Annotated in this window: 48 protein-coding genes and 1 pseudogene (2 of these 49 running past the window's edge); 24 read left to right on the top strand and 25 right to left on the bottom strand. The window is 71.5% G+C overall.

The genetic code is table 11. The annotated features are described in order from the left end of the window. Window positions 1-1,818: the 5' portion of a HAMP domain-containing protein gene (locus BUE43_RS29060; RefSeq protein WP_234995989.1), read on the bottom strand. 2,403 nt of this gene lie to the left of the window's left edge; the window shows 1,818 of its 4,221 coding nt (coding positions 1-1,818); its start codon is at window positions 1,816-1,818; its stop codon lies off the left edge, out of view. Window positions 1,819-2,916: 1,098 nt separating this feature from the next. Between BUE43_RS29060 and BUE43_RS29055 the strand changes: the two genes are divergently transcribed. The 7 genes from BUE43_RS29055 (at window position 2,917) to merB (ending at window position 15,235) form a co-directional block, all read left to right on the top strand. After that, window positions 2,917-4,152, top strand: a complete 1,236-nt coding sequence (locus BUE43_RS29055) for a S8 family peptidase (protein WP_073489459.1) — start codon at window positions 2,917-2,919, stop codon at window positions 4,150-4,152. A gap of 401 nt (window positions 4,153-4,553) precedes the next feature. After that, a complete protein-coding gene (locus BUE43_RS29050; protein WP_073489456.1) occupies window positions 4,554-7,424 on the top strand; it encodes an ATP-binding protein in 2,871 nt (956 codons plus the stop codon). Window positions 7,425-7,615: 191 nt separating this feature from the next. Further along, window positions 7,616-9,196 carry a S8 family peptidase gene (locus BUE43_RS29045; protein WP_234995987.1) on the top strand — a complete coding sequence of 527 codons (1,581 nt, stop codon included), beginning with the start codon at window positions 7,616-7,618 and terminating at the stop codon, window positions 9,194-9,196. A 31-nt stretch (window positions 9,197-9,227) separates the two neighbouring features. Beyond that, on the top strand, window positions 9,228-10,694 hold the full coding sequence (locus BUE43_RS29040) for a trypsin-like serine protease (RefSeq protein ID WP_073489454.1): 1,467 nt from the start codon (window positions 9,228-9,230) through the stop codon (window positions 10,692-10,694). A 332-nt stretch (window positions 10,695-11,026) separates the two neighbouring features. Further along, entirely contained in the window at window positions 11,027-12,436 is a 1,410-nt protein-coding gene (phoA, locus tag BUE43_RS29035) for an alkaline phosphatase (protein WP_073489452.1), read from the top strand. A gap of 365 nt (window positions 12,437-12,801) precedes the next feature. Beyond that, entirely contained in the window at window positions 12,802-14,448 is a 1,647-nt protein-coding gene (locus tag BUE43_RS29030) for an LCP family protein (RefSeq protein ID WP_083960275.1), read from the top strand. A gap of 109 nt (window positions 14,449-14,557) precedes the next feature. Next, window positions 14,558-15,235 carry an organomercurial lyase gene (merB, locus tag BUE43_RS29025; RefSeq protein WP_073489450.1) on the top strand — a complete coding sequence of 226 codons (678 nt, stop codon included), beginning with the start codon at window positions 14,558-14,560 and terminating at the stop codon, window positions 15,233-15,235. A 127-nt stretch (window positions 15,236-15,362) separates the two neighbouring features. On the opposite strand, the gene BUE43_RS29020 is transcribed toward merB, so the two are convergent. Continuing rightward, window positions 15,363-15,815: a hypothetical protein gene (locus tag BUE43_RS29020; RefSeq protein ID WP_143174467.1), complete on the bottom strand. Its 453-nt coding sequence runs from the start codon at window positions 15,813-15,815 to the stop codon at window positions 15,363-15,365. A 258-nt stretch (window positions 15,816-16,073) separates the two neighbouring features. Between BUE43_RS29020 and BUE43_RS29015 the strand changes: the two genes are divergently transcribed. Together BUE43_RS29015 and BUE43_RS29010 are read left to right on the top strand one after the other, a co-directional pair. Beyond that, window positions 16,074-16,973, top strand: a complete 900-nt coding sequence (locus BUE43_RS29015; RefSeq protein ID WP_073489446.1) for a DUF4231 domain-containing protein — start codon at window positions 16,074-16,076, stop codon at window positions 16,971-16,973. 393 nt (window positions 16,974-17,366) lie between these two features. Next, window positions 17,367-19,238, top strand: a complete 1,872-nt coding sequence (locus BUE43_RS29010) for a toll/interleukin-1 receptor domain-containing protein (protein ID WP_073489443.1) — start codon at window positions 17,367-17,369, stop codon at window positions 19,236-19,238. Window positions 19,239-19,262: 24 nt separating this feature from the next. Here BUE43_RS29010 and BUE43_RS29005 read toward each other — a convergent pair whose 3' ends face one another. The 3 genes from BUE43_RS29005 to BUE43_RS28995 all read right to left on the bottom strand — a co-directional run bounded on the left by BUE43_RS29005 (window position 19,263) and on the right by BUE43_RS28995 (window position 21,960). After that, window positions 19,263-20,279: a nuclear transport factor 2 family protein gene (locus BUE43_RS29005; protein WP_073489441.1), complete on the bottom strand. Its 1,017-nt coding sequence runs from the start codon at window positions 20,277-20,279 to the stop codon at window positions 19,263-19,265. 236 nt (window positions 20,280-20,515) lie between these two features. Beyond that, entirely contained in the window at window positions 20,516-21,253 is a 738-nt protein-coding gene (locus tag BUE43_RS29000) for a DJ-1/PfpI family protein (RefSeq protein WP_073489439.1), read from the bottom strand. 206 nt (window positions 21,254-21,459) lie between these two features. Next, a complete protein-coding gene (locus tag BUE43_RS28995) occupies window positions 21,460-21,960 on the bottom strand; it encodes a sigma factor-like helix-turn-helix DNA-binding protein (protein WP_073489513.1) in 501 nt (166 codons plus the stop codon). Window positions 21,961-22,034: 74 nt separating this feature from the next. Between BUE43_RS28995 and BUE43_RS28990 the strand changes: the two genes are divergently transcribed. Further along, window positions 22,035-22,763 (top strand): zf-HC2 domain-containing protein, encoded by a 729-nt coding sequence (locus BUE43_RS28990; RefSeq protein WP_073489437.1) that lies wholly within the window; start codon window positions 22,035-22,037, stop codon window positions 22,761-22,763. 137 nt (window positions 22,764-22,900) lie between these two features. Continuing rightward, the gene (locus tag BUE43_RS28985) at window positions 22,901-23,488 is read left to right on the top strand and encodes a sigma-70 family RNA polymerase sigma factor (RefSeq protein ID WP_073489435.1); all 588 of its coding nucleotides are present in this window, start codon (window positions 22,901-22,903) and stop codon (window positions 23,486-23,488) included. 15 nt (window positions 23,489-23,503) lie between these two features. On the opposite strand, the gene BUE43_RS28980 is transcribed toward BUE43_RS28985, so the two are convergent. Together BUE43_RS28980 and BUE43_RS34455 are read right to left on the bottom strand one after the other, a co-directional pair. After that, the gene (locus BUE43_RS28980; protein WP_073489433.1) at window positions 23,504-24,934 is read right to left on the bottom strand and encodes a glycosyltransferase; all 1,431 of its coding nucleotides are present in this window, start codon (window positions 24,932-24,934) and stop codon (window positions 23,504-23,506) included. Further along, entirely contained in the window at window positions 24,931-25,092 is a 162-nt protein-coding gene (locus BUE43_RS34455) for a hypothetical protein (RefSeq protein ID WP_159447807.1), read from the bottom strand. The genes BUE43_RS28980 and BUE43_RS34455 overlap by 4 nt, the downstream gene beginning before the upstream one ends. A gap of 141 nt (window positions 25,093-25,233) precedes the next feature. Here BUE43_RS34455 and wecB point away from each other — a divergent pair, with 141 nt between their 5' ends. Beyond that, complete coding sequence (gene wecB, locus BUE43_RS28975) at window positions 25,234-26,457, top strand: non-hydrolyzing UDP-N-acetylglucosamine 2-epimerase (protein ID WP_234995986.1); 1,224 nt, start codon at window positions 25,234-25,236, stop codon at window positions 26,455-26,457. Window positions 26,458-26,545: 88 nt separating this feature from the next. Here the strand turns inward: wecB and BUE43_RS28970 are convergent, their stop codons facing one another. From BUE43_RS28970 to BUE43_RS28960, 3 genes are all read right to left on the bottom strand, one after another. Next, a complete protein-coding gene (locus BUE43_RS28970) occupies window positions 26,546-27,016 on the bottom strand; it encodes a hypothetical protein (RefSeq protein WP_073489431.1) in 471 nt (156 codons plus the stop codon). Between the two features lie 148 nt (window positions 27,017-27,164). After that, the gene (locus BUE43_RS28965) at window positions 27,165-28,454 is read right to left on the bottom strand and encodes a DUF6297 family protein (protein ID WP_073489428.1); all 1,290 of its coding nucleotides are present in this window, start codon (window positions 28,452-28,454) and stop codon (window positions 27,165-27,167) included. Between the two features lie 64 nt (window positions 28,455-28,518). Continuing rightward, window positions 28,519-29,352: a siderophore-interacting protein gene (locus BUE43_RS28960; RefSeq protein WP_200797711.1), complete on the bottom strand. Its 834-nt coding sequence runs from the start codon at window positions 29,350-29,352 to the stop codon at window positions 28,519-28,521. A 197-nt stretch (window positions 29,353-29,549) separates the two neighbouring features. Here BUE43_RS28960 and BUE43_RS28955 point away from each other — a divergent pair, with 197 nt between their 5' ends. Next, a complete protein-coding gene (locus tag BUE43_RS28955) occupies window positions 29,550-30,278 on the top strand; it encodes a TetR/AcrR family transcriptional regulator (protein ID WP_073489426.1) in 729 nt (242 codons plus the stop codon). A gap of 40 nt (window positions 30,279-30,318) precedes the next feature. Here BUE43_RS28955 and BUE43_RS28950 read toward each other — a convergent pair whose 3' ends face one another. Continuing rightward, complete coding sequence (locus tag BUE43_RS28950) at window positions 30,319-31,074, bottom strand: MBL fold metallo-hydrolase (protein ID WP_073489424.1); 756 nt, start codon at window positions 31,072-31,074, stop codon at window positions 30,319-30,321. A 674-nt stretch (window positions 31,075-31,748) separates the two neighbouring features. On the opposite strand from BUE43_RS28950, the gene BUE43_RS35465 reads away from it, so the two are divergent. Together BUE43_RS35465 and BUE43_RS28940 are read left to right on the top strand one after the other, a co-directional pair. Further along, window positions 31,749-32,243 carry a phosphotransferase gene (locus BUE43_RS35465; RefSeq protein WP_234995988.1) on the top strand — a complete coding sequence of 165 codons (495 nt, stop codon included), beginning with the start codon at window positions 31,749-31,751 and terminating at the stop codon, window positions 32,241-32,243. Window positions 32,244-32,386: 143 nt separating this feature from the next. Continuing rightward, window positions 32,387-33,412 (top strand): methyltransferase, encoded by a 1,026-nt coding sequence (locus tag BUE43_RS28940; protein WP_073489422.1) that lies wholly within the window; start codon window positions 32,387-32,389, stop codon window positions 33,410-33,412. A 68-nt stretch (window positions 33,413-33,480) separates the two neighbouring features. Here the strand turns inward: BUE43_RS28940 and BUE43_RS28935 are convergent, their stop codons facing one another. Next, window positions 33,481-33,891: a hypothetical protein gene (locus BUE43_RS28935; RefSeq protein WP_073489420.1), complete on the bottom strand. Its 411-nt coding sequence runs from the start codon at window positions 33,889-33,891 to the stop codon at window positions 33,481-33,483. A gap of 551 nt (window positions 33,892-34,442) precedes the next feature. Here BUE43_RS28935 and BUE43_RS28930 point away from each other — a divergent pair. After that, window positions 34,443-35,387, top strand: coding sequence for a Vgb family protein (locus BUE43_RS28930; RefSeq protein ID WP_073489418.1), 945 nt, complete (start codon window positions 34,443-34,445; stop codon window positions 35,385-35,387). A gap of 18 nt (window positions 35,388-35,405) precedes the next feature. On the opposite strand, the gene BUE43_RS28925 is transcribed toward BUE43_RS28930, so the two are convergent. After that, on the bottom strand, window positions 35,406-35,627 hold the full coding sequence (locus BUE43_RS28925; protein ID WP_073489416.1) for a hypothetical protein: 222 nt from the start codon (window positions 35,625-35,627) through the stop codon (window positions 35,406-35,408). 629 nt (window positions 35,628-36,256) lie between these two features. Between BUE43_RS28925 and BUE43_RS28920 the strand changes: the two genes are divergently transcribed. Continuing rightward, a complete protein-coding gene (locus BUE43_RS28920) occupies window positions 36,257-37,735 on the top strand; it encodes an aldehyde dehydrogenase family protein (RefSeq protein ID WP_073489414.1) in 1,479 nt (492 codons plus the stop codon). 57 nt (window positions 37,736-37,792) lie between these two features. On the opposite strand, the gene BUE43_RS28915 is transcribed toward BUE43_RS28920, so the two are convergent. The 3 genes from BUE43_RS28915 to BUE43_RS28905 form a co-directional block, all read right to left on the bottom strand. Continuing rightward, window positions 37,793-38,968 carry a macrolide family glycosyltransferase gene (locus BUE43_RS28915; RefSeq protein ID WP_073489412.1) on the bottom strand — a complete coding sequence of 392 codons (1,176 nt, stop codon included), beginning with the start codon at window positions 38,966-38,968 and terminating at the stop codon, window positions 37,793-37,795. Between the two features lie 73 nt (window positions 38,969-39,041). Beyond that, entirely contained in the window at window positions 39,042-40,337 is a 1,296-nt protein-coding gene (locus BUE43_RS28910) for an RNA polymerase sigma factor (RefSeq protein WP_073489410.1), read from the bottom strand. A 57-nt stretch (window positions 40,338-40,394) separates the two neighbouring features. After that, entirely contained in the window at window positions 40,395-40,754 is a 360-nt protein-coding gene (locus tag BUE43_RS28905; RefSeq protein ID WP_073489507.1) for a YciI family protein, read from the bottom strand. Between the two features lie 646 nt (window positions 40,755-41,400). Between BUE43_RS28905 and BUE43_RS28900 the strand changes: the two genes are divergently transcribed. After that, entirely contained in the window at window positions 41,401-41,892 is a 492-nt protein-coding gene (locus BUE43_RS28900; RefSeq protein ID WP_073489408.1) for an RICIN domain-containing protein, read from the top strand. Window positions 41,893-41,977: 85 nt separating this feature from the next. Here BUE43_RS28900 and BUE43_RS28895 read toward each other — a convergent pair whose 3' ends face one another. The 3 genes and pseudogenes from BUE43_RS28895 to BUE43_RS36080 all read right to left on the bottom strand — a co-directional run. Beyond that, entirely contained in the window at window positions 41,978-42,856 is an 879-nt protein-coding gene (locus tag BUE43_RS28895; protein ID WP_073489406.1) for an NmrA family NAD(P)-binding protein, read from the bottom strand. A gap of 74 nt (window positions 42,857-42,930) precedes the next feature. Further along, window positions 42,931-43,668 carry an MFS transporter gene (locus BUE43_RS35460; protein WP_234995985.1) on the bottom strand — a complete coding sequence of 246 codons (738 nt, stop codon included), beginning with the start codon at window positions 43,666-43,668 and terminating at the stop codon, window positions 42,931-42,933. Window positions 43,669-43,718: 50 nt separating this feature from the next. Further along, window positions 43,719-44,105, bottom strand: a pseudogene (locus BUE43_RS36080) (MFS transporter); the annotation flags it as partial. Between the two features lie 129 nt (window positions 44,106-44,234). On the opposite strand from BUE43_RS36080, the gene BUE43_RS28885 reads away from it, so the two are divergent. Continuing rightward, on the top strand, window positions 44,235-44,816 hold the full coding sequence (locus BUE43_RS28885; protein WP_073489402.1) for a CGNR zinc finger domain-containing protein: 582 nt from the start codon (window positions 44,235-44,237) through the stop codon (window positions 44,814-44,816). Between the two features lie 120 nt (window positions 44,817-44,936). Here BUE43_RS28885 and BUE43_RS28880 read toward each other — a convergent pair whose 3' ends face one another. After that, window positions 44,937-45,716 (bottom strand): SDR family oxidoreductase, encoded by a 780-nt coding sequence (locus tag BUE43_RS28880; RefSeq protein ID WP_073489400.1) that lies wholly within the window; start codon window positions 45,714-45,716, stop codon window positions 44,937-44,939. A gap of 134 nt (window positions 45,717-45,850) precedes the next feature. Between BUE43_RS28880 and BUE43_RS28875 the strand changes: the two genes are divergently transcribed. After that, window positions 45,851-46,219 carry a winged helix-turn-helix transcriptional regulator gene (locus BUE43_RS28875; protein WP_234995983.1) on the top strand — a complete coding sequence of 123 codons (369 nt, stop codon included), beginning with the start codon at window positions 45,851-45,853 and terminating at the stop codon, window positions 46,217-46,219. A gap of 168 nt (window positions 46,220-46,387) precedes the next feature. Here BUE43_RS28875 and BUE43_RS28870 read toward each other — a convergent pair whose 3' ends face one another. Further along, the gene (locus BUE43_RS28870) at window positions 46,388-46,705 is read right to left on the bottom strand and encodes a cupin domain-containing protein (protein ID WP_073489396.1); all 318 of its coding nucleotides are present in this window, start codon (window positions 46,703-46,705) and stop codon (window positions 46,388-46,390) included. An 81-nt stretch (window positions 46,706-46,786) separates the two neighbouring features. Here BUE43_RS28870 and BUE43_RS28865 point away from each other — a divergent pair, with 81 nt between their 5' ends. Continuing rightward, the gene (locus BUE43_RS28865; protein ID WP_073489382.1) at window positions 46,787-47,074 is read left to right on the top strand and encodes an ArsR/SmtB family transcription factor; all 288 of its coding nucleotides are present in this window, start codon (window positions 46,787-46,789) and stop codon (window positions 47,072-47,074) included. Window positions 47,075-47,114: 40 nt separating this feature from the next. Here BUE43_RS28865 and BUE43_RS28860 read toward each other — a convergent pair whose 3' ends face one another. Then, a complete protein-coding gene (locus BUE43_RS28860) occupies window positions 47,115-47,597 on the bottom strand; it encodes a Clp protease N-terminal domain-containing protein (RefSeq protein WP_200797710.1) in 483 nt (160 codons plus the stop codon). Next, entirely contained in the window at window positions 47,597-47,827 is a 231-nt protein-coding gene (locus BUE43_RS28855; RefSeq protein WP_073489380.1) for a hypothetical protein, read from the bottom strand. The genes BUE43_RS28860 and BUE43_RS28855 overlap by 1 nt, the downstream gene beginning before the upstream one ends. Window positions 47,828-48,405: 578 nt before the next feature. On the opposite strand from BUE43_RS28855, the gene BUE43_RS28850 reads away from it, so the two are divergent. Genes BUE43_RS28850 through BUE43_RS28840 form a run of 3 tightly spaced genes read left to right on the top strand, consistent with a single transcriptional unit; the run spans window position 48,406 to window position 51,758 of the window. Beyond that, complete coding sequence (locus BUE43_RS28850; RefSeq protein WP_073489378.1) at window positions 48,406-49,986, top strand: S8 family peptidase; 1,581 nt, start codon at window positions 48,406-48,408, stop codon at window positions 49,984-49,986. Beyond that, on the top strand, window positions 49,983-51,002 hold the full coding sequence (locus tag BUE43_RS28845) for a Dyp-type peroxidase (RefSeq protein WP_200797709.1): 1,020 nt from the start codon (window positions 49,983-49,985) through the stop codon (window positions 51,000-51,002). The genes BUE43_RS28850 and BUE43_RS28845 overlap by 4 nt, the downstream gene beginning before the upstream one ends. A gap of 24 nt (window positions 51,003-51,026) precedes the next feature. Continuing rightward, the gene (locus BUE43_RS28840) at window positions 51,027-51,758 is read left to right on the top strand and encodes an AfsR/SARP family transcriptional regulator (RefSeq protein WP_073489374.1); all 732 of its coding nucleotides are present in this window, start codon (window positions 51,027-51,029) and stop codon (window positions 51,756-51,758) included. 85 nt (window positions 51,759-51,843) lie between these two features. On the opposite strand, the gene BUE43_RS28835 is transcribed toward BUE43_RS28840, so the two are convergent. Further along, window positions 51,844-52,236, bottom strand: coding sequence for a hypothetical protein (locus tag BUE43_RS28835; protein ID WP_143174463.1), 393 nt, complete (start codon window positions 52,234-52,236; stop codon window positions 51,844-51,846). Beyond that, window positions 52,236-57,671, bottom strand: the 3' portion of a protein-coding gene (locus BUE43_RS28830; protein ID WP_143174462.1) for an RHS repeat-associated core domain-containing protein. Its footprint extends 4,023 nt past the window's final position; the window shows 5,436 of its 9,459 coding nt (coding positions 4,024-9,459); its start codon lies off the right edge, out of view — the gene reads right to left on this strand; its stop codon occupies window positions 52,236-52,238. Before BUE43_RS28830 ends, BUE43_RS28835 begins: the two co-directional genes overlap by 1 nt.

The raw sequence follows: 57,671 nt of genomic DNA, 5'->3' as shown, positions 1-57,671 counted from the left end.
CCAGTCCTGCTCGCGGTTGGCCTTGGTGGTCTCGCGCAGCGACTCCACCATCGAGTTGATGTTGTCCTTGAGCTCGGAGACCTCGCCGGAGGCCTCCACGGTGATCGACCGGGTCAGGTCGCCCTCGGCGACCGCGCTGGTCACCTCCGCGATGGCCCGCACCTGCCTGGTCAGGTTGCCGGCCAGCTCGTTGACGTTCTCGGTGAGCCGCTTCCAGGTGCCCGAGACGCCCTCGACCTCGGCCTGCCCGCCGAGCTTGCCCTCGGTGCCCACCTCGCGGGCGACCCGGGTGACCTCGGAGGCGAACGCCGAGAGGCGGTCCACCATCGTGTTGATCGTCGTCTTCAGTTCGAGGATCTCGCCGCGGGCGTCGACGTCGATCTTCTTCGACAGGTCGCCCCGCGCGACGGCGGTGGTGACCTGGGCGATGTTGCGGACCTGGTTGGTCAGGTTGTTCGCCATCGAGTTGACGTTGTCGGTGAGGTCCTTCCACGTGCCGGCCACGTTGGGCACCCGCGCCTGGCCGCCGAGCATCCCCTCCGTGCCCACCTCGCGGGCCACTCTGGTGACCTCGTCGGCGAACGCCGACAGGGTGTCCACCATCGTGTTGATCACCTCGGCCAGGGCGGCCACCTCGCCCTTGGCCTCCACCGTGCTCTTCTGGCTGAGGTCGCCCCGCGCCACGGCGGCGGCGACCTGGGCGATCGACCGCACCTGGCTGGTCAGGTTCGAGGCCATCACGTTGACGTTGTCGGTGAGGTCCTTCCACGTGCCCGAGACCCCGCGCACGGTGGCCTGGCCGCCCAGGTTGCCCTCGGTGCCCACGTCGCGGGCGACCCTGGTCACCTCGTCGGCGAACGCCGAGAGCTGGTCGACCATCGTGTTGATGGTCTCCTTCAGCTCCAGGATCTCGCCCCTGGCGTCCACCCGGATCTTCTGGGTGAGGTCGCCGCGCGCGACCGCGGTGGTCACCTGGGCGATCGAGCGGACCTGCGCGGTGAGGTTGTCGGCCATCACGTTGACCGACTCGGTCAACGCCTTCCAGGTGCCGGAGACGCCCTTGACGTCGGCCTGACCACCCAACCGACCCTCGGTGCCCACCTCACGGGCGACCCGGGTGACCTCGTCGGCGAACGCGGACAGGGTGTCCACCATCGTGTTGATGGTGTCCTTGAGCTCCAGGATCTCACCGCGCGCCGTCACCGTGATCTTCTGCGACAGGTCCCCGCTGGCCACCGCCGTGGCCACCTGCGCGATCGAGCGGACCTGCGCGGTGAGGTTGCCCGCCATGGAGTTCACCGAGTCGGTCAGGGCGCGCCAGGTGCCGGAGACGCCCTTGACGTCGGCCTGACCACCCAACCGACCCTCGGTGCCCACCTCGCGGGCCACTCTGGTCACCTCGTCGGCGAACGCCGAGAGCTGGTCGACCATCGTGTTGATCGTGTTCTTCAGCTCCAGGATCTCGCCGCGCGCCGTCACCGTGACCTTCTGCGACAGGTCGCCGCGCGCGACCGCGGTGGCGACCTCCGCGATGTCGCGCACCTGACTGGTCAGGTTGCTGGCCATGGCGTTCACCGAGTCGGTGAGGTCGCCCCAGGTCCCGGACACCCCGGGCACCTCGGCCTGACCACCCAACCTGCCCTCGGTGCCCACCTCGCGGGCCACTCTGGTGACCTCCGACGTGAACAGCGACAACTGGTCGACCATGCCGTTGAACACGGTCGCGATCTCGCCGAGCAGCCCGTCGCCGTCGTCGGGGAGCCGGATGCCGAAGTCCCCGTCCCGGACGGCGGTCAGCCCGGCGAGCAACTGGCGCAGCTCCGGCTGGTCGACGGCGGGCCCGGGCTCCTCGGCCCGACCGCTCCCCGCCGAACGACCAACGCCGACCTTGGTGTCGCTCACGTCCACCTCGTTCTGCTGGAGTCACCGCTTACCCGGTCAGGTGCCATCCGTCCGGGCGCGCCGTCGCCATATCGCGCTCACGTTACACAGGCGGCGGGTCCGCCCGGAGAACACCGGCGACCAGCGGTGATCAGTCGGCTACTGGGCCGGATGGCGGACACCGACCGCCCGCGCGCTCCTCGGCCGACGCTCCACAGCCGTTGCTCCGCGCTGAGCTCAGTCTGACCACCCCCGCCCTGATCGCCGTCCCACGCGCGCGGGCGCGCGGCTGCCAGTGCCAGTGGGCGTCTGGTGGGCGCGGAGCGCCCCGGCCAGCCGCAGAAGGTGCGTTCAGGACAATTCCGACGACGTGTCGGCCTTCCTCGCCGCATGCTGTCAGACACCTGTCTCGGGTTCCGCGCGACGAGTCGGCCGCCCCGAGCCGCGCGCCACGGCAAGCGCGGCCGCCCCAACGCCTGGATCTTCGTCTGGATCTTCGTCCGAGGCCGCCGCCGCACACGTGGGGTTGTCGGCACCTGACGATGTCGCCTCGCCCGCAGAGCCTGGGCCGAGCTCAACGTGCCACCCGGTTCCAAGCCGCGTCCGGAGTTCGCGCCCGCTCCCAGTTTCCTCCTACTGCTCCTGCCGACGTTGGTCAGTGGATTACCTTGTGCAGCAACAACTTCCGACACCCAGCACAGTCCGAGCACCGGTCCGGCTCGACGGAAGTCCTTTCATCCGGCGAACATCGTTCCCGGGGGCGTCGACGGGAAGAACCCGCACGCGGGTCGCCGTTGGTCCGAACCAGTGGACGCGCCGTCGGCGATCGGCCCAACCGCGACGCGGCCGAACCACTTCGGTGCGCCGGCACGCGGCGAACGGATTTTCTTGCGTACCCCTAATTAATTCCCCAACCGATGCTCCGCGTTGTCCGGGTAGCGCACAGTCGTCCGGCGTGACCCCCCCTGCAAGTCGCCTGACGGTCACGCGCCGAGTGGATCCGCTCCCTCGGCGAGGCAGATTGGGAGCCCCTGCATGTTCTCGCTCAGCTCACGTCTGAGAACGTCAGCGGCCGGCCTCACGGCCGCCGTCGCGGCGCTCGCCCTTGGCGCCGCCTGCCCACCCGCCGCGTCCGCGGCCGAGGGCACGATCCTCAACGCGAACACCCCCGACTCGGTCGCGGGCAGCTACCTCGTGCACTTCCGGCAGTCGGCCGCCCTGGGGGCGGCCGACATCACCGAGAGGGCGAACCAGCTCGCGGCCCGGCACGGCGGTCAACTGCGGCATGTCTACGACGCGGTGGGCGGTTTCGCCGTCGACATGAACGAGGCCGCGGCCAAGCGCCTCGCCGCCGAGCCGTCGGTCGAGTTCGTGGAGCAGGACAAGGTCGTCCGGGCGTCCGGCGAGCAGACCGACCCGGTCTGGGGTCTGGACCGGATCGACCAGCGGAACCTGCCGCTGGACAGGAAGTACACCTACCCGGACAACGCCGGCGCCGGGACCACCGTCTACGTCGTGGACACCGGCGTGGACGTCGAGCACCCGGAGTTCGAGGGCCGTGCCAAGCACGGGTACGACTTCATCGACGACGACGACGAGGCCGAGGACTGCCACGGCCACGGCACGCACGTCGCCGGCACGGTGGCGGGCGCGACCTACGGCGTGGCCAAGAAGGCCAACATCGTCGGCGTGCGCGTGCTGGACTGCTCGGGCTACAGCCGCGGCAGTTCTGTGGTGTCGGGCCTGAACTGGGTGGCGAAGAACGCCCAGAAGCCCGCCGTGGTCAACATGAGCCTGGGCGGCTCCGCCAACAGCTCGACCGACCGCGCCGTCCGTTCCCTGGTCAACGCCGGGGTCACCGTCGCGGTCGCCGCGGGCAACGAGAACCAGGACGCGTGCAACGTCTCGCCGGCGCGGGTGCGGGAGGCGATCACGGTCGCGGCCAGCGACTCCGCCGACAAGCGGTCGATCTGGCGGGCGCCGAACGTGGCGTCCAACTACGGCCGGTGCGTCGACCTGTTCGCGCCGGGCAGCAACATCCTCTCCGCCAAGCCCGGTGGCGGCACCGCGACGATGGGCGGCACCTCGATGGCCACCCCGCACGTGGCCGGCGCCGCCGCCCTGTACCTCGGCCAGCCAGGGAACTCGGCGAAGTCGCCGTCGGAGGTGGCCGACGCTCTCCTGTCCGCCTCGACGCCCGGCAAGATCCGCGACGTCAAGGGCTCGCCGAACAAGCTGCTCTACGTCGGTTTCCTCAACCAGGACGCGTGACCTCCCGGTGACCGGGCGAACCCGGTCACGGCCGACGCGGCGCCCGGCGTTCGCCGGCCCGTCGAATCCCCGGTGACCACCGGCGTCCCCGGCGGCGGCACCCCGCTCGGCGCCGCGTTCCGGCCAGCCCCCATGTGATCGCCCACCCCAGGCCCCGTCGGGACGTCGACACGGTCGACGCCCCGGCGGGGTCGTGGCGTACGACAGGACCCAGGAAAGGTTCTGTCATCGCGGCGGTGACTGCTGTTAGCCTGCTGCTCCTTCTGCCCGCGGTGACGCCACCCCCGCCGTGCCCGCGTCACCGCCCGTGTTCCTGGTCTCCGGTCCCGGGCAGCCGATGTCGGTGGTCCGGACAGACGGGATCGGACATACCGGACGCCCACGAGGTTGTGGAGTGTGACATGACGTTGGCGCACACGGACCCACGAACCTGCTCGCCTGTCCTGGTCGGCCGCGGCTCCCAGCTGTCCGCCCTGACGGCCGCGGTCGCCCAGCAACCCTCGGTGGTGCTCGTCAACGGCGAGGCCGGGATCGGAAAGACCAGGCTGCTGCGGGAGTTGTTGCGCGGACTGGACTCCACGCCGCTGCGGGTGCTCACCGGCAGTTGTCAACCGCTCCGCGAACCGTTCCCCTACGGCGCCGTTCTCGACGCGCTCCACACCGTGGGCGCCTGTCTGGACCGCCGTGCGCTCAGCCCGGTCGCCGGTGTCCTGCGCCCGCTGCTGCCCGAGATCGCCCACCACCTCCCGGACCTGCCCGAGTTCCCGGAGGACCCCCGGCACCGGCGGCACCAGATCTTCCGCGCGGTGCGGGAGGTCCTGTCGGTCCTCGGCCCGACCCTGCTGGTCGTGGAGGACCTGCACTGGGCCGACGACGGCTCACGGCAGTTGTTGCGGTTCCTCATGTCCGAGCCGCCGCCGAACCTGAGCGTGCTCGTGACCTACCGGCGGGAGGACACCCCCGGCGGGATGCCGCTGGGCTCCGCCTACCAGCCGCCGGCCGGCGTCGTCTCGCTGCTGCTCGAACTGCGGCCGCTGGAGGTGGAGGAGGTTTCCGAGCTGACGGCGGCGATCCTCGGTGTCCCGGCGGTGCCGTCCGACCTGGCCGCGCGGCTGCACGAGCGCACGGCCGGAATCCCGTTCGTCCTGGAGGAGACGCTGCGCGCGATGCGCGACCCGGTGGGCGGGGTGAGCACGGACACCTGCACGGCGCGGCGACTCCTGGACACCATCGAGGTTCCCGCGCTGCTGCGCGACGCCATGGCCGAACGCCTCAGCCGTCTTCCGGCCACCGGCCGGCGGGTCGCCCACGCGGCGGCGGTGTTGGGGGTGCCCGCGTCCGAGGAGCTCCTCGCCGAGGTGGGCGCGATGTCGTCCGAACGCGTGCGCCCGGCGATCATCCGCGCCCTGCGCGCCGGCGTGCTGTACGAAGTGGACGACGCCCGGTACGGATTCCGGCACGCGTTGGCGCAACAGGCCGTCTACGACACCCTGAGCGGGCCGGAACGCCGACGGCTGCACGTCCGGGCGTTCGAGGCGCTGTCCGGAGTGGACCCGGCCCCGCTGTTCCAGATCGCCGAGCACAGCCGGCGGGCTGGCATGCTCGACGAGTGGCTGCGCCACGGCGAGGCCGCGGCCGACCACGCGGCCGAGATGGGCGACTCCACGACCGCGACCCGGTTGTACCAGCGGCTGCTCGACGAGACGCCGCACGTGTCCGCTGTGGACCGTCTCGCGGTCAAGCTCGGACTCGTGGCGCGCCACGGGATGGACCAGCACGACCCGTGCGCGACCCTGGAACGCCTCCTCGGCGACGTCCGCCTGTCGCTCGCCGCGCGCGGCGAGGTGCGGCTGAACCTCGGCCTGCTGCTGATCCGCCAGGCCGGCAGCCTGCGCCGCGGGCTCGCGGAGATCCAGACGGCGGTCGAGGAACTCCGGGAGCGGCCGGACCTCGCCATGCACGGGCGCACCGTGCTGGCGCAGCCGTTCAACAGCACGTGGCCGCTGGACTGCCACCTCCGCTGGACGCGCCAGGTCGAGACGTTCCTCGGGGAGTGCGACGACGAGGCGCTGCGACTGTCCCTTCTGGCCAACCACCTGTCTGCCCGGCTGGGCGTCGGCGACCACACCGTGCTCGACGAGCTGAAGTTGCTGCCGGACAACTCCCCCGACGTGACCACCCGGCGGTACCTGGTGCGGGCGAACACCAACCTGGCCGACGCCTGCATGCTCACCGGCCACTTCACGCTCGCGCGGCGCCTGCTGGACAAGGGGATGCGCCTGTCGGTGGGCGCTGGCGTCCCGTTCATCGTCGGCACCGCGCAGTCGACGGAGGCGCGACTCGACTGGTACACCGGGAACTGGAGCGGTCTGCGGCGGCGGGTCACGCGGCTCGTCGAGGACTACCGCGAGCTCATCCCGGTGGCCGGCGAGCTGTCGCTCGTCCTCGGCTGTCTCGCGGCCGTGCGTGGCGAGTGGGACGCGGCCGAGCGGCACCTCGTCCACACCGGACTCCGCGATCCCGACAACGCCTTCGCTCCCGTCTTCCTGGGCGGCTTCGCCGCGCTGGTGCGGCTGCACGCGGTGCGGGACCAGGTCCCGGCGGCGTGCGCGGTGGCGGACAGGGGCGTCAGGGTGTTGCGGGACAAGGGTGTCTGGGCGTGGGCGGGGGAACTGGCCATGCCGGCGGTGGAGGTCTACTGCCGCGCCGGCCGGCAGGGCGACGCCGAGCGGCTGACCGAGGACCTGGCCGCGGGCCTCGTGGGCAGGACCGCGCCGCTGGCCACGGCGGCCCTGCTGGCGTGCCGGGCGATCCTCGCCCAGCACCGGCAGGACCGCGACGCGGTGGAGCTCCTCCACGAGGCGCGGGTGGCGGCGGACGACCTCTCCCTCGTGTACTACTCGGCGCTGTTGTCCGAGCGGATCGCCCTGACGAAGCTGGTCGGCGGCGAGGGCTGCGGAGCGGCCGAGCTCGCCGCGGTCGCGGACCGGTTCGACGCCATGGGCGCGAGCGTGGACGCGGCCCGGTGCCGGAAAGCGCTGCGGACGGGTGGAACGACCTCGTTCTCCCGTCGGGGCAGACGGAGCTACGGCAACTCCCTGTCCCCCAGGGAACAGGAGGTCGCGCAGCTTCTCCGGCAGGGCCACACGAACCGGGAGATAGCGGAGTTCCTGTTCCTCTCGCCGCGCACCGTCGAGCAGCACGTGGCCCGGATTCTCCGCAAGCTGGGCGCCAGGACGCGAGCGGACCTCGTCTCGCCGGCACGTCGTTGACCTCGAAAATCTTTATGGAGTCCGGCTCCGGCGTGACCAATAACTGCGTACCCGTATCTAACTCCGCAACCGTTGTGCCAACGCGCCGGAGAATCGGATAGTCGTCGTCGCGGTCGCCACGATTCCCCTGCCCCCCCGCGACCGCGACGTCGCCCCGCGCCCCCGCGCGGCGCACGAGGAACGGAGTTGGAATGTCGCAACACTTACGGGGTTCGTCGCTGTCTCGAAAAGTCCTCGGCGGCGCCGTGCTGGCCGCGCTCCTGCTCCCGCTGGGCGGCCTGGCCGCCCACGCGGAGCCGGAGGGGGCGGTGGTGCAGGCGAAGCAGCCGATCAAGGACAGCTACATCGTCGTGCTGCACGACGCGCGGTCGGAGGCCAAGCAGCCCGCGGTCCAGGCCGCCGCCACTGACCTGTCCCGCCGCTACGGCGGCCAGGTCAAGGCGACGTTCGAGCACACCCTGCGCGGCTTCGCGGTGCACGGCATGAGCGAGCAACAGGCACGCCGGATCGCGGCGGACCCCGCGGTGCGCAAGGTCTACCAGGACGGCACGACGACCGCGACCGGCGAGCAGAGCGACCCCACATGGGGACTGGACCGCGTGGACCAGCGGGACCTGCCGCTGGACAACCGGTACCGGTACAACAACGAGGCCGACGCGTCCACTGTGTACGTCGTCGACACCGGGATCATCAAGGACAACCCGGACTTCGAGGGCCGCGCGACCATCGCCGCCGACTTCCTCAAGGACGGCCAGAACGGCGTCGACTGCAACGGCCACGGCACGCACGTCGCGGGCACCGTCGCGAGCAAGACCTACGGTGTCGCGAAGAAGGCCAAGATCGTCGCGCTGCGCGTGTTGGACTGCCAGGGACGGGGACCGGACTCGGCCACCGTCGAGGCGATGGAGTGGATCGCCGCCAACGGCGTGCGCAACAGCGTCGTGAACATGAGCCTGGGCTTCGACCAGGCCGGTGTCGGGGACGAGGCGCTGAAGAACGCGACCGCCAAGGGCCACCTGTTCGTCGTGGCCGCCGGCAACGACAACAAGAACGCCTGCGACGTCAGCCCGGCCCGGGTCCCGGAGGCCGTCACGGTCGGCGGAACCGCCTACTCCAACGGCCGCGACGGGCGCTACTCGGGGTCCAACCACGGTTCCTGTGTGGACATCTCCGCGCCGGCGGTGAACGTCGAGTCGCTCGGCCTCAACAACGGCAGCACCGCCACCATGACCGGCACGTCGATGGCCACCCCGCACGTCGCGGGCGCGGCGGCGATGTACCGCGCGTGGCGGCCCGACGAGACGCCGCAGCAGGTGCACGACGCGCTGGCCGCCAACGCGACCAGCGGCAAGATCCCCAACCTGCCGGCGAACACGCCCGACAAGCTGCTCTACACCGGGTTCATCGGGTCCGGCGGCAACGGGTGTCCGCCCGCCACCAACGGGAAGGCCACGCCGATCCCCGACGCCGGTGACGCGATCGAGAGCCCGGTGACCGTCAGCTCCTGCGCGGGCAACGCCCCGGCGTCCACTTCGGTCAGCGTCGACATCAAGCACCCGTACCCGGCCGACCTGGCGATCGACCTCGTCACCCCGTCCGGGAAGGTGACCAACCTCAAGAAGGCCGGTGGGGTCGACGAGTCGGACGGCGTGCGCCGGACGTACACCGTGGACGTCTCGGCCGAGACCAGGAACGGCACCTGGAAGCTGCGGGTCGCCGACGTGCAGCGGTTCGACAGCGGCGTCCTGAACTCCTGGACCCTGACCCTCTGACGGCGCCTCCCCCGACCACGAAGGGCATGACATGACAGTGCGACGATTAGTCGCTGCCTGCGCCATCGCGCTCGCCGCGTCCTCGCTCACCACCCTCCACGCGGCCGCCGCCGACCCCGTCCGGCCGGTCAGCAAGGCGGCCATCCCCACCGACCAGCCGGAGCCCAGGGCCGGAACCCAGGTCGTCAACGGGGAACGGACCACCGTCAAGGAGCACCCCTCGGTCATCGCGGGCCTCCGGGTCGGCGGCGGCGGCCCACAGGGCCAGTCCTGCACGGCCTCGGTCGTCGGCAAGCGCAAGATCCTCACCGCGGCCCACTGCATGATCGACGTCGGCGGCGACAAGAGCTACGTCTACGGCGACGACGACCTGAACACCCCCGAGGGCGCGACGTTCCGGACCAAGGTGGCGTCGTACAAGGTCCACCCGAAGTACACCGGGTCGGGCAGCTGGAAGAACGGCTTCGACGTCGCGGTGATCACCACCGAGGACGACATCCCGGTGCCGGAGAGCCAGTGGGCCAAGGTCGCCGGCTCCGGGGACAGCGGGCTCACCGAGCCGGGCAAGACCGGTTTCGCGCTCGGCTACGGCCGCACGGCCGCGTCCGGCGGCACCTCCGGGGTCCTCTACAAGGCCACGATGCCGATCAACGACCCGGGCAACTGCCAGGTCTTCGACGTCAGCGTCAACGGCGAGTACATGGTGTGCGTCGGCTACGACGACGGCCGCATCGGGACGTGCTCCGGCGACAGCGGTGGACCGTACACCGTGGACGGTGTGGTGGTCGGCGTCGTCTCGTGGGGCGCGTCCAACTGCGACCGGTACAGCATCATGGCCCGGCTGACGAACGAGATGGGTGACTGGGCCAAGAAGGAGATCGGCGGGGGCGACCACCCCGGCGACGGCAAGTTCACCGTCGGCCTGACGCCGTCCTCCGGGAAGGTCGAGCCCGGCAAGCACGTCTCCACGACCCTGACCAGCAAGGCCGGCAAGCAGGGCGCGGAGAAGCTGGAGCTGTCCGCGTCCGGCCTGCCCGCCGGGGTCACCGCGACGTTCCAGCCGACGTCGATCAACTCCGGCGACACGGCGAAGCTGACCTTCGAGACGACCGCGAACACGCCCAAGGGCACGCACAAGATCTCCGTCGTCGCCGCGGGCGCCTCCGCGAAGCGCACCGTCGAGTACTCCCTGACGGTGGGCGACGGTGACACCACCGAGGGGCCGCGGCCCACCGTCGCGCCCGGCTCGGCGACGGTTCAGCGCGGCGGCATGGTCGAGGCGGAGGTGACGGTCACCGGCGGGAAGGGCGCCAGCCGGCTCAGCGCCAAGGGCCTGCAGTTCGCGCCGTCGTTCTTCCCGTCGAGCGTCGAGCCCGGTGGCACCTCGTCGATGTCCGTCTTCGCGCCGTTCAAGCCCGGCACGTACAAGGTGGTCATCACCGCGACCGACTCGGCTGGCAAGTCGGGCAGCGCGGAGTTCGTGCTCACCGTGAAGTGACGCCGAGACCGCGGTTCTCCACATAACGGTTCATCGGGCCGGTGGTGGTGGAAGTGGCAACACTTCCACCACCACCGGCCCACCCCCATGTCACCCTCACGGTGAGTAGTGAGGAAAACACCGCGCGCGTCCACATGGGACACACAATCGGGAAAGCGGGACGTCACCGCACCCACTGCACCAATCCGACACGGGGGACATTCACGAGCAGAACACACTGTGATGACCGTCTGTTCACCGAGTGGTCGGCTCGACGTCATCTCCTCGCTCGTTCGCACACAGGAAGGGGTGCGGTACTTCGGCGTCGCGTTTTCCCGTGCAGGAGGTTGTACATGCGAGTCCTCAGTGGACCGCGCCGGTGGTTGGCGTTCGGAGTCCTGGGATTGACGGTCGCCGTGGGCGCTCCGGCCGCGCTCGCGCAGAGCGAGTCGCCGCAGGAGCTGGCGGCGCGGGGCAACTCGTCCTCTGTGGACAGAACCCACGCGGTTCGGCAGGCGATCCAGGGTGGCAGGGCCCGCAACGTGATCCTGTTCATCGGCGACGGGATGGGCGACTCCGAGATCACCATCGCCCGCAACTACGCCAAGGGCGCCGCCGGCCGGCTGGCCATGGACGCCCTGCCGCTCACCGGCGCCTACACCACCTACTCGGTCACCAAGGGCGACCCCAGCAAGCCGGACTACGTCACCGACTCGGCCGCCTCGGGCTCGGGCTGGGCCACCGGGAAGAAGACCTACAACGGGGCGATCTCGGTGGACCCGCAGGGCAAGCCCGTGCCCACCATCCTGGAGCTGGCCAAGCGCAACGGTTTCCGCACCGGTGACGTGACCACCGCCGAGGTGCAGGACGCCACCCCCGCCGTACTCGGCGCGCACGTGGTCAACCGGGACTGCAAGGGGCCGGACGAGACCAGCGCGAAGTGCGCCGTCAACGCCAAGGAGAACGGCGGCGCCGGCTCCATCGCCGAACAACTCGTCCAGACCCGCCCCGACGTCCTGCTCGGCGGCGGAGCCAAGTACTTCCGCCAGACCGTCAAGGCCGGCCCCTTCGCCGGAAAGACCGTCCTGGACCAAGCCAAGGCCGCCGACTACCAGATCGTCACCGACGCCAACAGCCTGCGCGACGCCCACGCCAACAAGCCGGTACTCGGCCTGTTCACCGACGGCAACATGGACCTGCAGTGGACCGGCCCAGGCGCGAAGGTCGGCGGCACCGCCCCCACCACCTGCCAACCCAACACCACCCTGCCCGCCAGCCAGCCGAAGCTGGCCGACATGACCCGCAAGGCACTCGACCTCCTCGAACGCAAGGGCCGCGACCGCTGGACCAGCAAGGGCTTCTTCCTCCAGGTCGAGGGCGCCAGCATCGACAAACAGGACCACGCCGCCAACCCCTGCGGCCAGATCGGCGAGACCATCGGCTTCGACGACGCCGTCGCCGCCGGCATGGACTACGCCAAGAACCACCCCGACACCCTCGTGATCGTCACCGCCGACCACGGCCACACCAGCCAGATCATCCCCAACGACGCCAAGAGCCCCGGCCAGACCGCCACCCTGGTCACCCACGACGGCGCCCCGATGACCATCAACTACGCCACCAACCCCGCCGGCCAGTCCCAGGAGCACACCGGCACCCAGGTCCGCATCGCCGGCTACGGCCCACAGGCCGCCAACGTGGTCGGCGTCACCGACCAGACCGACCTGTTCCGCACTCTCAGCCGCGCGCTCGGGGTTCGCTGACACCGGTTCCGCTTCGGCCCGGCCCACCGGGCTCGCGCCCGCTCCGGCCCCGCCCCTCAGTTCCTGAGGGGCGGGGCCGTTCGCTTTTCGCAGCGCGAACGCCGTCCACCTGGCCACTCCGATCGGAGGAGTTCGGCCCCGACCGCAACCTGTCCGATCGGGCGATGGGTCGATGGGCTGACTCGGTGAGGATCGAGGAGGCGGCTGGCGCTCCGGGCTGACGCGCACTCTGCTGCGGATCGTGACGCCGGTCGCCCACTCCCCACGGAGAAAGGCACGAAGCGTTCCGGCACGCCCTGGAACAACCGTGACGGCTCCGGGGCTCGCGGGGAGAAACAGGGCTCGGCGGAGAAGAAAGGTGGACGATGAGCGAGAGGCGGCACGAGCCCGCGCAACCCCGTCCACCTCGGGCCGGAACGCCGAGCGAGGCGACGACGGAGGAGATTCCCCGTGCTGTCCACAGTGGACCAGACAGCCGCGCTTCGACCGCCGCCGCCCCGTCCCGTCGCGCACGGCCCCGCCGACGTCGGGCGCCGCTCGTCGCCGGGCGCACGCTCGTGGCCACGGCCTCGGTCTGCGTCCTGCTCGCCTGCGGGGTGGCGTGGAGCGGGTACCGCGACCTCGCCGACGGCCTGACCACCTCGGACGCCATCGGCGGCGAGAGCCGCGTCCGCCCCGGTGAGCCGGTCAACGTCCTGTTGATCGGGCTGGACAGCCGCAAGGACCAGAACGGCGAGATGCTGCCGAAGGAGATCCTGGAGAAGCTGCACGCCGGCGACGGCACCCAGGGCGGGTACAACACGAACACCCTGATCCTCATGCACATCCCGGCGGACGGCGGCAAGGCGCGGGCGTTCTCCATCCCCAGGGACGACTACGTGAGCTACGTCGGGATTCCGGGCGAGACCAAGGGGAAGATCAAGGAGGCGTACGGCCGCGCCAAGTACCACGAGGAGCAGAAGCTGGCCGCCCAGGGCGTGCACGACCGGCCGACGCTGGAGAAGCGCGGTCGGGAGGCGGGCCGCAGGGCCACCCTCGACGTCGTGCGGGAGCTGACCGGGGTGCGGATCGACCACTTCGCCGAGGTCAACCTGGCCGGTTTCTACGACCTGGCGACCGCGCTCAACGGGGTCGAGGTCTGCCTGAACAACCCCGTGCGGGACAGCTTCTCCGGCGCCGACTTCCCCGCCGGCCGCCAGACCCTCGACGGCTCCCAGTCCCTCGCGTTCGTGCGGCAGCGACACGGCCTGACCAACGGCGACCTGGACCGGACCCGCCGGCAGCAGGCGTTCCTCGCCTCGGTGGCGCACAAGCTCCGCGGCCAGGGCGTCCTCACCGACCCCGCCGCCCTCGGCCGGCTCCTCGACGTCGCCAAGAAGGACGTGGTCATCGACAAGGGGTGGGACCTGCTCACGTTCGCCAGGCAGAGCCAGAACCTCACCGGCGGCGACATGCGGTTCGAGACGCTGCCGATCGAGGGGTTCCAGAAGATCAACGGGCAGGACGTCAACCTGGTCGACCCGGCCAAGATCAAGGCGATCGTGCGGGAGGCGTTCGGCGAGCGGCCGGCCGAACCGGCCGCCCCCGCCGACCCGACCGGCTCGCGCTCCCCCTCGACCACGGTCGACGTGCTCAACGCGTCCGGTGTGGACGGTCTCGCCGCGACGGTCTCCTCGGCACTGGCGAAGCAGGGATACCGGGCGGGTGACGTGCAGACCGTGCCCGGACGCGCCAGCTCCCTGATCCGGTACGGCGACGGCGCCAGGGCCGACGCCGAGAAGATCGCCCAGACGCTGGGCGGGCTCCCCGTCCAGGCCGACCGCCAGGTCCCCGCCAACCGGGTCTGGGTGCTGCTCGGCTCCAACTTCCGCCCGCCCCGCGCGCTGCCGGCGCCCTCCGGCTCCCCCGCCGGGGTCGGCCCAGCCGCCGCCCACGGCGTCCCCGTCGCTCCCCAGGCCCCGGCTCCGCCCGGCCACTCGGTGGACATGGGCGGAATCCCCTGCGTGGACTGAGTCCGAACGCGACCCACAACAGCACCGAGATCTGGATCAGGCGTGACGGAGCTGCCGCCGTTCGGAATGCTGGGAGCGGAAACACCGCCGCCGAGTAGAGGGAGCCCGGGTGGACACCGAGCAGGTCGAGGACGTGCGCCTGGTCGTGTACCGCGCTTTCGCCTCCGACGGGGCTCCGCCGTCTCGGGTCGACCTGGCCCGGCGCACGGGGCTCGCGCCGACGGAGGTCGACGAGGCGTTGCGGCGACTGCACGAGCACCGGGACCTGGTGCTCGGGCCGGACGGCCAGATCGTCATGGCGCACCCGTTCTCGGCGGTGCCGCTGGGGTTCTCCGTGATGGGCCGGCGAACCCTGTGGTGGGGAGGGTGCGCGTGGGACTCGTTCGCGATCCCGCACCTCCTGCCCGAGGAGGACGAGGTGCTGGTGGCGACCCGGTGCCCCGGCTGCGGAGCGCCGCACGCCGTGGTGGTGCGGCGGGACGCGCCGCCGGAGTCCGATCTGGTCGCGCACTTCCTGACGCCGGTCGACCGGGTGTGGGACGACGTCGTTCGGGCATGCGGAAACCAGCGGATCTTCTGCGCGGAAACCTGTGTGACGAACTGGTTGGAGCGCACGCGGTCCGACCGGGGCTGTGTCATGGATCTGCCCCAGTTGTGGCGGTTGGCGCGCGGCTGGTACGCGGGCCGGCTGGATCGCGGATACCAGCGACGGGAACCCTCGGCCGCGGCCGAGTACTTCCACGAAGTCGGGTTGCGAGGGCCGTTCTGGGGCCTGCCCCGCGCCTGACGGGGATCTTCCGGGGAAATCAACGCGGTGGTGGCCGCTCGTCCCGCCACCACGACCGTGCGGTTCGTCGCGCGAGATCTCGCGGAAACGGCCGCACCGCACCAGGCGACCGCGTTCTGGTGAGCGCTCAGGTGGAACAGGTGACGCCCTGGAGCGCCGGGACTCCTTCCAGGTACCAGAGTCCGCGCTGTTGGGCCACCGGCCAGCCCACGCACACGCGGTTGCCGTCCCCAGCGGTGGCGGCGACGAGCACCCGAGCCGTGTCCGGGGAGAGCTCGACCCGGACATCCGAGGCCTGGAGCGATTCCCAGCTCTTCAGGTAGGTCTCGGCGTACTTCTTGCCGGCGGATTCCTTGCTGAACAGCTCCTGGAGCTCGTCGGCCGACCTGTGGCCCAGCGCGTCCGCCACGGCCGCCCTGAGCTTGTCGGGTGTCTCGCGCCCCGAGGCCGGCAACTCGCCGATCTGCGCGACGACCAGGACGAGCCAGCCGACCACCAGCGCCAACAGGAGCAGGACCAGCGGCCGGGTCAGCGACCGCGGTCCGGCGTTGTCCGACTTGTTCATCGGCGTCTCACTCACATAGTGACCGAATCGAACATTCGGAGTCGAGCGTAGCCCTGACGCGGAACGAGTCCCAGCGACGCCAGCGCCTTGTTGTCCGTGTCGCGGCGCGGAACATCTGACAGGTTCTCCAGGAGGGCAATGCGACCTCTCTGTCCACTGTGGACACCTACACCTCCGCTCGGCCGCCGGCGTCCATGACGGCGCAACCGTGCTGGACAGCATGATCACGGGGCGTGATGCTGTGCGGGTTCGAGCTGGGTGAGGTGGTGCGGAGTGGCGAGCAGCGAGCCGGGCGACGCGGTCGCGTACCGGGACTACCCCGGCGTGTACCAGGCCGCCGACCAGGCGTCCTTACGAGGACAGCGGGCGTACCTGCGGGCGGTGCGGGCACGGCTGGTGCTGGCTGTGCTGGCGGCGGCGACGGCGGCGGTCACCGTCCGCGTGGGCAGCGCGGGAATCGACGTGTGCGCGGTGGCCACCGCGCTGTGCTTCGTGTCCGCGCTGGCGGTCGACGTCCTGGTGCTGCGCGGCCAACCGAACCGGACATGGCACCGGGGCCGGGCCCTCGCGGAGGCGACCAAGACGTTGGCCTGGCGCTACATGGTCGGCGCCACGCCCTTTCCCACCAGCCTGCCGGACCAGGACAGCACTCAACTGCTGTTGGAACGGCTGGCCGCGCAACGCGCGGACCTCGCGTCGGTGCAGCTTCTGCCAAGCCGGTCGGCGCCCATCAGCCCTCGGATGCGCGAGCTGCGGGCGGCTCCCCTGGAAGTCCGGAAACGCACCTATCTCACCAACCGCATCGAGGAACAACGCGACTGGTACGCGGGCAGGGCGGAATTCCACCAGCGGTGGGCGAACCGGTACCGGGTGCTCGCGCTGCTGCTCGAAGTCCTCGGCGTCGCCGCCGCACTGGCGAAGGCGTGCGACCTCGTCTCCTTCGACCTCGCCGGGATCGTGGCGGCCCTCATCTCGGCGGTGGCCGCGTGGATGGCCACCCGACAGCACAACACGCTCGTCAACGCCTACGTGCTCGCCAGCCACGAGCTGGGCCTGATCCACGAGCGACTGAGCCGGGAGCTGGACGAGGAGACCTGGGCCAGCGCGGTCGCCGACGCGGAGGCGGCGATCAGCCGGGAACACAGCACCTGGCGGTCCTCCCACGGCAGGTGATCCGAGCACCGCACGGCTTTCCCGACCGGAGTCGGGAAAGCCGCCGGAGGAAGGGGGCGGGCTTCTCCGGCGTGATCAACTGCTCCTCCTCGTGGGCCGATGGACACCGCAGGCACAACCGCCCACCGGAGGAGCGCGCGGAGCCCAGCCGACGAGCCGCGTCCCCTTTGGTCCGTTCGGTGGAAAATCTTCCGTCTCCGGCATGACTTTTCTCCCCTCGCGCACCGGGACCTCCGGCGATCCGCGCACGAGGCGCCACGACGCGAACGGCGCCGTTACCCCTGATGTCGGCACCCGAAAGCCACCACGAGGTCTACCGCGCGCCAGGAATCGGCGGCCACACTTGCTCGTCAAGAACTGGTCATTGTGGTCACGAGGACACCGGGAGCATGCGTGGGCCATGTCTTCGTCAGCTACTCACGTACCGAGTTCTACTACGCGGAATCCGTCACGGCGGTCATCAACCAGTCCGACGGCGTGCGCGCCTGGCTCGACGCCGAGAACCTCCGCCCCGGCATGGACTGGGCCGCCGGTATCGACACGGCGCTGGACACCGCCGACGCCCTGTTGCTGATGGCCTCGCCGGCCGCGCTCGCGTCGGACTACGTGCGGGCGGAGTGGACACGTGCGCTCGCCCTCGGCATTCCCGTCCACGTCGCCGTGGTGCACACGGTCTCGCTGCCGGAGGAGCTCGCCCACTGCCCCACCCACGACCTGCGAACCCGGTTCTGGTCCCGGGCTCGGGCCCTGGCGGCGAAACTGGCCGACGGGGAGCACGTCCCGTCCACCGCTCTCCGCCGTGGCCCCGCCGTTCCGCTCGCCGTTCTGTCGCTGATGGTCCTGCTCTGCCTGGGCATCGTGGGCACGGCGGCGGCGACGCTGCTCGACTGGGACCTCCACACCAGGTACACCGCCAGTGCGGCGCAGGCGGGCGCCGACCGCTCGTCGATCTACGACACCCGCTACGCCCGGTTCTTCCTGGTGTTGGCGCTCTGCAACGCCGTGGTCGCCGGGGGATTCGCCACCGTGGCCCTGCGTCTGCTCGAACGGCGCGCGACGCCCTCGTCGCTGCGGCAGTGTTTCCTGGCCCTTCTGGTGATCATGTTGTTCGACCTGGAGACACTGCCGCTCGCGCGGAACAGAGCCTTCGGGGACTACTTCGCCGCCGGCGTCGTGGTGTCCGTCCTGGGCGTCGTCCTGGTGTCCTGGTCCCGGACCGTGCACCTGTGGATGCCGACCGGCGAGGGGCAGCACCACATTCGTCATCGCGTTCTCGGGCGGGTCGTCCTGCGTCCGAAGGCGCTCAAACGCAGTTTCGCCTACCAGTGGACCAGCTACCAGCCCCGGTTCGCCGCGTTGCGCGAGTCGTTGGCCGGCGTGGGCGCGGCGACCAGTTACGACATCGTGCGGCACCCGGCGGACAGACCGATCGCGAACCTGATCGAATCCGCCTGCGGGGCCGCCGGTTTCGACCGGGACACCGTCGACGCCCACTGGTCGTTCGTCATCGTCAGCGCCCACACCGACTGGAAGATGTTGTCCTCGGCACACGCGCTCTTCGGCGACCACACGGTTTTCGTGTTGGCCACCAGCCTGTTGCCGCCAGTGGGTGTCGACGCCGACACCGAGTTGGTGCGCCGCCACCAGTGGCTGGACTTCCGCGGCCAGGACCCGGCGTCGCTGTACGAGTTCCTCCGCTCCGTCCTGCCCGCGCGCCGGGGACGGCCGGTTCCGACCACCGTTCCGCTCGCGATGGAGCGGTTCCGCGGCCCGACCTACCTGACCAGCTTTCTCCGCGTGGTCCAGCTCGTGGCGCTCCTCGTCGCGGTCGCTCCGCTGGGCCTGCTGATCGCGGGCTCCTCCGCGTCGGGGCGCGGACTCGCCCTCGCCGTGATCTCCCTGCTGCTGGTCGGGATGCTCCTGCGACTCGCGGGGCGAACCGCCGTGCGGACGCTCACTCCCCGGCAGTGGCGGACACGCGCCTGGCTGATCCTCGCCACCTGTCTCGTCTGGGTTCTCGTGATCCCGACGACCGGTTCCGTCCCCCCTGCCGTGCGCGTGCTGGTCGTGGTGCTCCTCCCGGTCTGGATGGCCGGTTTCCACCGCGCGTTCCGCCTGCACTGGCTGCCGGCGGCGGCGCCGGACAGGAGGTGCAACGAGAGCAGCGCGGTCGTGCCCCGGCTCGTCTCGTTCACCCTCGTCCTGCTCGGCGCCGCCCTCACCGCCGGCTACGTTTTCATCGCACCGCTGCCGACATCTCCGTGACGTGCTCGCGAGGTCCCTGCGGCGTCAGCGAAGCAGACCATAGAGCTCGACAATCTTCTTGCCGTCCGCGACCAGCGGCAGCGTGTCGAAGGACAGGCTCCACTGCGTGACCTTGCCACGCGAGTGGCCGATGCGCTCGATGATCCCGAAGCTCACCACGCGCCCCTGGGTCCGCACCGTGCCGAACCACTCCACGACGGTCGCGTCCTGCGACCGGGCCACCTGCCCGAGCTGGAGCTGGATGTCCTCGGCCGCGCCGAAGAACCGGTTCAGGTAGTCGCGCTTGCCCTGCGTCGTCCGCAGAACGCGGTCCTCCAGACCGGGAGCGGACAGGGGCGCGCCGCCCGTCGGGGCGACCAGCGCCTCGACGTCTCCCCGGTTCCACGCCTTACCCCTGGCCATGATCTCGTCCACGGTGGGCGCCTTGGCGCTCGACGGTGTCGGCCCGCTGTCCGCGACACCGTCGAACACCTTCGGCAGAGTGGAATCGAGCGGAGCGAACCACTGCGACCGGTCGTAGTAGCGCCGCCCCTGGATCACCTTGCCGTCATCACCGAGCAGCACCCGGTAGATGGCCGGGTAAGTGATCGCGTGTCCCTTGACGGTCACCGTGTTGTTCGCCCCGAACATGACCACCGGCCCGTCAACGGAGATCCGCTCGCCGGTGAACTGGAAGTCGGGCAGCGAAGCCAAAGTCCCCTTGATGGACGCCTTGATGTCATCCAGGCCCCGCACCAACTTGCCCGGCTCGGCCGGCTCCCACAGGGTCGCGTCCGGCGCGAAGATGTCACCGTAGGCGTCCACCCGCCGCTGCGCGTCCGGCAACGTCTTCATCTCGCCGAAGGCGACCTGCTTGGTGATGAAGGCGCAGGCGTTGGGCGAAACCCAACCCTCCACCCGCTTGACCTTGGCGACGGCGGGACAGGCGGCGGAGGCGGCGACAGTGTCGGGAGCGGCCTCCGCCGCGGCGACCGGCCCAGCGGCCACACCGAACGACAGGGTGGCTGCCAACCCCAGGAGGGCGATCTGACGCTTGCTCATGACGAAGTCCTTCCGGCCTTTCCGCTGATGTCACGAGACTTTCAGCCAGACCAACGGAAGCCAATTACGTCACAGGTAATGCCCCCGCCCCACCAGCCAGAACAACCAGAAGATCCCCAACGCGACCGGACCTTCACAGAATGTGCACAACAACAACAGGAAAACCCGGCGACGGGCGGAACCAGAGCGGGCCGCTGCCCCTGGGCGGGGGTGGGGCAGCGGCCCACGACAGGGGTTCAGCGACGCCAGACAGTGCCTCGGCGCTCGTACTCCAGCACGGTCTCCGCGCGCGTGGCGAGCTGGGCGCCCAGGAACCGCTCCACGATCCACAGGGCCAGGTCCAGGCCGGACGTGACGCCGCCGGAGGTGATCAGCGTGCGGTCGTCGACGACGCGGGCGTCGACCACCTGCGCGCCCTGGGCCGCGAGTTCGGCCTTGACGGCGTGGTGCGTCGTGGCCGGCCGGCCGCGGGTGATCCCGGCGGCAGACAACACCATGACGCCGGTGCAGATCCCGGCGAACTTCGACCGGGACGCCGCGAGCCGGCGCAGGAAGTCCTTGTCCGCGATGAGCTGGTGGACTCCGGGCTCGTCCTTCCGCCGCCAGCCGCCGCCGGGCACGACGAGCAGGTCGGCGTTGTGGGGTGACCACGTCTGCGGCACCTCGACCCGCGTGCCGTAGGTGCACTTGACGAAGCCGGGCTTGCCGACGGAGACCAGGGTGGTGGTGAGCGCGCCGCCCAACGCCTTGGCCAGCCCGAGGACCTCGGTGGGCGCGATGAAGTCCTGCTCCTCCACGCCGTCGTACATGAGGATCTGGACGCGCAACGGCCTGGCGGCCGACGGCGCGTCGGCGGCGCTGTCCGCCTCGGCGGCGTTGGCGACCCCGGTGGCGCCCACGGCGCTCGCGGCGCCGGCGATGCCGAGGGCTCCGGCGGACAGCGCTGACGCACGCAGGAACGAACGACGTTCCACGATGACCTCCCCAGGTGGGTTCCTGGTGCAGGAGTCGCACGGAACGCGCCTCCAGTTCCCGGGACCGGGCAGACCACTGTGGAGACTGCCCCGCGAACACCCGGTGGAGACACGTCCTCGGGCCGGCCGTGGCGGCGTTTCCCCTGTTCACAACAGGTTCACCGGTTTCGCGAGCAGTGACTGAGGTCACACCTGAGGTTCGGCGCCTACCCGGCTTCGGCCCGCTGGTCCACCGCCCGCACGAGGTCCTCCCGCGCGCGGGCGACCAGGGCCCGGACCGTCCCCACCGGACACTCCAGCGCCTCGGCTGCGTCCACATAGGACAGGCCGAGAACCTGGGTCAGCACCAACGCCTCGCGCCGGTCGGTGGCCAGGCCGTCGAGCAGCGCGTTGAGGCGCTCGACCTCCGGGAACCCGCCGAGTCTGTCCACACCGGACGGCGACGGGCGGTGTTCGCGCACCACCCGCCGCGTGATCGCCAGCAGCCAGGTCCGGGCCGAGGACTGCCCGCACGGCCGTCCCGACTCCGCCACCGCACGCGCGTAGGCCCGCTGGGTCAGCTCGCCGGCCGGGCCGACTCCGGCCAGGTGCGCCACGAACCGCCACACGTCCCGCTGCGTCGCCCGGACTAACCGCTCCCACGCCCCGGCGTCGCCGGTACGCGCTCGCAGCGCCCAGCGGGTCACCTCGTCGAGAGAGCTGGTCACGGTCGCCGACACTAATCCGACACCAATCCGAACGTGCCGGGAACTCGGCGGCCGTCCCGAACGACCATTGCTCCGTGGACTGCGGAACCTGCCGGGAAGCACTCTCGGCCCGACTGGACAACGAGGCGGAGCCCGTGCCGTCCGCCGAGGTCGACCGGCACCTGGCGAGCTGCTCGGCGTGTGCCCAGTGGCTGGTCAGGGCCGAGGCCCTCACCCGCGCCGTCCGGGTGCGGCCGGCGGAGGCGACGCCGGACCTGGTCGCGGCGGTCGCCGCCGCGGTTCCGCCGCGCCGCCCGGCGGTGGCCGCCCGGCTCGCCCTGGCCGGGGTCGCGCTCGCGCAGCTGCTGGTGGCGCTCTCCCAGCTGCTCAACAGCATGACCGGGCACACGGGGCACGGCGGGGCGTCGGGCCACCTGTTCAACGAGGGGGCGGCCTGGAACCTCGCCCTCGGGCTGGGCCTGCTCTTCGTCGTCCGACGCGTCGAGCGGGCCGGCGCCCTGCTGCCGGTCCTGGGCTCCTTCGTCGCGGTGCTCGGCGCGTACTCGGCGCACGACCTGATCACCGGCGTCACGACTCCCGCCCGGGTGCTCTCCCACGCTCCGCTGCTGGTCGCGCTGGTGCTGCTGTTCGTGGTCCACCGGGAGCACCGGCGGCGCCCGGTCCCCGGCAGCCCGCTCGCGGCCGGCCCCGGCGGCGACCAGCACGTCGGAGACGAGGGCTGGGCGGCGGCGTCCGGCGACCTGGCGGGCGGCGGACCGCGTCCCCTGCGGCCCACGGCCGAGCGTCGGACCGACGCCGCGTGAGCGGGGTGGCGGCGCGGTCGGACGCGTCGGGCCGGTCGCGGCCCGGCGCCGACCCGCTGTCGCCGGCGCTCGCGGCCTAGTCGGATCAGGGAGCCCGGGCCGGTCAGCGGTTCGGGACGTAGTTCACGGGTGGGGGCATGTCAGGATCGAGCGAGGACGACATCACCGGGTGGGCCATGGCCGCCCGGCGGGGCGACCGGGCCGCGCTGGAGCGGTTCGTCCGGGCGACGCAGCAGGACGTGTGGCGGTTCGCCGCGCACCTGACCGACAGCCAGCTCGCCGAGGACCTCGCCCAGGAGACCTACGTGCGCGCGCTGGGCAGCATCGGCCGGTTCGAGGGCCGCTCCTCGGCCAGGACGTGGTTGCTGTCCATCGCGCGCCGGGTGGCGGCCGACCACATCCGGGCGGTGCGCGTCCGGCCCCGGCAGGCCGACGTGCCCGACTGGCAACAGGCCGCCGAGCAGGCCCGTTCCGGCGCCGGCACCCGGTTCGAGGAGTACGTCGCGCTCCGCGAGCTGGTGGACGCGCTGGACCCCGAGCGCCGGGAGGCGTTCTTCCTCACCCAGGCCCTCGGCCTGTCCTACGCCGAGGCCGCCGAGGTGTGCGACTGCCCGATCGGGACGATCCGGTCGCGGGTCGCCAGGGCGCGGGAGGAGTTGATCAGCTCCCTGGGCAGCTCCCCGAACTGGGACGACCGGCCCGGCGGGCGGCGGCTCGCGATGTGACGGGCCCTCGCCGCCCTATGCCTCGGGGCGGCGCCGCTTCCTGCCCGGCCGGCGCTCGTCCGCCGCCGCGCCGGAGCGCTCCGCCCGCCCGCGCAGCCGGAGGAGGCGCATGCCCGGGCGGGCGGGGGTGAAGACCACGCCGGCCGGAGGCGGCGCCACCGGCTCGGCGGTCTCGACCAGGCGTTCGGTCTTCACCCACGCCTGGCGGCGCAGCAGGTGCCGGACCAGCGCCCGCCAGGTCGCCGCCACCCCGAGCAGCAGGAACGCGGGGTAGCACAGGCCGGCGAGCAGACACCGGCCCCACCGCGCGTCGCGCAGCCGACCGCGGTGCACGACGGCCCAGAGCAGGCCCGGCCCGACCGCCGCGGCCAGGATCGCTCCCCCCGCCGCCCACACCTCGGAGCCGGCCGCCGCCAGGGGCGACCCCGGGGTCGGGAACACCAGGCCGGAGCAGGTCAGCCCCAGCACGACGGCGACCAGCGCCGACAGCGGGATGGTCGCCCACGGCGTCAGGAGGCAGTGCAGGAAGTCCAGCAGCGCGACGCTGCCCACCGCCGGCGAGTGGGCGAGCCGGGGCACGTACCCGAGGCACTGGAGGTTGCCCTGCGCCCACCGGGTGCGCTGGCGCAGCAGCCGCCGGGAGTCGACCACCGCCTGCTGCGTCACCCATCCGGTGCGGCAGTACCGGATGCGCGCCCCGGCCAGGTGCAGGCGCAGGCCCAGTTCGAGGTCCTCCACCAGGCATTCCGACCAGGGGTTGTCCCCGAACCGGATGAGCTCGCGCAGCCGGGTGAACTGGCCGTTGCCGCCCAGGCTGACGGTGCCGACGAGGTCGCGCAGGCTCTGCGTCGCGTCCGCCACGCAGGCGAGCTCGATGTCCTGGAGCAGCCCGAGAACCGGTCGGCGGTTGTGGATGCGCACGCGGCACTGCACGGCGCCCACCGCCTGGTCGGCGAAGAACGCCGAGACCTCGCGCAGCAGGTTCGGGCTCCCCCGCCCGTCACCGTCGATCACCCCCAGCACGGTGCGGTCGGTGGTGCGCTCCCGCTTCGCGATCTCCCTGATCCGCCGGTAGGCGACGTTGAGCGCCACGCCCTTGCCCTGCCGGGCGTCCGGGAGGTCCCGGCGCAGCACGGTGAGCCGGGGGTCGTCGATCGCGGCCAGCACCTCCGGCGTGCGGTCGTCGGAGCCGTCGTCCACCACGAGCACCCGCACCGGCGTGTACGGGGCGTCGAGCGCCAGCGCGGCCCGGACGGTGTTCCCCACGACGAGTTCCTCGTTCAGCGCCGGCACGATGATCCAGAAGTGCAGGGGTCGGCGGGACGGGGGCCGCCGGGGTCTCGGCACCCGGAAGCCGAAGGCGGCGAGGACGAGGTTGTGCGCCGGCCAGGCCAGGAGCAGGGCCACCAGCAGCCACGACCACGCGGAGTGGTCGCCAGCCGTCACCGCGGCCCCGCCCGCCGGGCCAGCACGAGGGACCGCACCGCGAGCGCGGTCACGACGAGGAGGACGGCGCCCACCAGGAGGCTGACGCCGGACCACCCCGTGCCGACCAGCCCCAGCGCGACCGGGGGCATCCACGGCACGCAACGGACAATCGACACGTCGTTCTCCCTCTCCCGAGCCCCGGTGAGTCCCGCCCCCGCACACCTCCAGCGACAGAGCACGCGTCCCGAGTGTCACGCCGAACGGCCTGGTCGCGCAGACGGGAGGGGTGGGACAACCCACGCGAACAGGGGGTTGGCGTGCACCACACCCGCGACCGGGTGAACCCGGACGGGCGAAAACGGCGACCCGAGATCCACCTCGTCGGCGGCACCCGCCCCGAGGCGGTCAAGCTCGCGCCGGTCGCCGCCGCGATGGCCCGGAGCGGCCGGCTCCGCCCGGTGGTCGTGGCCAGCGGACAACACCCCGCCCTGTTCGACCAGGCGCTGGCCGCGTTCGGCCGCCGGCCGGACATCCGGTTGCGGGTCGAGCGCCGCACCGGCAGCCAGGCCGAGCTGCTCGGGTTCGCGGTGAACGCGCTGGACGCGGTGTTCGCCGCCGGTCGCCCCTCGGCGGTGATGGTGCAGGGCGACACCACGACGACCCTCGCCGGGGCGCTCGCCGCCTTCTGGCACGGCGTCCCGGTCGTGCACCTCGAAGCCGGGCTGCGCTCGCACGACCTGGCCGCGCCGTTCCCCGAGGAGGCCAACCGCCGGATGGTCGGCCAGATCAGCGCGCTCCACCTGCCGCCGACGCCCGCGGCCGCGGCGAACCTCGCCGACGAGGGCATCGCCGGCCCGAACGTGCTCGTCATCGGCAACACCGCGGTGGACGCGATGCTGGACGTCGTCGCCAGGGGCCTGCCGTTCTCCGACCCCCGTCTGTCCGAACTGGACACACGCGTGCGCGCGGGCGGCTCGCGCCTGGTCCTGGTCACCGCGCACCGCAGGGAGGCGTGGGGCCGGCCCCTGGACGAGGTGCTGGCCGCCGTCCGCGCCCTGATCGCGGCCCACCGGGACCTGGAGGTCGTGCTCCCGGCCCACCCCAACCCCGCCGTGCGGGAGCAGGTCGTCCGAGCGCTCGGCGCGGTGGACCGCGCGTTGATCACCGATCCGCTGCCCTACCCCGATCTCGCCCGGCTGCTGCGACTGGCCACGCTCGTGCTGTCCGACTCGGGCGGAATCCAGGAGGAGGCCCCGAGTTTCGGCGTTCCGGTGCTGGTGCTGCGCGACGTGACCGAGCGCGTCGAGGCGGTCGAGGCGGGGTGCGCCCTGCTCGTGGGCACCGACCGGGACCGCGTTCTGGCCACCGCCCACCGTCTGCTCACCGACGAGGCGGCGCGGGCCGCCATGACCGCCCGGGGCAACCCGTTCGGCGACGGCCGCGCGGCGGAACGCGCCGAACACGCCGTCGCCTGGCTGCTGGGGCTCGACGAACGCCGACCGACGGAGTTCTCCGCTGTGGCCACGAAAGCGCTGCGATGAACGCTGGCGGAACAGCCCGGCTCACCGGCACGTGATGTGCGGATGAGCCGGGCCGTTCCCGAACGGTGTGACCGTGGTTGCCCCTCGGCTACACGCGGCGGGCCCACCACTTCGCCTCGCTGCCCGGCGTCGTCAGGTCGACGGAGTCACCGGACCACTCCCTGCCGTCAGCGCTGAGGTGACCCCAGCACCGCCCGACGCGTCCGTCCTTCCACTTGATGTCGAACACGACATCGTTGCCGTTGAGCCGACCGGTGACCGTGCCACTCGCCCCGGCGTAGTCCGCGATTCCCGTGAAGCCACCGTCCGGGCCGGATGCGGAGAGGTCCAGCCGGACGACGAACCCGTTGCTCAACGCCATGGCCCACAAGCCGTCGAACGCGCCCAGCGACGCGGGAACCGGCCCGGGCGACTCGGCGATCCGCTGCGCGGCCGAGCCGGCCGTGCTCGTCGAGCCCGTGCCCGGCGCGGCCCCCGCCACGGAGGCACTCGACAGGCCGGCGGCGACGACGGCCGCCGTGACCAGGACCAGCTTCGAGAGTCGGGGTGCCTTCTGCATGCCTCTCCTCCAGAGACCTCATCGCTCGCCATGACGGCGAACACGACGACAGCGTCCCCCTCCGGTCCAGGCAGAGGGAATCCCCAGCTTTCGGGGGTTGACCGGAACCAGAACCGCAGTGGCCACGAGCACCCACGTTTCTGTCCATTTAGGACAGAAGGCGAACCAGCAACGAGAACGACAGCAGGACGCCCAGTCCCCGGCACAGCTGGCGCAGGAGCCCCCACGGGACCATCACGCCGAAGCCGATGTCGACCAGGACACCGGCGTGGTAGTCCATCGGCGGCCGGGTGGCGATCCGGTAGCTGACGGCGGTGGCCCCCGTCGCGGCGACGATCCACAGCCAGGGACCGTTCTGCCAGGTCGCGGGCGCCGTTCCCAGGCACCACAGCACCGCGCCGGACGCGGGAACGACGAGGTGGGCGAGGCGGAGCGGACGGTCGCCTCCGCCAAGCCCCCGGCGCAGGGCCGCGGACCCGCTGACGGCGCGCAGTCCGGAGGCGAGGCGGCTCGTGGCGACACACGCGGTCAGCAGTTGGCACATCGGCGACCACAGCGGGGTCACCGCGGCGACGACGTAGGGCACCAGGGCCAACGCCAACCACGACGACAGCACCCCCGGCGTCCGGAACTGCCGGCGGAGGTCGGCGACGAGCAACGCGCGCCACCGCCCGGAGGGGAAGCTCCGGGGCCGCACGCGACCGACCCGGCGCCACCGGCGGAGCTCCAGGACGTCCAGAAGCAGTGACAGGTCGAGGAAGTTGCCGGCGGTCGCCGCCGCCGGCACGACGTGGGCGTCCGCCGACAGCGTCCCGCGAGTCAGGCGACCGAGCCGTCGATCAGCGGCCACGAGCAGCATCGCCGCGGCCGCGACAACCACGATCACCAACGCCGAGCTGACCGGCGTCGGGAGTGTCGGAGCCGCTCCGCGCGGCAGCCAGCCGGCGCCCTCCAGGATCAGTCCGAAGAGGACAGTCAGCAGTCCGGCGGCGACGAGGGGCCGGTGCGTCCAGGCCGAACGAATCTGGCGGATCTGCAAGAGAACCGACATCGCGACGAGCCCACTCCCCACCGCCGCTCCGGTCCCGGTGGTGAGCACCAGGGGCAACCGGAACAACGCGACGAGCAGCGCTCCGGCTGCCGCTCCGACCGCCAACCCCGTGAACGCCAACCAGTGGAACCACTTCCGCAGCAGGCCACGCCGGTCCGTGGGCGCCGACAGGACCCACGTGGTGGTCGCCGAACTCGCCCACATCGGCCCGGTCCCGGCGAGCACGGCCAGCGCGGTCCCGACCAGGAGCAACGTGACAGCCACCGCCAGCCACGCGGGGAAGCCCGCCGCGGTCTCCTCGGGAACTGGTGTGCCGTGACGCGCCACCAAGATCCTGACGAGCTGCACGACCAGTCCGGCCCCGATGACGACCAAGCCGGTGATCACGGCCCGCTCGTCCCGGGATCGAGCTCGGCGCCCGTGCGGGTTCGGACCGGTGTCGCCGGTGCGCTCAGTGCGCGCGCCCCGCCTTCCAGTAGCCACAGAACATGATGTTCCCCTTGGGCACGCCCGCGCGCACCCAGTGACGGCGGAGCGAGACGGCGAGGGTGGACTCCCCGACGACCCAGCCGTAGAACGGTTCGGCGGGCAGGGGCAGCGACTGGGCGTGCGCCAGCGCAGCGCTGCCGGGCAACCCGCCAGCGCCGTCCCGGACGAGCCAGGTCACCTCGACGCCGGGCGGAGCCGGCAGCGGCTGGCGGTCCTCGGCCGTCGGGATCTCGATGACCGCCCGGCCCTCGGCGTCCGCCGGCAGCGAGGCCAGGATTCCGGCCATCGCGGGAAGACCCGATTCCTCGGCCACGAGCAGCACCCGCCGCACCGAGGGTGGCGGGTTGAACCCGATGCCCTCGTCCAGAATGCCGACCGCGTCGCCCTCGGCACAGGTCCGCGCCCAGGTGGACGCGCGACCGGCGGTCCCGTCGGCGACCGAGCCGTGCAGCACGAAGTCGACGTCCAGCTCCGGCCCGTCGGGGCCGTCCGGGCGGTAGCCGCGCACGGAGTAGTTCCGCAGGATCGGGCGGGAGTTCCGGCCCATCGTCATGTACTTGGCGAAGGCGAGCGCGTTGAGCTTGCGCGGCATCCAGGACTCCGAGTCGTCCGCGACCGGGATGACCAGGCGGAACCACTGGTCGAAGCCCATGTGCGCGAAGCGCGCGATCTCCCCGCGCCCCAGGGTGACGCGCGCGAAGTGGGGTGAGACCAGTTCCCGCCGGAGCACGTGCAGCGTCAGCGTCTCGGAGTTCTCGGGCTTGATCCGGGTCGCCGACAGGTTGGTGCGCGCCATCACCGGACTCCCTTCCTCGTGGGCAGGGGTCCCCGGGACCTCCACCCGCGCCGCGCCCTGGTGACGGCGGTGGCCGGGCACGTCCCGCTCGACCCACCCCCTCGCTTGTTAGGCATGCCTTACCAACCCTAGCCCATCTAAGATAGGGGGCGTAACTTAGACATCTCGCCGAGCCAACCCCTCCCCCGGACGGTCCCGTGCCCCCTTCCCCCGACCGACCCCGCCGAGCCAAGACCGGCGGGCGCACCGCGCAGGTGTCCCTCGACCTGATCGTCGACGCCGGCCGTCGCATCGGGCTGCCGGAGCTGTCGGTGCAGAGCGTGGCCGCCGCGCTGGGCGTCAGCGGGGCGGCCGTCTACCGGCACGTCCCGAGCCGGCTCGCGCTCGAACGCCTCGTCGGCGAGGCGATCCTCGACGAGCTGACCCTCACCGACGACCCCGCCGAGCCGGTCGCGGCCCACCTCGTCCGCTTCGCCACCGAGCTGCGGCACTTCACCCTCGCCCACCCCGGCACGGCCGGTTACCTCCAGCGGATGTTCCCGCGCGGAACCTCCGGAACCCGTCTGCTGACGGCCGAGGTCGCCGCGCTCGGCCGGCGGGGCTACGACCCGGCCGCCGCGGTCGTGCTGACCAGCGCCGTGGCCACCATCGCCCTCGGACTCGCCGACGCCGAGGAGGCCCGTGCCGCACTAGCCGCGAGCGATCCCCACGCGGTCGAGGTGGAGGCGCGGGCGGTGTCGGCCGCCATCGACGCGGTTCCTCTGCTGCGAACGGCCCAGGCGGCACTGCCCGCGGTCACCTCGGAGGAGTACTTCCGGGTTCTGCTTTCCGCGGTGGTCGACGGGCTCGTCGGCCGCCTTCCCGCCGGCCGGCCCCTCGATGAGGTTCTCGGCTCGTCAGCGACTCAGACAGAACCACCCCGCTGAGAACTTCCCGGCCTTGGCCGTCCACTGTGGACGGGGGACCTCAGCGCCTCGTCCCCTCCGAGGAAGCGGCGCGGCGGCGCGCCTCGGCCACGGCGGACGACAGCGGCCCGTACCAGGGATCGCCGTGCCCCGGAACCAGAACGCCGGCGTCGAGTTCGGCGAGGGAGTCCAGCGCGGCCACGGAATCCCGCGCGGAGTGGGAGAAGTAGCACGGCAGCAACTGCGGCCCCACCACCGGCGACGTGGGATGCCCCGTGACCAACGCGTCCCCGGTCGCGACGACTCCGGCGTCCGGCAGGTAGTAGGCGCTGTGACCGGAGGTGTGGCCGTGGCAGGCGACCGGCACCGGCCGCCCCGGCAGGTCCAGCGGACCGTCGTGCGGAAACGGCTCCGCGTGCGGGATCGCCAGGTCCCGCGTCGCTCCCGCGCGGAGGATGCGCAGGCTCCAGGCGAGAACGCGGGGCCGCCACGCGCGTTGGAGCAGTGCCGCCGGGCGGACCTGCTCCAGGTACTCGCGGCGGGCGTGCGGGACCTCGCGGGGATCCATGTGGACGGGCACGCCGTAGCGCTCGCGCAGGTGGTTCAGACCGCCCACGTGGTCGAGGTGCGCGTGGGTCAACAGGACGGCGCACACGTCCCCCGGGCGGCAGCCGATCGCGCGGATCGACCGCTCCAGCGCCGGGACGTCGCCGAGCCAACCGCTGTCGATCAACGTCAGATCCCGCCCCTCCCGCACGAGCAACCAGTTGACGTCGGTTCCCCGCACGCAGAAGACGTTCTTGGCGACCTCGTGCACGCCGAGCTCCCTCCCCGCGACCGGTCGACCGGGGCGGGCTCCTGGTCGGGTGCCCCGGTCGCCCCGGACGAGCCCTCCGATGGTCCCCGCGTCGCCCGCCGAGCACCAGAGCGTGACCAGCGCTTTCGGGTTCTGCCGGACGGTCCACTGGCCGTCGTCCGCACCGGGGGAGCGGTGAGGACCGTCTGTAGCATCGATCTGGTGATCCACGAGAACCTCCCGAGGGCCGTCCCCCAGCGCGTGGCGGAGGAGGTTCTCGGCCAACACGGAGTCGGTTTCGACGGCGCGCGGCGCGGTCGCGGTTGGACCAACGCCACGTGGCTGACCGGCGACCTCGTGATCCGTGTCGCGACCGAGCCGGGGCGGACGGATCTGCTCCGTGAGAAGCGGTTGGCCGCCCTGCTCCCCGCACAGGTCGGCTACCCCGAGATCGTCGACGCGGGCGTCGCGCGCGGGCACGAGTGGGTGCTGACCCGACGGGTGCCGGGAGAGAATCTGGAGGAGATCTGGCCTTCCCTCGATCACGCCGCCCGATCGCGCGCCGTGGAGCAGATGTGGGAGCGGGCGCGCCACATCCACCGCGTGGACGTGGCTGAGGCGGCGCCGCACGCCCCCGTTCCCGTTCGCCGTTCTTCCCCGAGAGCGAGGCCGAGGCCACCGCCTCCCTCGACCGACTGGTCGCGGCGGGCGAACTCAGCCCGGCCCAGGCCAAGGGGCTCGGCTCGGCCCTCGACCGCTTCTGGGCGGCGCTGCCCGGCGTGCCGACGGTGTTGAACCACGGCGATCTCTGCGCGCCCAACACGCTCTGGCACGACGGCGCGGTCACGGCGTTGCTCGATCTCGAATTCGCCGTCGTCGCGCCCCTCGCCGTGGACCTCAACGAAATCGTCAAGATCGCCTTCGCGCCGGGCGACCCCGACGAGCGCGCGCCGCTGCGGGACGTGGTGACCCGGATCGCCGAGGATTCGTTGGCGGCCGCCGGTGGACCGGACGTGCTCGTGGGCTACTCGATCATGTTGGAGGTGTGGCTGATGGAGCAGGAGCTGGCCGCCGGCGCCGTCGACGACGACGTCGACGAGACGGACCTCGCGAACGCCTCCACCATGCTCACGGCGTTCGCCGAGGGAGACGGCGGGTACTTCGCACCGCTTTTCGCGGCCCTGCGCTGACCGACACCTTTTCGTGCCACAGCAACTACTTCCCGCCAGCGTGCGCTTCGGTTCGTTGATCGAATCATGGTTACTCTCGTCATCGCGTCGCTTCGGTGCGCCATGTGAGTTCGTTGACGCTCAACGGAGAAGGAGCAGATGCGATGACCGAGAACTCGGAACAGACGTTGCGGGCGTTATCCGATGTCGTCACCCCGATGTGCGTGCGGGTCGCCGCGACACTCGGCCTGGCCGACCACGCCGACACCTGGACCACCCCGGAGGACCTGGCGAGCCGGACCGGCAGCTCGGCGTTCGCGCTGCGCGGAGTGCTCGACCACCTGGTCACCGCCGGGGTGTTCGAGATCGACGTCGAGCGGGACCGCTACCGGATCACGGAGCTGGGCCGCGGGTTGCGCGACGACGCCCCCGGCGGCATCCGCGCTGACCTCGACATCACCGGCGCCCTGGGCCGGGCCGAACTCGCCTTCGTCGAGCTGCTGCACACCGTCCGCACCGGTGAGGCCGGCTACCCCCGGCGGTACGGACGGGGGTTCTGGGCGGACCTCGACGCCGACCCCCGGTTGCGCCAGACCTTCGACGCCAAGATGAGCAACCGGATGCGGGACGACATGGCGCAGATCGCGCGGCGGTTCGACTGGAGCCGCTTCGCCGACGTCGTCGACGTGGGCGGCGGCGACGGCACCCTGCTCAGCCACATCCTCGGTGTCCACACCGGACTGAAGGCCCGGGTGGTCGACCTCCCGCCCACCGCGGCGGCCGCCGCGGCGAGGTTCGCCGAGCACGGGTTCCAGGACCGGACCGACGTCGTGGCGGGCAGCTTCTTCGACCCGCTGCCGCGGGGCGCGGACGCCTACGTGCTGTCGGACATCCTGCACAACTGGGATGACGACAACGCGAAGGCCATTCTCCGCAGGTGCGCCGAAGCCGCCGCACCCGACGGCGTGGTGCTCGTCATCGAGGGACTGCGCGACGGGGTCCCCGGGCAGGATCGCCACACCGAGATCGACCTGGGCATGGTGGTGCTCTTCAGCGGTCGCGAACGCACCACCGAAGAGCTGTCCACCCTCGCCGCCGCCTGCGGCCTGCGGCTCCTCAACTCCACCCGGGTCGCCGATGCTCGTGTGATGCTGGAGTTCGGTGTCACCGGCACGGCGGACCAGCCCTGACGCCCCCTTGGCCTCGATCAGTGTCGACTCGGCCGAGTGTCGCGACCTCGTTGGGGGCGTTGGCGGCGTCAGCCGCCAGTCGCCCCGCCGCTCGCGCTCCAGATGGCGGGCAGCGAGCGCCCGAACGAGGCGAGGCTCTTGAAGGACTCGCCGGAGAGGACCTTCTCCGTGACAGCGAAGGGAAATCCGGTGATTCCGTTCACCAGCACCGCGAACGCCCCCAGTGCGCTCTCGTGCTCGCCCCACTGTCCGCCGTAGGCGCGAACGATTACCTCACCGGTGTAGGCCCCGATCACCTTCCACCACAGGTCCATCCGCTCCTCGGTGAGCGGACCGTCCGCCAGCAGCGCGGCGCACACGTCGTCGAGTTCGCCGAGGCTGTCGACGCTCCAGTCGAGCTGCCGTCCGAACTGGGCCGACACCAACGAGACGCACTCCTCCGCGAAGAGCCGCAACGTGGCAACCGGAACCGTGGTCATGCGGCTGATCGTGCCATTCCCTTTCCTTCCCCTCCACCGAGTTAGCTGTTCGCGGTGCAGACCGCTGAGGGATGGGTGTTGAGGCGGGGCCGCTTCCAGCAGTGCGCTGGAAGCGGCCCCGCGTCGGCGGTTGGGCGCGGACTTCCCCTGCGTGGCACCAATCCGCCGAGTTTGGTCGTACTTCTGTCAGCGGCGACCGGAACTCGACGTCGATGGATCACCAGTCGGTGAACAGGTTTTTCCCTTCCCCGACCAGCGACAGGCACGCGCCGCCGACGATCCCCGGAGGCCCGGCACCGACGGGAGGACTCGACAGGACGCGGGTTCGCGCGCTTACATCAGAAAGACCGAGGAACTCAGCCATCGCAAGGACAGGCCGAGAGAGGGTTCGTTGGCCGTGGTGGATGCACCGGTGCCCTCCGGGAGCACCGTGACCTGTTCCCAGGTTCGCGCTCCGCGCCGACCCTCCGGTTCCTCGGACCGCCGCCCGAACGACAGAGGCTGTTCGTGGGGGCCGCGGGGCCCCGACCCAGGTTCGGGAAGGACGCGTGATGGTTCGCGCAAGGAGTTTTCTGGTGGCGCTGGCCGCCGCGACCCTCGCGGTCGTGCCGGCCGCGCCGGTCGAGGCCGGTGAGATGGCCACGAGCAGGGCCTACCCCACCTCGTTCCCGTTGCCGGCCGGGTTCCGGCCCGAGGGCATCGCGATCGGCTCCGACGGGTTCGCCTACTTCGGGTCCATGGGCACCGGGGCGATCTACAAGGCGGACCTGGCCACGGGGAACGGCAAGGTGCTCCGCCAGGGCGGCTCGGGGAGCGCGGCGCTCGGGCTCAAGGTCGACTCACGGGGGCGGTTGTTCGTCGCCGGCGGGGGCGGCGGCAACGCGCGGGTGATCGACAGCCGCACCGGGGACGTGCTGGCCACCTACCGCCTCGCGTCCTCGGGGAGCTTCGTCAACGACGTGGTCATCGCCTCCGACGCCGTGTGGCTGACCGACTCCACGAATCCGGTGCTGTACAAGCTCCCCCTGGGGCGCGGAGGAGAACTGCCCGCCCCGTCGGCCGTGGTCCGGCTCCGGCTGACCGGGGATCTGGTGTACCAGGAGGGAACCAACGCCAACGGGATCGCGACCACTCCGGACGGCAGCGGCCTGCTGGTGATCCAGTGGAACACCGGCAAGCTGTTCCGGGTCGACCCGGCCACCGGGGTGGCCAGGACCGTCGACCTCCGCGGCGAGTCGCTCCCCAGGGGCGACGGGATGCTGCGCGAGGGCAACACGCTCTTCGTGGTGCAGAACAGGCTGAACCAGGTGGCGGTCGTCCAGCTGAACCCGACCGGGACCACCGGGACCGTGACGACCAGGGTGACCGACCCGCGCTTCGACGTGCCGACCACCGTGGCGTCCTTCCGCGACCGGCTCTACCTGCCCAACGCCCGGTTCAACACGCCGCCGAGGCCCACCACCCCGTACAACGTGGTGTCGATCCCCCGCCCCTGACCCACCCGGCGGCAGCGATCACTTGGACACCGTGAGCGTCGCTCGCGAGAGGTCCAGCGGGAGCTGGTCGAGCTCGCGGTGCGCGGTGCGAGCCGCCCGCACCGCCCCGGGCAGCGCCTCCGTGCGGCACTGGTCGCCGGCCAGCCTGGCCGTTCGGAGCGCGAGCAGGCCCAGCTCCCGCGCCCGCCGCTCCAGCACCACCCGCAACTCGGCTTCCTGCTCCGCCGACAGCTCCGACAACGCCGACAGCTCTGACGGCGCCCCTCGATGATCACGCCGCCGGGCTGCTGAGCGAACCCGACACGAACCCCCGTACGCGAGAAGTGGCGGCCTCCGCCGCGACGACGCACCCCGGACAGAACTGGCAAGGGATCGCACGACGGGGAACGAGAACGACAGATGTGAATCAGCCGTGATAGCGGGGCGGAGTCGGCAACAACGACGTCTCCCTGGCCGACAGTCCCGACGTCCTGCGGTGACTGGTCTCATGGTCGGCTCCCGGAACCGATCACGCGCCGAGCGCGGCCTGGAAACGCCGAAAGCGGATGTCACGTTCTTCCGCGGACCCTGACCCCGCGCCCCGCTTGGCACCCGGCGAGGGGTCACCCTCGTCCGGGTTCCCGATCAGCCCTCCCCAGTCCCTCCGCCGGCACGCTCCGCGCCCCTCGGTGATCGCGTCGCCGGGCTGCTGAGCGAACCCGACACGAACTCCCGATACGGTGAAAACAGGACGTATCCGTCGCCTGGCACCCACGCTCGCGCCCAAAAAAAGCCGACCGAACCCCTTGTTCACCCGTTTGGCGGATTACTACTCTTCCCCGAACCGCACGCGGCACACCGTCGTCCGCTCGCACCCGGAGGTCCCCTCGATGACCACGACCGAACCGCCCGTCACCGGCGCCGACAGCCCGGCCTGGGCCGGCCGGATCTTCGACGGGACCTGGCGGGCCGGCCGGGCCGGCACGCTCGACGTCACGGCGCCGGCGACCGGCGCGGTGATCGCCACCGTCGGAGCGGCCACCCCCGACGACGTCGCCGACTCGGTCGCGGCCGCCGTGGTGGCCCAGCGCGCGTGGGCCCGGCTGACCTACGACCAGCGGGCCGCGGTGTTCCGCAGGGCGGCGACGCTGCTGGAGGCCGACCCGGACCGGATCACCCGCTGGCTGGTCCCCGAGTCGGGGTCCGCGTTCGGCAAGGCCCGGTCCGAGGTCGGTCTGGTCGCCTCCGAGCTGCACGAGGCCGCCGCGCTCACCTCCGACCCGCACGGCGAGCTGCTGCGCAGCTCCCGGCAGCGGATGTCGCTGGCCCGCCGCGTCCCGCTCGGCGTGGTCGGCGTGATCACGCCGTTCAACTTCCCCGCGATCCTGTCCACGCGGTCGGTGGCGCCCGCGCTCGCCCTCGGCAACGCCGTGGTCCTCAAGCCCGACCCGCGCACCCCGGTCTCGGGCGGGCTGGCCCTGGCGGAGCTGTTCGCCGAGGCCGGCCTGCCGCCGGGGCTGCTGCACGTGCTGCCCGGCGGGGCCGACGTGGGCGAGGCCCTGGTCCAGCACCCCGACGTGCCCTGCGTCTCCTTCACCGGCTCGACCGGCGCCGGGCGGGCCATCAGCGCGGCGGCGGCCCCGCTGCTGAAGCGGCTGCACCTGGAGCTCGGCGGCAACAACGCGCTGCTCGTGCTGCCCGACGCCGACCCGGAGGCCGCCGCGTCGGCCGGCGCGTGGGGTTCCTTCCTGCACCAGGGCCAGATCTGCATGACCACCGGGCGGCACCTGGTCCACTCGTCCATCGCCGCGCGGTACGCGGCGGCGCTGGCCGAGAAGGCCGAGGCGATCCGGGTCGGCGACCCCACCGACCCGGACAACGCCCTCGGCCCCGTCATCGACGAGCGGCAGCGCGACAAGATCCACGACATCGTGCTGCGCAGCATCGCGCGCGGCGCGCGGCCGGTCGCCGGGGCGTCCTACGAGGGCCTGTTCTACCGGCCGACGGTGCTCGTCGACGTGCCCCTCGACGCCCCGGCGCTGACCGAGGAGATCTTCGGCCCGGTCGCCCCGGTCGTCGCCTACGACACCCTCGACGAGGCCGTCGAGATCATCAACTCCTCGGAGTACGGCCTGTCGGTGGGCATCCTGACCGCCGACCCGTTCGGCGCGCTGGAGATCGCCGAGCGAATCGAGTCCGGCGCGGTGCACATCAACGACCAGACCGTGGACGACGAGGCCGTGGCGCCCTTCGGCGGGACGAAGGCGTCCGGGGTGGGCGGCCACTTCGGCGGCAAGGCCAACCACGACACCTTCACCAGGGTGCAGTGGATCACCGCGCAGGCGGAGATCCGGCGCTCCCCGTTCTGAGCGCCGCCCGGTGTCGGCGGTAGCCCCGGCCGGGGCTATCGCCGACACCAGCGGCCGTTATGCCGACGCGGCGAGGTAGTCCTCGATCTCGTCCGCGCTCCGGGCGGGGCCACCGCTCTTCTCGATGACCTCGCGCATGCGGTCGAGGTTGGCCCGCACAGCGGCGCTGGAGGCGACGCGGTCCACCGTCTCCCGCAGCACCTCGGCGGTGATGGCGCCGCCGAGCCGTTCGCCCAACCCCAACTCCTGCACCCGGTCGGCGTTGAGGGCCTGCTCCGGCATCTGGGGGTGGGCGATCAGCGGAACCTTGTAGTAGAGCGCCTCCATCGTCGAGTTCATCCCGGTGTGCGAGACGAACGCGGCGGCGTGCCGGAGCACCGCCGGCTGCGGGAACCACGACCGAACGTCCACAGTGGACGGAACAGGTCCGAGCTCGGCGACGTCGACGCCGCTGACGTTCATCGCCACCTGCCACGCGCCGTCGTCGAACGCCTCAAGGCAGGACCGGTAGAACGCGCGGTCGGTGAAGACGCTGCCCAACGACACGAACAGCACCGGGCGCTCGGGGTCGCGGGGCGTCCACGGCTCCTGCCGCTCCCGGTCGCCCAGCATGGGGCCGACGAACCGGAACCGCTCGTCGAAGCTGTCACCGGCGATCTGGAACTCCCGGGGAAGGAACACCAGGTTCAGCTTCTCGGGCACGTCCATCATGTCGGCCGTGCCGAAGGGGACACCGTGCTCCGCGGCGAACCGCGCGGCGTCCTCGGCCAGCGCCACCAACGCGGGGTGGTCCTCGGGAATCCCGTCCATCATCGCCGACCTCAGCGAGAAGGTCCCGTTGGAGGCGAGGTTGGGGACGGTGCGCACCGCGGGGATGCCCAGCTTCTCCGCCACCACGCGTGCGGGCCAGTTCGTCGCGTCGTAGCAGATCGCGTCCGGGCGCTCGGTGGCGCAGTGCTGGTGCAGCACGGGATAGACGTCGCACATCGCGGCGAAGAAGAACCGGAACCAGCTCAGGATGGCGTCGCGGTCGACCTTCTCCGCCACGGGGAACGCCTTCATCGACGGTAACGGCACCCACCGCGCGCCGGCCTTGACGACCGCCTCGGAGTGCTCCTCACCCGTCGCGTACTCCACGTGGTGACCGCGCCGGACGAGCTCTTCCACCAGAGCCAGCGTCGGCGTGACGTGGCCGTGGCCGGCCAGGGTGACGAACAGCAATTTCTTTGGCATAGCAGAGAAGCATAGGAGTGAACGCGGTTCCGCCAGAGCGGGTTTGACGCAGCTCTCCTTTCTCTCGGTCACGTCATCCGGCGTTCGTTTCGACCGCCCCCAACCGATTCCGCAGGGACGCTCGCTCCGGGTCGGTGCCGGCCAGTTCCAGGGCCTGCCGGTAAGCGGCGGCGGCTTCGGGCAGTCGACCCAGGCGGCACAACAGATCCCCCCGCGCCGCCGCGTAGGGGTGGTAGGAACGCAACCGCGGCTCGCCGGCCAGTTCGTCGAGCAGTGCCAGTCCCGCCTCCGGGCCGTCGCGCATCGCGACCGCGACGGCCCGGTTCAGCGCGACGACAGGCGACGGCGTGAGCGCGTGCAACACGTCGTAGAGCGCCACGATCTGGGGCCAGTCGGTGCTCGCGAGGTCGTCGGCCTCGTCGTGCAGGGCGGCGATGGCGGCCTCCACCCCGTAGGGGCCGGCCGGGCCGCCGGTCAGCGCGGCGACCACCAGGTCGCGCCCCTCCTCGATCATCGGGCGGTCCCACAGCCCGCGGTCCTGCTCGTCGAGCAGCACCAGCGCGCCGTCCGGTCCGGTCCGCGCCGCGCGCCGCGCGTGGATCAGCAGCATGAGCCCGAGCAGGCCGGCGACCTCCCGCTCGGCGGGCAGCAGCCGGCGCAGGATGCGGCCCAGCCGGATGGCCTCCTCGGCCAGGTCGAGCCGCTGCAACCGCGCCCCGGAGCTGGCCGCGTACCCCTCGGTGAAGATCGAGTAGAGCACCTGGAGCACCCCGGGCAGCCGCTCCGGCAGCTCGTCGGCTTCGGGCACCCGGAACGGGATCCGCGCCTGGCGGATCTTCTTCTTCGCCCGCACGACGCGCTGGGCCACCGTCCCCTGCGGAACGAGGAACGCCCGCGCGACCTCGGGCGTCGTCAGGCCGGCCAGGCAGCGCAGGGTCAGCGCCACGCGGTCCTCGTCGGCGAGCGCGGGGTGGGCGCAGGTGAAGAACAGCTGCAAGCGGTCATCGGGAAGGTCGCCGTGCGGGTCACCGTGCAGGTCGCCGCCGGCGTCGGCGGGCGGAGCGGGCTCGGCCCGCTCCGCCTCCACCGCCATCAGGGCCAGCCGGGCGGCGTACGCCTGGTCCCGCCGCAGCCGGTCCACGGCCCGCCGCCGCGCCGTGGTCAGCAACCACGCCCCCGGCCGGTCCGGAACCCCCTCCACCGGCCAGCGGGTCAGGGCCGCCTCGACCGCGTCGGAGGTCACCTCCTCGGCCAGGTCGAGGTCGCCGAACCGCCGGACGAGGGCGGCGAGCAGCCGGCCGCGCTCCTCCCGGAACACCGCCTCGACCGCCGTCTCCACGGGCACGGCGTCGGCCGTCCGCTCGCCCATCCCCCAGACCCCCTCCAGGTCCGCAGACCCCTCAGTTCCTCCGGCCCGTCAGGCCCGTCAGGCCCCGAAGTCGGCGATCGGCCGCACCACGACCGACCCGGCGCCGCGCGCGCCGGGGCAGCGGGCCGCCCAGTCGAGCGCGACGTCCAGGTCCGGCACGTCGATCACGTAGAAGCCGCCGAGCACCTCCCGGGTCTCGGCGAACGGCCCGTCGGTCACCATCCGCCGACCGTCCCGGTCGACCCGCACCGACGTGGCGGTGACCAGGTCCGCCAGCGCCTCCCCCGAGACGAAGATCCCGGCGTCCTTCACCTCCTTGTCGTAGGCCATCCACGCCTCCACGCCCCCGTCCTCGCAGCCCTCGGCCATCCCGTCCTCGCCGATCGCCCCGGCCTGGATGAGCAGCATGTACTTCACGGTCCAACTCCTGTCAGGTTCGGTCACGTCCCCGCGCGGCCGGTTGCCGCACAGCATGACGACGAACGGCGTCCCGCCGAAAAGACACCTCCCCCCCAAAAACTTCTCAGGAAGCGGTGTGATGCCCGACACCCCACACTCCCGCCACTCTCCGTAACCAGAATCCTCACAGCCGCAGCACCGCGGCGAGCGCGACCGAGCCACCTTCCGCCGCCAGTTGCGGGCCGACTCCGAGCGCACTGTCAGCAGCGTGCGCGCCCGTGTCGCCAACACTCCACTGTGGACGTGGGCCTGTTCGGTGTGGACGGCGGCCACGCCCGGCACGCCGCAAGTCGCTCCCCGGTCCGGCGTCGGCGGCGTGTGACCATTGTGGACAGACCTGGTGGTCGGCCGTCCGCGGAACAGGCGGTCCGGCTGTCCACAGGGAAAGCTGAGGTGCCACGGACCTCAGGCGGGTTGGACCTGCGGGAACGCCGGCGAACGGGTGATACGCGAGACGGCCCTGACGGCCGATCGACAGGCGAACCGCGGCTGGCTACCGTCCACCACGGTCGACCAACAATCCACTGGGGTGGCCTCGGCACAGCGAGGTCCGATGATTCGCCGCTCGACCGGAGAGAACCCACGTCTTCCCGCAGGGAGAACCATGGCACCGAATCGTCTCGCCCGGCTCGCCGTCGTCGTCGTTCTCGGGGTCGCCACGCTGCTCACCGGTGTCGGAACCGCGTCGGCGACGCCGGACGCGAACGACGAGCTCAAGATCGCCGTCGCCGAGGCCGTCAACACCTTCAGGAACCAGGAAACCGGGCGCTGTATCGACGACAGCAACGCCCACGGACTCCGCGCCTTCGGCTGCAACAACCTGGACTTCCAGAGGTTCCAGGTCACGGTGTGGAAGGACAAGACCAGGGAGTTCAAGAACCTCAACACCAACCGCTGCATCGACGACAGCGCCGCCCACGGTCTCCGGGCCTTCGGCTGCAACAAGTCCCGCTTCCAGAGCTGGTGGGTCACGCGCTGGAAGGACGGCACCCTGGAGTTCAGGAACCAGGAGACGGGACGCTGCATCGACGACAGCCACCCCCACGGACTCCGCGCCTTCGGCTGCAACAAGTCCCGCTTCCAGAGCTGGAGCTGAGAAGACACGACGTGCGGCGTGTTCGCTGCCGTCCGCGGTTCGGCACCGGCGTGACGTCGCGGTCGCGCCGGTGCCGAACCCGGTCTCACCCTCGCCGCCCGCCCACAAGGGCCGGAATCAGGACCTCGGCCGCGAAGACGTCGATCGACCGCGGACCCCGGCCCAGCACGCGCTCGACACCGTCGCCGAGCCCGGATGACCGCTCGGTGCGGTAGTTCCCGTACAGGTCCGCCAGTCCCTCCAGCGAGTACGGCGAGGTGCCCGAGTCCGTCAGCCTCGCCCGCCAGGCCTCGTCCAACGGGACGTCGACGTAGCGCACCGGACGGCCGAGAACGGCGGCGAACCGCTCCGCGACCGCCGTCATCGTCAGCTCCTCCGGTCCACTGAGCTCGATCTCACCGCCGAGTGGCTGGTCGGCGAGGAGTTCCGCGACCGCGACGTCGGCGATGTCCCGCGTGTCGAGGAAACCGCGCGCGTTGTCGCCGCCGGGATCGGGCAGAACGCCCTCGACGATCGAGGAGGCCGAATACAGGAAGTTCTGGAGAAAACGGTCCGGCCGCAGCACTGTCAGCTCCGGCACGCCGACCTCGCGCAGCCGGGCCGTGATCGTCTCGTGCACCCCGGTGACGGCGTCGGGCACGGTGCCGACGCCGTGGAAGGCCCGCGCACCGAGCTTGACGATCCGGCGCGCTCCGGCGTCCAGCGCGGCGAGTCCGAGAGTGGTCTCGGCGGTCACCTGGTCGTCGCCGAACGGGTGCGCGAGGTAGAGCCGCTCAACACCCGCGACCGCCCGGCGAGCGTCGTCCGGATTGGTGGCATCGCCTCGAACCACCTCCCCACGCACCTCGCCCAACGCGGCCACGCCACGGTCGGAGCGGACGAAATAGCGCACGTCCTCGCGATCGCGCAGCGCGTCGGCGATGTGTCGCCCCACGCTGCCGTTCGGCGTGGTGACCAGGATCATCGAAGTCCTCCCCAGGTTGGTCCCGCGATCTCCCCAACCCCGAAGGTTGAGTGGATCTTCCCGCTGCCGGCCGGTCAGGCGTTCCCGCTGGCCGAGGCGGGAGCGACGACGGGTGTCTCGCTCGCGTGCGCTTCCCTTGCGGTGGAACGGTGGGCTCGGGTGCTCAGGGCCAGTGCGAGGAGGGCGAGGAGTTCGAAGCCCGCGCCGGAGACCGGCAGTGCGGTGAGGAGTCCGGCGCTGGCGAACACACCGCCGAGGGCGGCGGCCAACGTCTGTCCCAAGTAGACGGCGCTGTTGTTCAGCGCGAGCAGCACGTCCCCGTGGGAGCCGCCGATCCCGAGCAGGCGGTGCTGGATGAGGGGGAAGCTGGCCCAGTGCACCAGTCCCCAGAACGCGAGGCCGACCGCCGCGCCGGGCACTGACCGGAGCGCGAGGCCCAGCACGGCCAGCACGACCGTCAGCAGGGCGAGGGAGCCGGCGAGGCCGGCGGTGGGGTTGACGCGGTCGGAGAGCCGGCCGCCGAGCAGGACGCCGGCGAAGCTGCCGACGCCGAACGCCAGGAGCAGCCAGGGTTCGGCGGCTGAGGTGGCGTGGGTGACGCTGTCCAGCAGGGTGCCGAGGTAGGTGTAGACGACGAAGGTGCCGAGCACCCACAGCATCGTGACCAGCATGGCCGAGGGCGCCCGGCGGATGCGGACCGCGCCGAGCCGCTGCCGGATGCCGGCGCTCCCGCTGCCCGGCAGTTCCGGGACGCTGACGAGGAGTCCGACGCCGCTGACGACGGCGAGCGCGGTGACGAATCGAAGGCCCACCGCCACGACAGCGCGTTGCCGATCACGTTGCCCAGCGGGACGCCCAACGCGATCGCGGAGGTCATGCCCGCGTACACGACCGCCAGTGCGCGTCCACGTCGCTCCGGCGCGGTGATGCGGGCCGCGGTGCCCGAGGCGGTGGCGGCGAACAGCGCCGCGCCCGCGCCGGCGACGAACCTGCTCACCAGCAGGACCGCGTACGACGTGGCGATCGCGGAGAGCACGTTGCCCACCGCGAACACGGCGAGCACGGCGACGAGCAGCGTGCGGCGGTCGACCGTCCCGGTGAGGCCGGCCAGGATCGGCGCCGCGACGGCGTAGGTGATCGCGAAGACGGTCACCGTCTGGCCGGCCGCGGCCGTGGACAGGCCGAGATCGTGGCCCAGGGCGGGCAACAGCCCGGACACGATGAACAGATCGGTGCCGATCGCGAACATGCCCAGCGCCAGCAACCAGATCTGGACGGCGGCCGAGCGGTTTCCCCCGGATTCGCCCTGCGACATCAGTGCCACCTCGCAACTAACCGCATATGTGGTTACTACGGTGACTCAACCTATCATCTGGTTATGAGCGAGGAGCGACGGCGCTGCTGGGCCTGGTACGGCGGACGGCTCAGCGTGGACTTCGTGAACACGCGCGTGGAGCGCTACGCCGCCGGCCGGGAACTGCTGAGCCACCCCCGGGACCTGGAGGAGTGGTTCGAGGCCGCGGAGCTGGTGCCGTGCCGGGGCCAGGTCGACGAGGAGCTGCTGACCGAGGCCAGGCAGTTGCGCGAGGCGATCGACGCCGGGCTGCGGTCCGTGGTCCAGGGCGAGCGCTTCCCGGCGGAAGCCCAACAGGTGCTCAACTCCTGGCTGGCGCGCAGCGGGGAACACCCGCCGCGCCTGGAGCTCTGCGACGGGGTGCCGGTGCTCCGCGTCGCGGCCGAGCCGACGGACGCCCGCGGCGCGCTCGGCCGGATCGCCCTCGACGCGGCGGAACTCCTCGGCAGCGAGATGCGCGACCGGGTGCGCATCTGCGACGGGGTGAACTGCAGCGGCCGGTTCGTCGACCTGTCGGCGGGCCGGCGGCGTCGTTGGTGCCAGATGGCCGTGTGCGGCAACCGGGCCAAGGCCGCCCAGCACCGCCGCTCGACCACCAAAGCCTGACCTGCGGCGAATTCCGCGGCACGTCAGGAGAACGGGGACGTCCCTCGCACGTCCCTCCATAGTGGACTGATCAGGATCAGGACGGCTGCGCGTCAGCCCACGACCGAGCCTGGCGGCGCCTCAGGCCATCGACGAGGGGCCGCCGACCAGAACTCCGAAGCCCGCGTCGACCCGGACCACGGCTCCGGACACCGCCGCCATGGCGGGATCGACGAGCGCGCCGATCACGGCGGCGACGTCGTCGGGCTCGACCACACGGCCGAGAACGGAGTTGCCGCTGAGGAACTCACGGCGCTCCCCCGTGATCACCGAAGCGCTGGCCTCGGTGATGACCGCTCCGGGAGCGACGGTGTTGACCGTGATGCCGTCAGCGGCGGCCTCGGCGGCGACGTGCCGAGCGAAGGTGTTCAGCGCCGCCTTCGCGGTGGAGTGCGACAGCCGGCCGGAGCCGACGTAGTCGGCGGCGGTGCTGGACACGTAGATGATCCGCCCCGACCGCCGGGGACGCATCACGGCCAGTGCCGCCTTCGTCACGAAGAAGGCGCCGGCCAGCTCCCCCGTCACCTTGCCGACGAAGTCGTCCCACTCCACGTCCGACAGCGGCTCGAAGCGAGGGGTGACGGTGTTGGCGTTGCACACCAACACGTCGATGCCACCATGAGCGGCCATCACTTCGGCGATCAACGCCGACACCTGCTCGGGATCACAGACATCGGCGGCGAGCGCGGTGGCACTGCCGCCCCGGGACACGATGTCGTCGACCACCGCCCGCGCGGCGTCCGCGTTGGCGCGGTAGTTGACGATCACGTGGTGACCACGGCGTCCCAGTTCCCGAGCGGTGGCCGCGCCGAGGCCACGACCAGCACCGGTGACCACGGCGACCGAAGACGTTGCCCGCACGTTGTCGTTCCCCTCGTCGCGTCTTCTCCGGGACGCGACCGTAACACCGACCCTTTCCCGGAGTAAGTACGTACCTTGACGTAAGTTCCTTACCTGACAAGGAAACTCGACGTCACAGGGAAGTGACCACGGCCGTGAGCAACGTCTTCCACCGGGACTGCCCAGCCCGGATGGTCCTGGACCACGTCGGCAGCCGCTGGGGCGTGTTGATCCTGACCGCCCTGCGCGAGCGCTCCCACCGCTTCTCGGAACTCCACGCGACCATCGACGGCATCAGCGAGAAGATGCTGTCCCAGACCCTGACCACGATGCGGCGGGACGGGCTCGTGACACGTCACGTCGATCCCGCCGTCCCGCCGAAGGTGCACTACGAGCTCACCGACTTCGGCCGCGGACTCGCCGAGCACATGCACAACCTCGTGCGGTGGATCGGCGCGAACGCCGAGCACGTCGTGACGGCGCAACAGAAGTACGACGCCCAGGAGCCCCCAGCCCGCCAGTAGACGCGCGATGTGGACGCGCCGATCTGACTGGGCGGCACACGTGTTTCCGCGAGGTGGCTGCAATTCCGTGTAGCAGCCCAGCCAGATCGACTTCGTGCGGTTCCCGCCCACCCGGACAGGATGACGGCCGGAGCCAGCCAGCCGGACATCACCGAGGGGCGCGGACGATCAGCCCTCGGGGTAGAAGACGAACAGCCGGCAACCGGTCGTGGACTGCGGGATGTGGCTCGACCCGGCCGGGCAGTGCAGGAAGGTGCCGGCGGGGTAGTCCCGCACCCCGTCGTTGAACACCCCCGACACCACGAAGACCTCCTCCGGACCCGGCTCGTGCACGTCCAACTCCGGCCACACCGCGCCCGGCGCGATGTCCACCACGTGGCACGACCGGCCCGACGGCTCACGCCACAACTCGCGCAACGTGATGCCCTCGCCGAACGGCTCGCGCGACGGCACATCATCCACGTGGGTCCAGACGACGTCGGTCATGTCGACACCTCCAGCAGCGACACGGATGCAACACATCATCGACGGCTGATATTTACGTCGGGAACGTATCATCACGCACTGATGGATGCCAACGACGTCGACGACCGGCTCTTCGAGGTGGGCCGCGCACTGAGCTGCCGGATCCGGATCGCGCTGCTGCACACGCTGCTCGACGGCGACGCGTCGGTCGGCGAACTCGTCGCGAGCACCGGGGCGTCCCAGCCGAACGTCTCCAACCACCTCGCCACGCTGCGGTCCGCCGGGCTGGTCGCCGCCGACCGCGAGGGCCGGGTGATCCGCTACCGCCTGGCGTCACCCCAGGCCGCCGACCTGGTTCGAGCCCTGAGCGCGGCCGCCAGGGCGGACTAGCACCAGACCGCGCCCACCGGGACCAGGCGCCGGCGTGCGATCACTCAGCTCCGGGGGTGAGCGTCCCCATGACCCGAACCCGGAGGTCGATCCGGTCGATGTCGGCCAGGGCGAGCGCGCGCGGCACCGTGCCGACCTCGGCCTGGAGGATGCCCAGCAGCACGTGCGCGGGCCGCAGGTCCTTCTTCCGCCCGGCGGCGGCGACACCGCGCTCCAGCGCGAGTTTCGCGGATGCGCCCAGCTTCGGCCGACCGACGTCCCCGCTCGGTCGCGGCAGCGCGAAGGACCTGAGGGACACCCCGGCGGCGTTCAGGCTGTGCTCGAACTCCCGGTCCAGCGCGGCGCGCACCGCCCGCCGGTCCAGCCCGACCGAGGCCAGCACCTCCCGCGTGCTGACCTCCGGGTCCTCGGCGACGGCGAGCAGCAGGTGGTGCGCCTCCACGGTCGCCGATCCGTCGTCCCGCGCCTCGCGCTCCCCCCGCACCACGACCCGGCGGAGATACTGGTCGTACGTGGACACCATCAGCGCCTCCTCAGCTCGACCCCGGCGGCGATGAGCCGCTTGGCGTGTTTCTTGTGGACGGCCTGGCGGGTGACGCCGAGCGCCTCGGCGACCTGTGGCCAGCTCCAGCCCTCACGCATGGCCTCCTCGACGGCGGCGTCCTCCAACTGGTCGGCGAGCCGCCGCAACGCGACGACCGCCGCGAGACGATCACCAGGGCCGTGCGGGTCGGACACCTCGACATCAGGCATGTAAGCAACCGTAGTTGACTAATGACGCTTTAGTCAACGCAGGTTGCTCCCAGTTGCCACGCGCCGGACCCGGCCGGAGAGCCGACGCGAAACGTTCCACCGCGCGAATGCCCCGACACCCCGCCACCTCGGGACGCGGTCTCCATTCCCGCGAGCATGACACGAGGATGACAACAGGCCAATCCCAGGACGACGCGCGAGACGGCTCAAAGGTTGCCAACACTTCCAAACATTTCCAGCATGGCCCCGGAAGCGCCGTGAGACCGTTCCCGACGTTTGTTGAACGCGTCGCGCTACCACGACACCGACGTCAACGTTCATCTTTTTTGCCGAGCCCGCAAAGAGGACTCCAGGAGCTCCTCACCAGCGGTGATCCCGGACACAAGCGCGAGCTGAACCAATCGGGCCGTGAGCTCGCCAAACCCCGCGCCGCGGCGCGTACCAAATCGCGCTCTCGCCGTTCTACCTCCGTTCGGAGGTAGAACGGGGACGACCTCGGTGACAGGATCCCGAAGCTGGACATCGCCAGCGTCGGCGCGGGCCGCGTGTCCGCTCGTTTTTCTGGGGGTCTGTTTGTCATGCGCGCATTCGCGTTGGCACGTCGGTCTCTCGTCGCCACGGCACTGGTCGCCGCGGTCGTGCCCACCGCGTTGGCCGGTTCGGCCCAGGCTGCGGAAGGCCGGGTGGACAAGCCCGCCGGCGGCGAGGTGGTCGACGGCCGGTACGTCGTGTCGTTGAAGGAGCCGGCCGGGCTGGCGAAGGCGGCAACGGCCGAGGCGGTGGCCGCCCGGTACGGCGGAAAAGTCGAGCGGGTGTACCAGTCGGCGTTGGCCGGCTTCGCCGTCTCCGCCACCGAGAAGCAGGCCAGACGCCTGGCGGCCGACCCGAGAGTGGCCAGGGTGGAGGCCGACTCGGTGGTCAGGGCCACCGCGACCCGGCCGAACGCCCCGTGGAACCTGGACCGGGTCGACCAGCGGAGCATGGTGCTGAACAACGCCTACAACTACCCGGACAGCGCGGGCGAGGGCGTCACCGTGTACGTCCTGGACACCGGCGTGCGGACGTCGCACGCCGAGTTCGGGGGCCGGGCGTCGGTCGGTTTCGACGCGATCGGCGACAGCTGGAAGGGCCAGGACTGCAGCACCACCGGTCACGGCACGCACGTCGCCGGCACCGTGGCCGGCACGACCTTCGGCGTCGCCAACAAGGCCAAGATCGTGTCGGTGCGGGTGCTGAGCTGTGACAACGTCGGCTCGGTCAGCCAGATCGTCGCGGGCATCGACTGGGTGACCGCGAACGCCAAGAAGCCGGCCGTCGTGAACATGAGCCTCGGCGGCTCGCGCTCCGAGATCGAGGAGGCCGCGCTCAAGCGGTCGATCGACGCGGGCATCACCTACGTCGCCTCGGCGGGCAACTGGGAGTCCAACGCCTGCTCCTACAGCCCCGCCGCGTACCCGGACGTGATCACGGTCGGCGCGAGCAACCCGGCGGACGAGCGGGCCAGCGGCTGGACCGGCTCGGGCGCCGAGACCGGGTCCAACTACGGGTCGTGCGTCGACCTGTTCGCGCCCGGCGAGGCCATCAAGTCCGCGCACAACGCGACCAACAACGCCACCGTGGTGCTCCGGGGCACGTCGATGGCCTCCCCGCACGTCGCCGGCGCGGCGGCGCTGTACCTGGCGCAGAACCCCACCGCGACTCCGGCGGAGGTGACCAGGGCGGTCGTGGGCCGCGCGACCGAGGGCGTGCTGAAGCAGAGCACCCTGAAGAGCGGCTCCCCCAACAAGTTCCTGTACATCGGGCCGGCCGACGCCGTGTGCTCGGTGAGCAACGACAACCGGCAGGCGGTGCCGGACCGGGGCACCGTCACCAGCGCCGTCGAGGTCGGCTCCTGCGGTCGGAAGGTCGCCGAGAACGCCTCGGTGCGGGTGCGGGCCGAGCACCCGTTCCGGGGTGACCTCTCGCTGCGGCTCGTCGCGCCCAACGGCGCCGAGGTGGAGCTGAAGGCGGCGGACAGCGCGGACACCGCGACCGACCTCGACCGGACCTACCCGATCAACCTGTCCGCTGTGGACGCCAATGGCACGTGGAAGCTCGTGGTGCGGGACAACTTCGACCTCGACGAGGGGGCTCTGCTCGGATGGACGCTGAACCTGTGACAGAGATCGGCCGCCGCGGTTTCCTGGCGGCGATCGCGGTCGCGGGCCTGGCCGGCTGCACGACCGCCCCGCCGCCGCGCCCGGCGGCCGCACACCAGCCCGGTGTGCTGGGTCCCGGTCGGGCCGCGTTCACGCTGGCCGCGTTCGACGTCCAGGCCCAGAACCGGGTGGAGCTCGCCGATACGCTGCGCGCGCTGAGCTCGCCCGTCCCGAACGCCTCGGTCACGGTGGCGGTGGGCGCGTCGTTGTTCAAGGACCGGTTCGACCTCTACTGGAGCAAGCCGCGACAACTGGAGCGGATGCCGGAGTTCCGCAACGACGTGCTCGCGCCGGAATGGTGTCATGGCGACCTGTTGGTGCAGGTGCTCGCCGACACGCCCGAGGCCGCGCGGGCCGCGCTGGCCAGGCCCGTTCCGGGACTCGCGCCCCGGTGGCGGATCGACGGGTTCCAGTCGCAGGACTCCCGGAACCTCTTCGGGTTCCGCGAGGGCGCGGGCAACCCGGACACGTCGAACGCCGCCGCCATGGACGACCTGGTGTGGGTCGGGCCGGACGACGACGAGCCCGAGTGGTGCGTGGGCGGGAGTTACCTGGTGGTGCGCCTGATCCGCCTCGCCATGCCGACGTGGGACCGCAAGACCACGGAGGAGCAGGAGCAGGTTTTCGGGCGGCGCAAGGAAAGCGACATCCCGCTCGGGAAGTCCGAGAAGGACGGTGGGCTGGATCTGCCGAAGATGCCGGTGGACGCGCACGTCCGGCGGGCCGCCGAGAGCGGCGGCCGCCGCATCCTGCGCCGGAGCTACTCCTACCGCAGGAGCGCGGAGGACACGGGACAGATCTTCACGTGCTACCAGCGTGATCTGAAGCGCGGCTTCGAGACGGTCCAGCGCGGACTGGCCGGCGAAGCCCTGGAGAGGTACGTGATGCCGTTCGGCGGCGGCTACTTCTTCGTGCTGCCGGGCCCGCGAACCGGCACGCAGGAGTACGTCGGACAGCGCCTGATCAACGCCGGCTGACTTTCGCCGGAGCTTGGGGGAGAAGTGCTGGAGTTCGGGCTGCTGGGCCCGGTCGAGGTGCACGACGACGGCGTGCCGATCGCGATCGGCGCGGCGAAGCTGCGCGGCCTGCTGGCCGCGCTGCTGCTGAAGCCGAACCGGACCGTGCCCACGGAGACCCTGATCGAGCGCGTGTGGGCAGAGCGCCCACCGCTGCGCGCCGTGGCCACGTTGCAGAACTACGTGCTGCGCCTGCGACAGGCATTGGGCGGCCACGGCGCGGTGATCCGCACCGCCGTGGGCGGCTATCTGATCGCGATCACGGCCGAGCAGTTGGACCTGTCCCGCTTCGAGCTGTTGACCGCGGAGGCCGAGCGCGCCACCGACCCGGCGGAAACGTCGCGGTTGCTGGCCGAGGCGCTTGCGCTGTGGCGCGGCCCGGCCCTGATGGGCATCACCTCGGAGCCGCTGTTGCGGGAGGAGGGAGCGCGCATGGAGGAGATGCGGCTCAACGCGGTGGAACGCCGCATCGACGCCGAACTGACGCTGGGCAGGCATCTCGCGCTGGTGCCGGAACTGCGCGCGCTGACCGCCGAACACCCGTGGCGGGAACAGTTCTGGCGCCAACTGATGGTCGCGCTGAACAGATCGGGCCGACGCGCCGAGGCGCTGGCGACCTACCGCCAGGTGTCCCAGTTGCTGTCCGAGGAACTGGGCCTCGACCCCGGCCCTGAGCTGCGGGAGCAACACGCGGCGATCCTGACCGGCGGCAACTGACAGAAGATCAGGGGTGGAGGCGGGCGAAGCCGCCTCCACCCCTGACGCGTGTCCGGCGTCCTCCGGGATCGGCCGCCACTGTTCTTCACAGGTTGTGGGGAAACAACCGGACCACTGTCCTCGCCACGGTCAACTCGACCAGATCACCGGACTCGCCGGGGAGATCGACGTCCTCGGGCAGCTCGACCGACACCGTCGATCCGCCCACCTCCAGGTAGACGGCCTCCTCCGGAAGCACCCGCAGCTGTCCACTCAGGACGACGTGCTCACCCCGGAGCCGGAGTCCCGCCACACCACCAGAACGGAGTCGGACCTCTGACGCCATCTCAGCTTCCACGTCCAGCTCCACGTCACAGGTCCCGCCCACCCGCGGCGGATCGTTCGAGACCCACAACCCCGCACCCTCCCCCGCCGAGCAGCGGAACTCCACAATGGACCCCGACTCGGTGAAGGACAGGCCTGTCAACTCGACCCTCATCACCACGAACCCTTCGGAAACGGAACCCGGACCTGGACATTGTCCACGTAGAACTGGCCGCTGCTGTCCTGTCGCCACGTTTCCTCGTGGTAGTGGAACTTGGTCGGCTTGCTGTTCATCTCGTGGTCGCCGAACCGGATCGTGCGCTTCCCGTCCGCCGAGGTGATGCGGTTCGGGTCCGGCAGGCCGGTCCGCGGGTGAATGTTGCTGTGCGGGCCGGGGCCGAGGAAGTCGTCCCACCGGTCCACCGCGTCACGCGGCTTCACGGGCCGGGGGTGGATGGTTTCGGTCTCGATCGCCCGGTTGTTGCTGTTGCCTCCGGTGTTGCCCGGCTTGGCGGTGGCCGGCTTCAGGCCCGACGGGTCGGTGAGAGCGGTGGGGAGGTTCCCCACGTAGGCATGGAGGTTGAAGCCACCGTCGAACCCGATGGGGTCCTCGCTGAGGAAGCGCTGGAGAACCGGGCTGTAGTAGCGGGCTCGGTAGTAGTAGAGACCCGTGCCGTCGTCCTCCCGGCCGGTGAACCGGTACGGGTTGTCGTCGGCACCTGACGTGTAGGTGCGACCGAACGGCTCGTAGGTGTACGAGACTCCGGCGCCGTTGCCGTCCACCAGACCGATGGCGCTGCCCAGCGCGTCGGTCAGGTACCGCCGCTGGACACCGCCCGACGTGCGCAGGTGGAACCCGTCGACCCCGGAGGCGGTCATCGACGTGACGGTGTTGCCCACCTTCTCCTGCAACGGGTTCGCACCGTCGTAGAGGTAGTTGGTGGTCGTCCCGTTGATCGTCCTGGCCGACCGCCGGCCGTCGGCCGTGTACCCGAACCTCGCAGCCAGGCCCGGTCGTTCCATCGACGCCAGCTCGCCACGCGCGTTCCACGTGTAGGTCGCGGCGCCGTCGGAGGTCAGGTTGCCGTCGGGGTCCCAGGTGATCGACGCGCCGGCGACGGTCCTGACCCGGTTCGCCAGGTCGTAGGTGGCCGGGCCGAACGGCTCGGGCAGCATCGCGCGGGAGAACTTGCCCGCGGTCTGGGTCGGCAGGCCCGCCGCGTCGTAGGTGTAGGTCAGGTCGCCGAGGACCGTGTTGCCCGAGCGGTACGTGATCGCCTTGATCTGGCCGGCGTCGTCGTAGCCGTAGGTCTGGGACACGCCCCCGTTGGCGGCGCCGACCCGTTCCGGGCGGCCCGCCTTGTCGAAGCTGACCGTGCTGACCGGCTTGCCGCCCTCCTGGATCTCGCGCAGGGCGCCGCCGGCGTCGTAGAGCTGCCGCACCGCCGCGCGGCCCGCGACCGTGGTGGTCCGGTCCCGCTCGGTGGCGCTGTAGGAGTAGGACACCTTGCCGGCCGGCGTGGTCTCCGCGGTCACGCGGTCCAGGTCGTCGTAGTCGGTCGACGCCTTGCCGGCGGTGGAGTCCTCAGTGGACCGGAGGCGGTCGCCGGCGTCGTAGCCGTAGGTGACCGTGCTCTCGGCGCCGTACTTGGTCTCCCTGAGCCGGTTGAGCAGGTCGTACTTGTGCTCGGTCACGACGCCGCGGCGGCTGGTGTACCTCTCCAGGTTGCCGTTGAAGTCGTACTTCGCCTCCGCGGCCCAGGACACGCCCAGCGGGTCGGTGACCGACCGGACCTGGTCCATGGCGTTGTAGTCGAACCGGGTCACGCCGCCGCGCGGGTCGGTCACCGCGGTCCGGTTGCCGTTGCGGTCGTAGTCGAACGCCACGGTCCGGCCCAGGCCGTCGGTCCGCGCGGCGATCTGGCTCGACGCCGTGTACGCGGTCTCGCTGACCACGCCACGCGGGTCGGCCACCCGCACGAGACGGCCGATCGCGTCGTAGGCGCTGGTCGTGGCCTTGCCGAGCGGGTTGGTCTCGCGCACCGCGTCGGCGTTGGCGTACTCGACGGTGCTCGCCTTCCCCGCCGGGTCGGTGATCTTGGTGACCAGTCCCCTCCCGTTGACCGAGTAGAGGGTCACGCGGTTCATCCGGTCCGTGACCTTCTCCACCGCGCCGCGCTTGTCCAGCGTGTAGACCGTCGCCTTGCCGAACTCGTCGGTGTGCTTGGTCAGCTCGCCGTGCGGCCCGCCCCGCTCGAACTTCTCGGTGCGCGCGCCGGGCGTGCCGGCGAGGACGGTGATCTCCTTGACGAAGCCCTTGGCGTCGTAGAGGTAGGTCGTCTTCCGCTTCAGCGGGTCGGTGACCGCCTTGCGGCGCACGCCGTCCGTCTCGTACTCGAAGCTGGTCGTCTGCGCGTCGCTCGTGCCGAACGCCTTGGTGTCGCTGGCGAGCTGTCCCTTGTCGTTGAAGGCGAACCGGCGGACCGCGCCGCGCGGGTCGGTCATCTTCGTCTCGGTGATCACGCCGTTCGCGTCGACGTACTCGAACTTCGTGACCCCGCCGTCGGCCGCGGTCTGGGCCCTGACCCGCCCCTTGTCGTCGTACTCGTTGAGCAGGTACCGGGTGCCGCGCGGGTCGGTGATGGTCTTGAGCAGGTCCTTGTCCCAGGTGTAGCGGGTGACCCCGCCCCCGGTGTCGGTGACCGTCTCCAGGTGCCCCGCGGCGTCGTAGGTGTAGCCGACGCGCCGGCCGAGGTTGTCCTCCACCGACCTGATCCGCGGCGGGTTGGCCTCGTCGTAGCCGATCCGCACCCACCGGCCGGTGGGCGAGGTGATCTGGGTGATCGGGCCGTTGGTCCGGACCTTGCCGTCACTGCCCGGCGGCGCCGGGGCCCTGGTGATCGTGGTGGTGTTGCCGTACTTGTCGCGGATCTCCTGGAGCGGCGCCTCCTCGCCGAGCACCATCACGGTGCCGTCGCGCAGCGTGACGTCCCACCCGCTGCCGTTCCACTTCACGACGGAGCCGTCGTACTCGGTGGGCGTCGGGTCGGCCCTGAACTCCGCGCCGGCGTAGTCCGTGCCCGGTGAGGTCCGCCGGTAGTGGATCTTGCTCCCGTCCGGCTGGACCAGGTCGAACTCCTGGAAGGTGAACTGCCCGATGACGCCGGGCGCCCAGGGGAAGATGCCGTAGCCGAAGTTGGTGCCGACGCCGAACGGCCGGATGTCGGGGTCGCCCTGCTGGTAGGAGCGGGTGATCCTGATCGGCCGGATGTCGTCGACCTCCAGGTCGACCTGCTCGTCCACCAGCAGACCGGTGGCCGGGTCGACCGGGTCGCCGACCCGGGTGCCGTTGGGCTTGGGGGCGTTCTTGGCCGGGTTCATGCCGGGCACGGCGGTCATCGCGCCGGTCAGCCGGTAGAACCGGACGTCGGGGTCGGGGACGATCCGCTTGCCGTCGGGCGAGACCGTGCCGTGGCCGTAGACGTGCCAGCCCTTGCCGTCCGGGTCGTAGTTCCAGAACTGGGTGCGGGTGCCCGGCGCTTCCTTGGTGTAGTTCGGGTAGATGATCGTGGCGCCCTCGGGGAAGAGGTAGCCGCCGCCGGGTTGCACCGTGAAGTAGACCGGGACCTTGGTCGGCGGCAACGGGAACGGCGGCCGGTCGATCGGGATCGGCGTCAGGCTCAGCTCGGTCGCGACGTTGCCGTTGGTGTCGCGGACGACCGTGCCGGCCGGCAGCCGCACCTCCAGGCCGGGGATGGCCTTGGTGGTGAGCACGGTCTCCTGGGTGGTCGGGCTCGGGATGCTGACCGCGCTGGAGGTGTCGATCTCGGGCAGGAACACGGTGTGCGGCAGCACGAGCACCTGGCCGCCCTTGATGTCCACCCCGATGTCGAACGCGCCGAAGGTCCGGCCCTGCGTGGTGGCCGTGCGGCCGTCCACGCGCAGCGCGACGTGCCCCTCGGACAGCCCCACCAGGGCGAACCGGCCCTGGTCGTCGGTGGTGGTCCGGTGGTCGCCGACGCTCACGGCGACGCCGGGCAGCGCCTGGCCCTGGGTCGACTCGACCTTGCCGACCACGCCGGTGAAGCCGACCGGGAACTCCAGCGGCCGGTCGCGGCTGGGGGCCGGCGCGTAGCGCGTGCTCCAGTCCGCGCCGCTGAGGTTGGCCGCGTCCGGCCGCCAGCCGCCGTTCCCGCCGCACGCGGACGAGGTCGGCTGCGCCGGCGGGTCCTCCGGGGCGGCCGGCGGCTGGTCGTTGCCCTCGGGCACCGGCGAGGTCCGGGCCGCGGGCGGGGTGGGCTCGGCCGCCACGCAGGTCGGGGTGGCCGCCTTGGGCGGGTCGAGCCGGACGCCCGGCGCGACGGCGGCGGCGGTCTGCGGCTTGCTGAGCGCCACGGTCATCGAGCCGGTCACGTTGTTGGCCGGGTCGAAGACCAGGGTGTGCGTGCCGGCGGCCTTGAGCGCGGGCAGCTTGAACCGGTCCCAGGACATCCACGTGTGCCGGGCCAGGAGGGTGCCGTCCGGCGCGACGAGGGTGTAGTAGGCGCCGAGGTTGTCGGGGAACGCCCTGGTGACCTCGATCTGCAGGACGTCGTTGGCTGCCCCGTCGAAGGTGACCCTGCCGTTCTGCGCCGGGCGGCCGATGGTGATCGTCTTCGCGGCGCCGCCGACGTCGACCTTGCCGCCGTCGGCCTCGCCCGACAGCGTCACGGACAGCTGGCCGGTGGTGGGCTGGGCCGACTGGTCCAGGGGTTCGAGCACGACCTGGTAGTCGCCGGCGGCCGGCAGCGCGGGCAGGTCGGCGCCGAAGGGGACGTTGGACGTGGAGTAGTACTCCAGGTCCCTGCCGTCCGGCTTGATCACCTTCGGCTTCAGGAAGGGCACGTCGGCGGAGGTGACGCCGAGGCTGAGCCGCTGGCCGGCCTGGCCGGTGAACTTCCCGACGATCTTCTGGCCGGGGACGGCCACCTTCGGGGTGAGCGCCGGTCCGTCGACCGCGATCTTGCCGATGTCCTGCGGCTCGGACGCGGCGATGGTGACCTCGCCGGTGCTGGCGAAGGTCGGGTCGAGGTGGACGCGGTACTTGCCGGTCTCCGGCAGCGCGGGGATGTCGAGCTTGCCGTCCTTGCTGCTGGCGACCAGCTTGTTGCCGGTCGCCTGGTAGACCCGCACGACGAGTTCGCCGGGGAGGGTCTTGTCGCGGTTGAGCAGGAACAGCGGCCGGCCCTTGACCCCGTCGAAGTTGAGCCACACCTCCTGGCCCGGCCGGCTGAACCTGGCCTTGGTCAGGGCGTTGACCGTGAGCTTGCCGCCCTCGACCGCGGTGGACAGCGACGCCTTGGCGGTGCCGACCGCCTCCCAGCCGCTGACGAACAGGTTGTGCTCCCCGTTCTTGCGGACCGAGATGTTGCGGGTCTCGGCGGTGCCGTTGCGCAGCTCGACCTGGTTCTCGTCCGGCTCCACCATGATCCCGCTCGGGTAGCCGGGGCGGCCGTTCTCCCGCAGGGTGTTCTCGGTGTAGGCGAGGACCAGTTGCTTGTCCTTCACGCCGGCGAACGGCAGGCGCGCGGACTGTCCGGGGCGCAGGACCTTGAACCCGGTGGCGGCCCC

The organism is Streptoalloteichus hindustanus, from assembly GCF_900129375.1.
GTDB classification, from domain to species: domain Bacteria; phylum Actinomycetota; class Actinomycetes; order Mycobacteriales; family Pseudonocardiaceae; genus Streptoalloteichus; species Streptoalloteichus hindustanus.
Note: the sequence above shows the minus strand (reverse complement) of the source record. Positions and strands in the feature narration are given on the sequence as shown.

Coding starts and splice junctions, on each gene's coding strand:
- BUE43_RS29040 (WP_073489454.1), top strand. CDS start 9,228: ATGACAGTGCGACGATTAGTCGCTGCCTGCGCCATCGCGCTCGCCGCG.
- BUE43_RS29030 (WP_083960275.1), top strand. CDS start 12,802: ATGAGCGAGAGGCGGCACGAGCCCGCGCAACCCCGTCCACCTCGGGCC.
- BUE43_RS28985 (WP_073489435.1), top strand. CDS start 22,901: ATGTCAGGATCGAGCGAGGACGACATCACCGGGTGGGCCATGGCCGCC.
- BUE43_RS29055 (WP_073489459.1), top strand. CDS start 2,917: ATGTTCTCGCTCAGCTCACGTCTGAGAACGTCAGCGGCCGGCCTCACG.
- BUE43_RS28885 (WP_073489402.1), top strand. CDS start 44,235: ATGAGCGAGGAGCGACGGCGCTGCTGGGCCTGGTACGGCGGACGGCTC.
- BUE43_RS28940 (WP_073489422.1), top strand. CDS start 32,387: ATGACCGAGAACTCGGAACAGACGTTGCGGGCGTTATCCGATGTCGTC.
- BUE43_RS28855 (WP_073489380.1), bottom strand. CDS start 47,827: ATGCCTGATGTCGAGGTGTCCGACCCGCACGGCCCTGGTGATCGTCTC.
- BUE43_RS28910 (WP_073489410.1), bottom strand. CDS start 40,337: ATGGGCGAGCGGACGGCCGACGCCGTGCCCGTGGAGACGGCGGTCGAG.
- BUE43_RS28850 (WP_073489378.1), top strand. CDS start 48,406: ATGCGCGCATTCGCGTTGGCACGTCGGTCTCTCGTCGCCACGGCACTG.
- BUE43_RS28865 (WP_073489382.1), top strand. CDS start 46,787: ATGGATGCCAACGACGTCGACGACCGGCTCTTCGAGGTGGGCCGCGCA.
- BUE43_RS28970 (WP_073489431.1), bottom strand. CDS start 27,016: ATGCAGAAGGCACCCCGACTCTCGAAGCTGGTCCTGGTCACGGCGGCC.
- BUE43_RS29045 (WP_234995987.1), top strand. CDS start 7,616: ATGTCGCAACACTTACGGGGTTCGTCGCTGTCTCGAAAAGTCCTCGGC.
- BUE43_RS28915 (WP_073489412.1), bottom strand. CDS start 38,968: ATGCCAAAGAAATTGCTGTTCGTCACCCTGGCCGGCCACGGCCACGTC.
- phoA (WP_073489452.1), top strand. CDS start 11,027: ATGCGAGTCCTCAGTGGACCGCGCCGGTGGTTGGCGTTCGGAGTCCTG.
- BUE43_RS28960 (WP_200797711.1), bottom strand. CDS start 29,352: ATGGCGCGCACCAACCTGTCGGCGACCCGGATCAAGCCCGAGAACTCC.
- BUE43_RS28930 (WP_073489418.1), top strand. CDS start 34,443: ATGGTTCGCGCAAGGAGTTTTCTGGTGGCGCTGGCCGCCGCGACCCTC.
- BUE43_RS28870 (WP_073489396.1), bottom strand. CDS start 46,705: ATGACCGACGTCGTCTGGACCCACGTGGATGATGTGCCGTCGCGCGAG.
- BUE43_RS28835 (WP_143174463.1), bottom strand. CDS start 52,236: ATGAGGGTCGAGTTGACAGGCCTGTCCTTCACCGAGTCGGGGTCCATT.
- BUE43_RS28895 (WP_073489406.1), bottom strand. CDS start 42,856: ATGATCCTGGTCACCACGCCGAACGGCAGCGTGGGGCGACACATCGCC.
- BUE43_RS29050 (WP_073489456.1), top strand. CDS start 4,554: ATGACGTTGGCGCACACGGACCCACGAACCTGCTCGCCTGTCCTGGTC.
- BUE43_RS29005 (WP_073489441.1), bottom strand. CDS start 20,279: ATGAGCAAGCGTCAGATCGCCCTCCTGGGGTTGGCAGCCACCCTGTCG.
- BUE43_RS28920 (WP_073489414.1), top strand. CDS start 36,257: ATGACCACGACCGAACCGCCCGTCACCGGCGCCGACAGCCCGGCCTGG.
- BUE43_RS28900 (WP_073489408.1), top strand. CDS start 41,401: ATGGCACCGAATCGTCTCGCCCGGCTCGCCGTCGTCGTCGTTCTCGGG.
- BUE43_RS28860 (WP_200797710.1), bottom strand. CDS start 47,597: ATGGTGTCCACGTACGACCAGTATCTCCGCCGGGTCGTGGTGCGGGGG.
- BUE43_RS28935 (WP_073489420.1), bottom strand. CDS start 33,891: ATGACCACGGTTCCGGTTGCCACGTTGCGGCTCTTCGCGGAGGAGTGC.